Raw genomic sequence first — 57,671 nt, 5'->3', positions numbered from 1 at the left:
ATTTATCCTGCCTAATGGATCAATGATGATGGGCGCGCGCTTCGATGGACAATTGGCGAATCGTGTGCTCAAAATCTAAATGGCGTTCGCGATTTTGATGGGCAATTGTGGCATATAGGCACACAATCGTGATCAACATCGCGATCATAATCTTTTCCGGCAGTGTCAGTGTGTGTAATTTTTGCATGGCCATACTCATCAACTTTACATAAATATAATATATGACTTCATTATACATACAAATTTACAATAAATAACACATTGCGTGAATTATTTATTAATTAACTGAAAAATATAGAAAAAATATTTAAAATCAATGATTGAATTGCATCAGTGTTGGTTTTTGTCAAGCTCGGTGAATTCATTTTCTAAATGGTCTAGGAAACTGCGCACTGCTGGAATCACACCGCGGCGCGATGGATACACCGCATGCACCACTTCATCTTCAAAGCGCCAGTTTGGCAACAATTGCACCAATTGACCCGCCGCCAGCTCTTCTTGAATGATCATTGCAGGCAGTTTGACGGCACCAATGCCATTGACGGCGGCTTTTTTCAATAAAGAGAGATCTGTGGTCATGAATTTAGGCGTGAAGGGAATGAGGGTAGAAACATTGTGGTTGTCTAACAGTTCCCATTGATTGCGATCCCGATATTGACTGTGCACCATTGATGGATAACGAAAGAGATCTTTTGGGTGGTTGATCACGCCGATCTCTTCGATGAGATCGGGGCTGGCCACCAATAATTGTTGGCGCATACTTAAGCGCTTCATGACATATTCACTGTCTTTAAAAGGTGGGGTTGAGACCCTTAAAGCGATGTCAATGCCTTCATGTACCAGATCAATGCGTCGGTTGGTGGCATCGACAATCATGTCCACTTCTGGATTGTTCTTTAAAAAGCTTGTGATCATCTCTTCCACAGAAAGATGTAGCAATGTGATGGGGCAGGTGATGCGGATCAAGCCACGCGGCTTTGCTTGGGCTTCCATGATGGAGGCTTGGGCAATTTCTGCTTTATCGAGCATCGATTGACAGTGGGCGTAATAGGTTTGCCCAATGTCTGTGACAGAAAAATGGCGCGTGGTGCGATGAATGAGGCGCACGCCTAACTCCTCTTCTAAAGCAGCCAAATGACGGCTGAGTTTAGACTTAGGCACGCGCAAATGTTTACTCGCCTCGCTAATGCCGCCATGTTCTACGATTTTGGCAAAATAATATAGCTGGTTGAGGTCTATCATTGACGCGTGATCCTATTTAATACTTAACTTTAACAGAGACATCATGGAACGCGCGAGTGACATTTTCCAATAAATCATCACTGAGGCGCACTGTCCAAGAGGGTCCTAATTTTATCAAGATATTGGCGTCATGGTTTTGAAATTTTAAATAAATGGGTTTGCCCTCTGCCGCTCTAAAATTAGTCACCATTTCGATCAGTTGTTCGATGCGTGCCACATCAATGGAGGTTTTATTGTGCAAAATCAAGGCGCGCGCCATTGTATTTCTCGTGCTTTCAATGGTTTCGATGCTCAATGGGCGGGTGCGCATGCCATTGTTGAATTCATCCCACATTAAAGAGCCTTTGACCACTAAGATGCTTTTTGTCGATAAGGGCTCATTTAAATTTTCTAAATGCTCATCATAAAGACGCAGTTCCATACGTCCTGTGCGGTCATCTAAAGTGACAAATGTCATCTTTTGACCCTTTTGATTGATTTTTGTGCGCATTTGAATCACGATGCCAGCAATGGTGCATTCAGGCTCAGCGGCACGCGCGATACGGTAACCGGGCTGTGTCATAGTGAGCACTTCACCGATGGAGTGGCTCGTGATGGCTTTGATCTCATGGCGGTAGCGGTTAATAGGGTGTGTGGTGAGATAAAAGCCTAAGGTGGCACTTTCATGCTCGAGTAACATGCGTTCAGACCATGCATCACCACGTTTGAGCGGTGTTGTGATGGTCACAGTACTGCCTGCATCATCGCCAAATAAACCAAAGAGATCTTCTTGCCCTGAGTTTTGATTGCGGTGATGCTGCTCTGCTGAATGAATGGCATCGGGCAAGGTTTCTAAAAGATCGGCACGGAATTGACAGCGCGCCTCCACCGATTGAACGGCAGGATCTAAACCATCTAATGCGCCTGCTTTGATCAAAGTTTCCACAACGCGGCGATTCATTTTGGATAAATCAATGCGGCGACAAAAATCAAACAGATCCACAAAGCGACCATTGTTTTGTCTTTCATCAATGGCTTGTAATGCAGCCGCCTCACCAACGCCCTTAATGGCGCCAAGGCCATAGATGATTTCGCCTTTATCGCTGACGGTGAATTTATAATGGGAGCGATTGACATCTGGCGGTAAAATTTTGAGCCCCATGTCTTCGCACTCTTCAATGAAGGTCACCACTTTTTCGGTGTTGTCCATGTCAGAAGATAAAACAGCCGCCATGAATTCAGCCGGATAATGGGCTTTGAGATACGCCGTTTGATAAGAGACCAACGCATACGCAGCAGAGTGGGATTTGTTAAAGCCGTAGCCTGCGAATTTTTCCATCAAATCAAAGAGGGCACCGGCTTTTTCTTTATCAAAGCCCAATTCTTCTGCCCCTTGCATGAATAATCCACGCTGTTTTTCCATCTCTTCAGGCAACTTTTTACCCATCGCACGGCGCAATAAATCCGCGCCGCCTAAGGTGTAATTACCGATGACTTGGGAAATCTGCATCACTTGCTCTTGATACACGATGACGCCATAAGTGGGCGCCAGCACCGTTTCAAGCTCAGGGAAGGGATATTCAATTTCTGCGCGGCCATGTTTACGGTTGATGAAGTCTTCCACCATGCCAGATTCTAGCGGGCCCGGTCTAAAGAGCGCCACAAGGGCGATGATGTCCTCAAAGGTATCCGGTTGTAAACGACGGATCAAATCCTTCATGCCGCGGGATTCTAGTTGGAAAACGGCAGTTGTTTTACAGGATTTTAAAAGATCAAAGGCCGCTTTATCATCCAGCGGAATGTCGAGAATGTTGATCTCAAGGCCATGGGTTTTTTGGATGTTTTGAATGGCCCAGTTGATGATGGTGAGCGTACGTAATCCCAAGAAGTCAAACTTCACAAGCCCTGCCGATTCCACATCACTTTTATCATATTGCGCCACTAAAGCTTCGCTGCCTTCTTCACAATACAATGGGGAGAAGTCCGTGATGGTGGTGGGGGAAATCACAACGCCACCGGCATGGCGTCCGACGGATTTGGTTAAGCCTTCTAATTGTTTGGCATAATCAATGAGTTCTTTGACTTCTTCATCTTTTTCATAAAGATCATGGAGCTCAGGCTCTTGCATCAAGGCCTTATCTAAAGTGATGCCAAGATCAAAAGGAATGAGTTTAGCAATGCGATCCACAAAGCCATAAGGATGCCCTAAGGCGCGCCCCACATCACGAATCACCGCTTTTGCTGCCATGGTGCCATGTGTGGCAATTTGGGAGACGGCATCGCGGCCATATTTTTCTGCCACATATTCAATCACGCGGTCGCGGCCTTCCATGCAAAAGTCCACGTCAAAGTCCGGCATTGAAACACGTTCAGGATTCAAGAAACGCTCAAAGAGTAAATCATAAGGGAGCGGATCTAAATCTGTGATTTTCAGTGCCCATGCCACCAATGAGCCTGCACCTGAACCACGGCCGGGTCCCACAGGAATGTCATGATCTTTTGACCATTGAATGAAGTCCGCAACGATTAAGAAGTAACCTGGGAAGCCCATGTTGATGATCACATCGAGCTCAATTTTAAGGCGCTCTTCATAAGCTTTTTGTTGTGGGTGATTCTCCCCAATGCGGTATTTAAGCCCTTCATAAGAAAGATGACGGAAATAATCATCCATCGTCATGCCTTCAGGCACGGGGAAATTGGGCAAACAAGGTTTACCTAAAGAGAGCTCAACGGTGCAACGTTTGGCGATCTCCACCGTATTTTCAATGGCTTCAGGGATGTCTGAAAAGAGCGCAATCATCTCTTCAGGGGACTTTAAATATTGCTCAGGGCTGTATAAACGGGGGCGTTTATTGTCAGAGATGACATTGCCAGCCTGGATACATGTGCGAATTTCATGTGCATCAAAGTCACTTTTGTGTAAAAAGCGCACATTATTCACCGCCACAAGTGGCAATTGATGGCTGATTGCTAAGCGCTTTGCTGCAAGTATGAAGGCTTCATCATTGTCTTGTTCTGTGCGGGATAAGCCTAAATATAAACGATCTTTAAAGGCGGCAAAGGGCGCTAAAGATTTGCCCCAATCTTCTTCTTTAAGGGTGAGGAGCGTTGTGCCAATCGGGCTCTCTTTACCCGCAATGAGGATTAAACCTTCATTGAATTCATTGAGCCATTCATAGGTGATGTGCGGCACGCCGCGCTCCTGCCCGTGACGATAGCCTTCACTCAATAATTTAGAGAGATTCAAATAACCCGTATAGTTTTGCGCAAGGAGCGTCATGCGTCCTAAGTATTCATGCCCATTTTTGAGGTGGCACTCTGCGCCAATGATGGGTTTGATGCCATTTTTAAGGGCAGTTTCATAAAACTTAATGGCGGCAAAGGCATTGCCCATGTCCGTTAAGGCAACACACTCCACATGTTGTTCTTTCAGCTGACCAAATAATGGTTTAATGCGGATCAAACCATCGCTGATGGAGAACTCCGTATGTAGATTGAGGTGGACAAAGCGCATGAAAATCCTTGTGAATTTGATCGTTAAAGCCGAATATTGTAACACGATGCCGGCAAAGGGATAAGCATTGCGCGCGATAAAAGCAAAAGGGCAGAGATTGCCCTTTGTGAGGGGTTGATTTTATGCTGCATGCAGCGTGCGAGAGAGGTGAGACATCATGGCATAACGCAGTGCGGCATAACGTGTGGCATGATGAATGCGCTGTTTTTTCAAGCGAAAGGTGCGCATTGCTTCTGTGGCATGATAGTGACAAGCACGCATGAGATCGCTCACGCTGCTATTTTGAAATTGCACACTCAATTCAATGGCGGTGCGCACAATGTTATCTTTCTCAGTTTGAGGCAGTGAGTTAAAAAGTTGATAAAAACGTTCTTGCTTAATCATCGAATCACCTCGAGCTTATGGGTTATAAAATATAACTTAATTATAACTTTGGTTATGAGGAAGTCAATAAAATTGCAACAAAGCACATAATAAAAACCCTCTGATCAATGAGATGAGAGGGCAATGAATAGGATGGAGAGTCCTGAATGTTATAACAATGTCGCGTACCAAAACACACGGCCAATGACGGTGATCTGTTCTAACGGCACATCAAAGGCGGGATATTCCTCGCGGTTGTAGGATTCAACTGTAATGAGGCTACCGGTTTTGTGTTTGAGTTTTTTCATTTGTAATAAACCATCATTGTTAATGGCGTAAACATCACCATCGATGATTTTTTGATGGGTTAAATCAATGCCCACCGTTGAGCCATTTTTAAACACAGGCTCCATGCTATCGCCTTTGACCGTGACGCAAATGGCATCTTTTGGGGAAACATTGCCTTCTCTGAGCATGCTGCGAGAAAAGCGAATGGTGCGCCCTTCATAGTCATCAAGTTCAGTGGCGCCATGTCCTGCGGACAATTGCACATCTTTATAAAACGGAATGAGTACATCGTCATCATCTTCTGTTGGGGCTTTGCTGCTGAATTGTTCTTCCCCAAACAATAACCAATGTTCTGGCACATTAAAATAGTTGGCAATCTGTGGTAAATAGCGGCTGCGCTTGGTTCTGCCTTGACAAATTTTTGAGATGGCAGCTTGAGAAATTCCCACATCATGGGCGAGAATTTCTTGAGAAATTTTACGTTCATCAATCAATAAATTGATGCGATCGGCAATGTTTTGCATATAGACTCTCCTTGTGAAGTTATCAATATAATTTAAAGTTATAAAAATAACAAGGCAAAAGGCGCATGGCAACGGGATTTTGCCCATAATGTATAATTTTTTCGCTTGAAAAAAAGAGAAGCCGACCCATATTGATAGACGTTAAATTATCGACATTCAATTTATTGGACACTTGGAGACATTATGAGCCAAAAAGAGACCTTACAATTTCAAACAGAAGTCAACCAATTACTCAAACTCATGATCCATTCCCTTTATTCGAATCATGAGATTTTTTTGCGCGAACTGATTTCAAATGCCTCCGATGCATTAGATAAGCGCCGCTTTGAAGGATTGACCAATGCTGCATTGATCGAAAATCAAGGCAACCCTGAGATTTTAATTCAGATGGATAAAGCCGCGAAAACTCTAACCATCAGCGATAACGGCATTGGCATGACGCGCGATGAGGTGATTGAAAACATCGGCACCATCGCAAAATCTGGCACAAAAGCTTTTTTAGAGCAATTAACCGATGAAGATAAAGATGCTTCCCAATTGATTGGTCAATTTGGTGTGGGTTTTTATTCTGCCTTCATTGTGGCCGATCACGTGACTTTAACCACGCGTAAAGCGGGTGAGCCTGAAAACAGCGCGGTGATTTGGTCATCGGCTGGGGAAGGGGAGTTCTCGTTAGAAGCCACCACAAAAGCGCGCGCAGGGACAGAGATTGTGTTACACATGCGCGATGAGCACAGTAACTTATTGAATGAATGGTCTTTAAAACAGATCATCACCAAATATTCTGACCACATTGCCTATCCTGTGATGATGGAAGTGGAAAAAGTGGAAACGGTGCCCGCAGAAAAAGAGGGCGAAGAACCCACAACGACAACAACAGTTGCCATTGAACAAGTGAACTCTGCCACATCCATTTGGCAGCGTGATAAAAAAGATGTGCCAGATGCGGATTATGAAGCATTTTATCAACACATCAGCCATGATTATGACAAGCCTTTGACATGGTCACGCAATAAGGTGGAAGGGAAAGTCTCTTACACATCTTTATTGTATATTCCAAGCCATTCTGCGCAGAACATGTGGGAACAAAACAGTGAATATGGCTTACAGTTGTATGTGCGCCGCGTATTCATTATGAATGCGAATGAGAAATTATTGCCCCGTTATTTACGCTTTGTCAAAGGTGTGGTGGATACTGCTGATTTACCGCTGAATGTGTCGCGTGAGATTTTACAATCCTCTTCAACCTTAGATGCCATCAAGCAAGGTGTGACGCGTCGCGTATTGTCGATGATTGAAGCATTGGCAAATACGGAGCAAGAGAAATTCACACAGTTTTATCAAGCCTTCAGCCGTATTTTAAAAGAGGGCATTGGCGAAGATCATGGTAATAAAGAGAAAATTGCCGGTTTATTGCGCTTTGCTTCCACGCAAACGGATGAAGAGCAGGTTTCTTTTGCCGATTACATCAGCCGCATGAAAGAAGGGCAGGAGAACATTTACTTCATCACCACTGATAATCTCAATACAGCGAAAAACAGCCCGCACTTAGAGATTTATCGTGAAAAAGGTTATGAAGTGATCCTCATGACGGATGTGATCGATGATTGGATGATGGGTTATTTATCTGAATTTGACGGTAAAAAATTCGTCAATATCGCCAAAGGTGATGTGCATTTAGACAATGATGAGAAAAAAGAGGATGAAGAACCTCAATTAGATCATGAAGAGAAGGCCATCATTGATAAATTGACTCATGTGTTAGGCAACCATGTGGAAAAAGTGAAGGTGTCTAAACGCTTGACCAATTCAGCCTCCGTGCTTGTGCGTAATGAATATGCATTGAGCAGTCACTTTGAAAAAATGCTCAAAGAAGCTGGGCATGATGTGCCAAACATGAAGCCTTGGTTAGAGGTGAATGTGAAGCATCCGCTCGTTGAACGCATCGCAAGAGAGACAGACAATGCAATTGCCGATGATTTGGCGATGCTGATCTATGAAGAGGCATTATTATTAGAGGGATCACAGCTTGAAAATCCATCAGAATTCGTCAATCGCCTCAATCGATTGATGAAGTAATGCGCAAAAGGCAAAAACGATCATTAATTAATCAGTTTTTGCCTTTACTTTTTGAAAAAGTCCCTTATAATACATGCTTCCTGATTACGGAGAAGTGGCCGAGAGGCTGAAGGCGCGCCCCTGCTAAGGGCGTATACGTTAATAGCGTATCGAGGGTTCGAATCCCTCCTTCTCCGCCAGTTAGACTGTCAAAAGCCCCATTTTATGGGGCTTTTGCATATTTAGCGTTTAGAAATACTCATTACTGTACTCATTAATGTTGGCGCTGCATTTTTTAGCTGCAGTCATTGCACTTTGTTCCCTAAAACAATCAACTCAAAAGCAGAAAAATTCGATGCATTCCATCCCTGCAAATGCATTATTTTGATTGTTGAGCGTATTTTTTAGCGCCTAAATCTCCAATCATACATTAAATTATAATTTGATTATCTAAATCAAATTATTATATTTTACTTATTGATTTTTAAAAACTTGATTATAAAATTAACTCATGAGATATATGTTAATATAAAATATTGATTTACAAAGAGTTGATTGGGCTGCACATAAGTTTTGTAAATACCTGAAAACATTGCAAGATTATTAAGGGCTGACTATGAATAAAGTATATAAAATTGTTTGGAATAAAAAAATTAATCAATGGGTTGTGGCCAGTGAATTGGCAAAAGGGATGCAAAATGCATCGACATCTGTGGCGCGTGTCGATGACAACCCATTCAATTTTTTTAAGAAAGGTTTTATATGCATGGCGTTATTGAGTGCCCTTTCAGGTGTTAGCGCGCAGTCGATCACAGTCAATACAGCCGCTGAATTTCGCACTGCTGTTGAAGGTGGCGCTTATGATCACATTACTTTAGGCAGTAACATTACGCTGACGCGAGATATTGCCGTTAACTTTTCTCAAAAAAATAATATCGTCATTGATGGTAATCATCAGTATGAATTGAAAGTCACCAGTGGCAGTAGCAATGGTTTAAGAATTAATAATGGTGGTGGCACCATCACGTTACAAAACATGTCCATTGATACTGAGAACTATTACAGTATGGTGAGGGTAGAAAGCACAGATCCTAACATCAATGTTGTGTATGACAATATTAAAAATTTTTCTGCATCCCAGCATACATTCATGCGTGGCGGTGGTGGTAATTCAAACGCCATTGCAACGATGGGGAATATGGGCGTTGTTGCCCCAGTGACACGTCAAGAAATTGGCGAGATCAATAAAATGATTTTTACGGGTCAATATCATGTGGTTCATTCAAATTCATCGATTTCGTTTCAAAATAATAGCGCGGTGATTAATACCGCCACGATGGATTTTAAAAAAGGTGCGGATGTTAAGATTGATCGCACAGGCACAACAGCTAACATCACGAATATCAACAATCGTGCTTTTGCTTATACTTTTGAGGATGGTGCTAAGTTTGAATTGATTGCGGCTCAAAATATTTTATTGGGCACCAATACAAACCGCGGTTTTCGCATCGGTACCTATGATGCTAAGGGTTTTGGCACTGGGGCAAGCATTATTCTGAATAAAACACATACAGGTGCTGCCTATGCAAATGGTATTGATAATGCCACCACCAATACGACAGGCATTAACCATAATGCAACAGGCACAGATCATGTCGTCTTTAACTTAGGTGATGAAACAGATTTAAGGGTGACGGGCACAGGCATTAGTGCAAGTAAGACAACCGGTTCTGGTGGTATTTACGTTCGAAATGCTGGGAAAATTGATGCGGATATCGGCATGCACATTGAACATAATAATGGGACAGATGGTGAGGTTGTACTCGCCAACCAAGGGAACATTACAAGTCAAACAGCAGGCATTCAGCTATTGTCCACGGCCAATAAAACAATGAAGCTTGATGGCACATCTGGCAGCATTGCAGCCTTAAGTGGTGCGGGTATCCAAGTGGGTACCGTGGAGAAAAATGGCAATCTAAACCTCAATCTGATGGGGGGTGAAATTAATGTCTCAGAGGGCGCAACGGGCATAGAATTCAATGGCAATACGGCCAATGCACATACAATCACCGGTACAACCATCAATGCAAATGGCACAACGAGCACGGCAATCAAACATAATAATGTCAACTCGCACATTACGTTTAAAGATATACACATCAATATTGAAGATGGCATCGGTTTTAGTGACCTCAACAATAAGACCTTTGCAAAAGGCGATACGGGCGGAACTAATCAAATGACTGTGAAAGGCACAGGCACAGCGCTGCGTTTAGCTAAGGATCTTTCACAATTAGCGGGTGCACATTTGAACATTAATGTGACGGATCATACAGGTGTTGTGGGCACAACGGGCACGGGTGTCGGCGTAGAAATCACGGGGGGCACCGTTGCAGATGTCATTAAGGTTGAGGATGGCGTCAACATTAATGCCACTGGGGCGACTGCTCTTAAAATCTTGGGCACGGTTGAAAGAGAACTCGTCAATCAAGGCGTGATCACAGGATATATACGTTTTGACAATGGTGATGTGAACAATACCATCACCAATACAGGGACGATTGATCACCTCATCACCCATGGCGGTGATGATACCTTAACGATTGAAAGTGGCGCATCACTATTGGGTGTGGCGAATTTAGGCGAGGGTCAAAATAAAGTTTATATCAATAATCCGAGCCAGATTCATGGCGTGACGACTGGCAGCGGTGATGATCTCTTTGAATTAAGCAACATTGATTCAAATAACCATGCTGTGATTATTAATCAATTAGATGCCGGGGCAGGCACAAACACGCTGAATGTGAAAGATTCCATTTTTAAAGCCCAAGCCGATACAAAATTTGAAAATTTTGCAAATATTCATTTAGACAAAACAGCGCTCACTTTAGTCGCATCAAACAATATTGCAACGGGCACTGTTCATATTGATCAGTTAAGCGCACTCACTTTAGGCGATCAATATACGGGTGATTTTTCAGCCTCTGTGGTTGGGGATGGCACGGTTACAATTGATAAAGGTGCGACAGTCACATTCACAGGGACAAACACTGGGCTCACAGGCAATTTAACTGTGGCAGCGGGTGGCACTTTAAATACCAATCATCTCAATCAATTCGGTTCTGGCACCACTGAGGTCGCCGGTACGTTGAATCACACAGCGAATTCTTTGCAAACACATTTGACGGGTGCAGGACAACTCAATTTAACGGGTGATCAGTCTGCATTTAATTTTGATGATAATGTGGGTTCAGATTTCACAGGCAACGTGCGTTTACAGAATAATACGTTTAATTTAAGTGGAACAAATACCGATACTTTAGCCAATAGTACGTTATCTTTAAGCACCGGCAACACCACGACAGTTGAAGAGCAAAATCAGGCAGTTAAAAATTTAGAATTAGATGGCGCAACGCTGGTATTCAAGGATGCAGGCAGCATTGTCACTGATCATTTGTCAAATACTACAAAGAATAGTGTGATTCAAGTGGATGTGACAGATACAGAATCTGTGAACGTCATTGATCAAAACTCAGGTGTGGGTAAGCAGTTGATTACGGCTAACACCAGTGCGATTAATCTTGATCATTTATCATTACAAGATTTTACGGGGCAAGTGCTTGGCGCGGGTACGGAACTTGAAATTAAGCAAAATGGTCATGCAGTTGCTGAGGGCACTTATCACTACACATTAAAAGAGCATCATGGTTTAGCTTTGAATTATGGCTTGAGCAAAATAGATATCCATGAGGATGAAATCTTAGAATTAAACTCAACGACTTCAACCAGTCGAGTGATGAATGCGCAGTTAACTGGGCTTGGCGGCATTAATTTAATGAGTACTGCCGCAGGATTGACGATTGATAATGCACTCAATGATTATCAAGGTGCCACGAATGTCACCGCAGGCATGGTGACGTTGGGCAGTGATCATGCTTTGGGTCAAACCGCTCATTTAAATTTAGCAACTGGCACAACTGTTGATTTAAGTGGTCACACACAAACCATTGGTGGCTTAACGAATGCGGGCAGTTTAGACATTGCAGGCGGGAGTTTAACGCTCACAGGCAACGGAACATCAAGTGCTAAGGATGGTTTGCGTGGTGCCGGTCAGTTAAATATTGCTGGGGGCGATTTATCTGTTTCAGCTGAGAATGCCCATTTAAGTGCGAATGTCTCGATTGCATCTGGTTCGGCATTAACGCTCATTAAAAATGCGACTGTGGGCAGCGGTCACATTGCAATTGCCGGTGCTTTAAAGCTCCAGGCGATGGATACAGCTTTAAGCAATACCATGAGCGGCGCAGGCTCAATCAATGTGTCTGACCATTCTGATGTGAGTGTGACTGCGGACAATACAGGGTTCACAGGGATATTTGCTATTGATGGCACGAGTCACTTAACAACCACAGATTTTAGCCAATTGGGCTCAGGAAGTGTGGCAGTTGCTGAATCAGGTATTGTGAATCTCAATAAGATCACTGGCGAACTCGCCAATACAATCAGCGGTGATGGAAACCTGAATTTATCTGGTACAGATTTGTCATTGAATACCGCTAATACTCACCTGAAAGATTTAACAGGTGCCATCAACCTTGCAACGGGTTCTAATCTAACATTGGCTGAAAATGGTCAATTAAATGATGCTGCTAAAGTTAACATAGCCACAGTTGGTGACAGCATCACGGTGAACTCAACGGGTGACTTTAGCTTTAAGAATAATTTAGTTGGATCAGGCTTATTAGATGTCCGAACAGCCGGCAATAGCTTTAACTTTGGCAAAGATGTTGGCAGTGACTTTGCAGGTACTGTGAATTTAGCAAACAGCACCTTTCATTTAATTAGCGATAATACAGCAGCACTAAAAAATGCAACATTAGTCATCGGCAAGGGCAATACAACGACAGTTGATACAGAAAATCAAACCATTGGGAACTTAAGATTGGATGGTGGCCAAGCAGTATTTAAAGGCAAAGGCTCCATTGCCACAGATACTTTGGCAAGTAATGGCAAAAGTATCATCCAAGTTGATTTAGATGCGATTGCGCCAACAGATGGCACTGCTGCGAATTTGTTTGACCAAAACAGTGGCCAACATCAACAATTAATCATGGCTAACAATAATGATGGCCTGAAACTCTCTGATTTAACTTTGCAAGGGCTCAATGGCAGTGCAGTAGGCGAAGGTACCATCAGAAATATTGATCAAAATGATCAAAAAGTTGCTGAAGGTACCTACAATTATGCGCTCAATAATGCAGGTGGTTTGGGCATTAGTTATGGCTTGAGTGCCTTAAATATTGTGGATGGTCAAACGCTGACATTAGATTCAACAAGTGCCGCCAATAAAAATATGACAGCAACCCTGACTGGCGCAGGGAACTTAACCTTAATCAGTGATGATCAGGGGTTGACACTCACAAATGACAAGAATGCGTATACAGGTGCCACAAATGTTACAAAAGGTTTAGTAACCGCTGGCAGTGACAATGCCTTTGGTCAAACGTCCCAATTAAATTTAGCAGCTAGCACAACTGTTGATTTAAACGGCAAAACTCAAACTGTTGGCAGCCTAAAGAATGAGGGTATATTTGATCTTGCAGCGGGATCATTAACCATTACGAATGCGGATGGTGCTGCTTCAGCTTCTTTAGGCGAATTGACCGGAAAGGGTAATTTAACCATTGCTAAAGGTGATTTAAGTATCACATCTGTAAACAATGAGTTGGCTGCTAACATAGGCATTCATTCAGGTGCTTCAGTTTCGTTATCAGAGACAGGCACTTTAGGTTCTAGTACAGTTGCCATTGATGGTGCGTTAAATTTACGTGCAGATACTGTGCTTAATAACACTTTAATTGGTAAAGGCGCAGTCAATACCCAAGCAAATGTGACATTAAGCGGGGATAATTCAGGCTTTACGGGTGCACAAAATATTGGGAATCAAGCTTCTTTAACCGTTAGGAATCAATCTGCATTAGGTTTAGGGCAAGTGAATTTCGCAACCACGGATTCAAAACTAAATTTAAATGGAGTTGCTTCAGCCGTTCAGAATGTCTTACATGGTTCTGGGATTGTGAATATTACAGATAATGCTACTGTCAATTTTAGTGCGGATAATAAAGACTTTACAGGGACATTTGCAGTCGATGGCACGAGTCACTTAACAACCACAGATTTTAGCCAATTGGGTAAAGGTTCAGTGAGCCTTATGCAAGGTGGTACCGTTAATTTAGATAAGATGACTGGTGATCTAACGAATGTAATTAATGGCGCAGGGAATTTAAATTTAGCTGGTACAGATTTGTCATTGAATACCGCTAATATTCACCTCAAAGATCTAACAGGTACCCTCAACATTGCAACGGGTTCTAATCTAACATTGGCGGAAAATGGTCAATTAAATGATGCTGCTAAAGTTAATATTTCATCCAAAGGCGACAGCATCACGGTGAACTCAACGGGTGATTTTAGCTTTAATAATAATTTAGTGGGATCAGGCTTATTAGACGTTCAAACAGCTGGTAACGGTTTTAACTTTGGCAAAAATGTGGGCAGTGATTTTGCGGGCACTGTGAATTTAGCAAATAGCACTTTTCATTTAACTGGTAATAATACAGCAGCATTAAAAAATGCAACATTAGTCATTGGCAAGGGCAATACAACTACAGTTGATACAGAGAATCAAACCATTGGCAGTTTGATGTTACAAGGTGGGCAAACTGTATTTAGGGACAAGGGTTCCATTATCACAGATACTTTGGCAAGTAATGGCACAAGTATAATTCAGGTGGATTTAGATGCGATTGCACCAACAGATGGGACAGCTGCGAACTTGTTTGATCAAAATCATGGCCAGAATCATCAGTTAATCACGGCTAACAATAATGATGGTCTGAAACTTTCTGATTTAACTTTGCAAGGGCTCAATGGCAATGCGGTAGGCGAAAGCACCATCAGAAATGTTGACCAAAATGGCCAAAAAGTTGCTGAAGGTACCTACAATTATGCGCTCAACAAAACCGATGGTTTGGGTATTAACTATGGCTTGAGCGCCTTGAATATTGTAGATGGGCAAACGCTTACTTTAGATTCAACAAGTGCTGCCAATAAAAATATGACAGCAACTTTGACTGGCGCAGGTAACTTAACCTTAATCAGTGATGATCAGGGCTTGACACTCACAAATGACAAAAATGCGTATACAGGTGCTACAAATGTTACAGCTAGTTTGGTGAAAGCAGGTAGTGATAATGCTTTTGGTCAAACTTCCATGTTAAATTTAGCGACTGGCACAACTGTAGATTTAAACGGTAACAAACAAGCCGTTGGCAACCTAATGAATTACGGCAAAGTTGACCTAGCAGGCGGTACATTAACCATCATGAATGTAGGTGGTGCTGCATCAACATCATCAGGTGAATTGTCTGGCATAGGTAATTTAATCATTTCAGCGGGTGATTTAAGCATCACATCGGTAAACAATGATTTAGACGCTAGTATAGATATTCATTCAGGTGCTTCAATTTCGTTATCAGATGTAGGCACTTTAGGTACTAGCCAGGTTGCTATCGATGGCGCATTGAATTTAAATGCGAGTGCAACATTGGCAAATCAATTCACAGGCACAGGCGCAGTCAATACTCATGCAGACATTGCATTAGTTGGCGATAACTCAAGCTTTACGGGTGCACAAAATATTGGTGACTTAGCATCACTTACTGTAAATAATCAAGCTGCTTTAGGATTAGGGCAAATTAATTTTGAAACGACTGATTCAAAATTAAACTTAAATGGCGTTACTTCAGCGGTTCAAAATGTGTTACATGGTTCTGGTATGGTGAATATTTCTGATCAATCTTTCGTGAGCTTTAGTAGCGACAACAAAGAGTTTGCGGGAATATTTGCAGTCGATGGCACAAGCACTTTAACAGCCACAGCATTTAGCCAATTGGGCTCAGGAAGTGTGACAGTTGCTGAATCAAGTGCTGTGAATCTCAATAAGATTACTGGCGAACTCACCAATTCAATCAGTGGCGCAGGAAACCTGAATTTATCCAACTCTAATTTGTCATTGAATGCAGGCAACACTAATCTTAAGGATTTAACAGGTGCAATAAATCTCACTACAGGTTCGAATCTAACATTGGCTGAAAATGGTCAATTAAATGATGCAGCTAAAGTTAATATTGCCGCAATTGGCGACAGTGTTACCGTGAATTCAAGTGGTAATTTTAGCTTTAATAATAATTTAGTGGGATCAGGCTTATTAAACGTTCAAACAGCCGGTAATAGCTTTGATTTTGGTAAAGATGTGGGCAGTGATTTTGCGGGCACTGTGAATCTAGAGAATACGCAATTTAATCTATCAGGTGATAATGCCCAAGCATTGCAAAATGCCAATTTATCTTTAGGTGCTGGCAATGTTACAACCGTGGGTGCAGGTACTCAAACCATCGGCAGCTTAACATTGAATGGTGGTCATTTGTTATTCAATAGTGACAAAGAAAAGATTGCTGCAGGCACTTTAAGTTCGACGGGTAATAGTATTGTCACGATCAACACTGAATATATCCCGCGTGTTGATGTGAATGAGTCGCCAAACTTATTTGATCAATTAACCGGCTTGGTGACAAACATTATTACAGCGAAGGATTCAAGTGGCTTGAATGTGAACGATTTAACCCTTAAGGATCAACATGGCAAAGAGCTCCTTGATAATGTGCATCATGATATTGTGCTAAACAGCGAGAAAATCGCAGATTCGACATACAACTATCACTTGGTAGAAAATAAAGGTCTAGGCGTGACGTATGGCTTGGTTGCGATTGATATTCTCGATGGTAAAACATTAACGCTCGATTCTACGACCATTAGCCGTGGCAACAATAAAATGACGGCTAAAATCACGGGTCAAGGGAATTTAACCTTAACGAGTGATGATCAAGGCATGATTGTAGACAATAGTCACAATGCTTATACGGGGGTAACGAATGTAACAGCAGGCTTAGTAAAAGCTGGCAGTGACAATGCCTTTGGTCAAACGTCCCAATTAAATTTAGCAGCCGGCACAACTGTTGATTTAAACGGTAAAACTCAAACTGTTGGCAGCCTAAAGAATGAGGGTAAATTTGATCTTGCTGGTGGCTCATTGACCATGACGGAAAAAGGATCCACCTCTTCAGGCGCATTAATGGGCGCAGGGGATTTGATCATCTCTGGTGGTGATTTAAACATCACAACAGCCAACACGGATTTAATGGCCAATGTTGCGATTCATTCAGGGGCTGCAATTCAGTTGTCTGAAACGGGGTCGTTAGGCAATGGCGCCATTGATGTCAGCGGCACATTAGACATTAACAATGGACACGCGAATTTTAAAAATGGATTGTCAGGTTCAGGTAAGATCAATATTAATGACAATGTCGCTTTAACCGCGGATGCCAATACATTTTCTGGGACTTTGAATATCAATGACAAAACATTGTCAGTCACTTCTGAAAAACAGCTCGGCACCGCGAAGATTGTCAATCATGGCACTGTTGATCTGAATCTATTGGTCGATGGTCGATGGGTGAATCAGATGACGGGCACCGGTGATTTCATTAAATCAGGCAACGGCACGTTAAGGGTTGCGAGTCAGCTATTACATACGGGCAATACTGAGATTAAGGCCGGGGCAGTGTTCTTAGAAAAAGGCGCCGTATTAGGTGGCACCAATCAGAAGTCACGTGCAAGCATGGCAGGCACTTTAAACATTGCTCAAGGCAGTACATTGGCAGGAACCGGTACAGTGAATCAAACTGTCAATAACTATGGCACCATCGATGTGAATTTACGAGATGTCAGACAGAGCCCTGATCGAGATTATGCACAAGGCAATGCCACATTAACAATGAATCATGATGTGAATAACTACAACAAGATTTATATCGGCAATGCCAATACGACAGCAGGCAATCGTTTGATCATTAACGGGAACTATGCAGCGGGTGACAATGCTGTGCTGTATATGAATACAGACCTTGGCAATCAAACGACGAGTTTAGCGGATCAGTTGATTGTCTCTGGTAATATTTCAGGCAAAACAAAGTTATATGTGACTGACATTGGCAATGTTTCAGGCGGCATGACATCGCCTTTGGGCATCAAAATCATTGATGCAGGTTCATCGGATGACAATGCTTTTGAATTACAAAATACCGTGGTCAAAGGCATCAACGAGTATGTTTTATCGAGAAATGCAGAGGATCAAGACTGGTATTTAACCTCGTATCGAGATTTATATCGCCCGGATGTGGGCAGCACCATGGCAAATAGCATGGGGACCATTCGATCTCAATTGCCGGGTTATGGTTCACACATTTCAGGCGCACTGGCGGCTGGTTCTGGTGGCTTGCGTGCTTTAGATCGAAACATGACGGCAGATGGCCAATATCTCGGCTCGGTTTGGTTCAATGAAACGGGCACCCATGATAAAGGCAACATTGCAGGTGATCAGATCCATTACACTTATAAAGGGTTTGCCTCAGTATTAGGGGCAGACACTGGCTTTAGAACAGGGGATGGCTTGGTGATTATTGGTGGGATGATCTCAACAAGCTCGATGGATTCTAAAGGCTGGAATCGCATCACAGAATCACGCAGCACAGGTTCTATCTCAGGGCAAAGCATCGGCTTATATGGCAGCTGGTTTAAGAATGCGGATGATGCATTAAGTCCCTTCATTGATTACACGATTTCATATGGCAAATATGATAATACGGTGAAAACCCTCAATAATGATTCAAGTTCGTATGATTCACGATTGTGGACGGTGAGTGTGCAGGGCGGTTATCCGATGGCCATTGGTGAGAATTTGGTGGTGGAGCCGCAAGCACAAATCAGCTATATCGATTACAAAGTAGATAATTATCGTGATTTTAATGGCACTGACATCCGTGAACAGCAAAAAGGTCATGTGATTTCAAGAGTGGGGGCATATGTTTACCCCAAAACAGGTGATGTCAAACCTTATGCAGCGTTTAACCTTTGGTATGACGACATTGCCTCTAAGGTGAGCTACGATGATCGAAGTCTATCTTCCGGTAAACCGGGCTTATTCTACGAGGCAAAACTTGGCGTACAAGCTAAGATGAGTGAGAATTTTACGATCAATTCTGAGATCAATTATCGTCAAGGCAAACATAAGCATAAAAATTACAACTTTAACATTGGTTTTAAATACCAATTCTAAGCATCATTGAGATCAAAACACCCCAAAGTGAGTTAAACCTTGGGGTATTTTTGATGTGTCAGCAATATTTACCAAGAGATGATCAATGAAACAGAAAGATATTTTAGATGAAGAATGGACGCCCCTTAAACTCATTGGCTTATTGATGTGTGTGGGCGTCCTTTTCATCATTGGCCATTATCAATATTGTCACTGGAGAAATGGCGAAAAATATACGCCAAGATCATGCAAAGTTGTGACAGCGATTGTCAATGCAGTCACGGGGATGAAATAGAGATGTCATAATCCCCCAATGGAGAGATATTTGGTTTCAAGATAAGGTTCAATGCCTTCTGAGCCACCTTCGCTGCCAATGCCGCTCTCTTTCATGCCGCCAAATGGCGCTTGTGCAGTGCTCGGCAAACCATCGTTCCACCCCAAAATGCCAAAGTCAAGATTCTCTTGGAAATGGATGCCGCGGCGATAATCTTGTGTAAAAAAGTAAGCGGCTAAGCCAAAGGGAGTACCATTGGCAATGTCCACGGCTTCTTGATCATCTTTAAACGTCATGATGGGTGCCACTGGCCCGAAGGTTTCTTCATGCATGATGTCCATCTCAAGGGTGACATTGCCAAGTACAGTTGGGTGAATGAAGAAAAAGCCTTTGTCCGCATCATGATGCGTGGTGCCGCCTGCTAAGACCGTTGCACCTTTACGTTTGGCATCTTCAATTTGTGCCACAATTTTATCAAAGCCCTTTTGATTGATGACAGGACCGACATCTACATCGGGCAGTAAACCATTGCCCACTTTAAGATTTTTTGCTGCATTGGCAAATTTTTCGCTGAATACATCTACGATTGCTTCATGCACTAAAAAACGATTGGCGCATACGCAGGTTTGGCCAGCATTGCGAAACTTAGAGGCTAAGGCTGCACTGACGGCCGCATCAATATCCGCATCTTCACAGATAATGAAAGGTGCATGACCGCCTAATTCCATTGAAACACCTTTAACCGTCTCCGCGGACTCTTTGATCAACAATTTACCTACGGGCGTTGAGCCAGTGAAGGTGATTTTGCGCACGTATGGGCTTTTTGTGAAAAGTGGGCCCACATCGGCGCCGCGCCCATTGACGATTTGCACCACATCTTCGGGAATGCCGGCTTCATGGGCGAGCTCGACTAAGCGGATCATGGTCAGTGGTGTATCTTCAGCAGGTTTGACAATGAAGGTACAGCCCGCGGCCAAAGCAGGCCCTGCTTTTCGCGTCATCATGGCTGCCGGAAAGTTCCAAGGTGTAATCGCCGCCACAAGGCCAATGGCTTGACGCGTAACAATGAGGCGTTTGTCTGTGCCATTAGCGGGCACGGTGCGACCATATAGGCGTTTGGCTTCTTCTGCAAACCATGTCAGGTAACTGGCGGCATATGCCACTTCACCGCGGGATTCAGCGAGGGGTTTACCATTTTCTTGTGTCATCAATGTGGCCAGGGATTCTTGATTTTCTAGCACCAGTTCAGCCCAACGATTCAATAGGGCAGCACGTGCATATGCGTTGGTTTTACTGAAGGTTTTAAAGGCCTCGTGTCCCGCTTTGAGTTTACGCTCAATGGTGGATTCGTTGTCTAATTCGATATTCGCCAGCACATCACCGGTGGCTGGATTGGTCACGGTTAATAATTCATTCATATATTCTCCTTAGGTGTCGTTGTTTTTGTGATCTTTCTATTTTGATACCATTTTTTTATAGAATGTTCAATTGTAGTTTACAAAATTATTAAATGTAAACTTAAAGTTTATTTCAAATGGTTCAGTACCCTCAATCACTTTGCTTCAGTCGATCAGGCAGGTGTGCTGCCAAAAAGTTGACGCAACTTTTGAGCTTTGCCGAGTGATTCAGACGCGTGGGGTAAACGGCCCAGATGTCGGCATCTTGCCAGTAATCGTCCAATACGCGGATGAGTGAACCTTGACACAAATCCCCATGAATATCCCACTGTGAGCGCAGCATAATGCCATGGCCATCGAGTGCCCATTGTCGAATGAGTTCGCCATTGTTTGAGGACAATTTTCCGCTCACTTTGATCTGTTGCTCACCCATTGCGGATGTGAATTTCCAAAGAGCATAGGGTGCATCACGCTCTTCGATGATGAGGCAATCGTGGTTCAGCAAATCTGTCAGATGCTCAGGTTTCCCGCAGCGCTCAAAATATTGTGGAGATGCGCACAAAATGCGGCGATTGTGTGCTAAGCGCTTTGCGATCATGTCTGGGGCAATGTGGTTGCCGATGTGAATGTCTAAATCCACATGTTCAGCAATCAAATCTTGCAATTGGTCAATGGTGTCAAAACGCAGTGTGATGTTAGGGTATTGTGTGACAAAGTCGGACAACAGTGGCGCAACATAGCGTCGCCCAAAGCCTAAGCTGCTGGTGATGGTTAAATGTCCTTGAGGCTGATGGCTGTTTTCGGTCAGATCTTCAGCCATTTGCTGCACATTGAGTAAAATCTCTTGTGCCCATTGATGGGCTTTTTCTCCCTGCGGTGTGAGGGCGAGTGTGCGCGTGGTGCGGTGCAGCAATTGATACCCTAAATTTGTTTCCAATGTTTGAATGCGTTTAGAGATGTAAGCGCGAGAGACGCCAAGAGCATCGGCAGTTTGTATGAAGCTGCGGTTTTTCACTACCATGAGGAAGATATATAAATCATTGGTTTGTGGAAAATTTTGAAAATGATTCATGGGCAGTTTTCTCAAAAATGGATGGCCATTAACTTAACGAGTTTTTCAGGCATTGTCACGGATTGTTTCCATTATGGAGAGAGTCAGTTTCTAAAATGTGACTGATGAGTGTGATTTTTTCTGTCATGATTCATACACAACAGACAATATAATCACCCATTTAAGGAGAAAGGCATGAGCCGCACATTTAAAATTGCAGTATTGGCAGGAGATGGCATTGGTAAAGAGGTAATGCCTGAAGGATTAAAAGTACTAGAGCGCGTGATGGCACTGTATGATCTTCATCTATCGTTTGAAGTGTTTGATTGGGCAAACTGCGACTATTATGCGCAGCATGGCTCGATGATGCCAGAAGATTGGTTTGAAACCTTACAATCATTTGATGCCATTTATTATGGTGCCGTCGGTTGGCCAGAATTGGTGCCCGATCACATCTCATTGTGGGGCTCTTTATTGCAATTTAGACGCCGATTTGATCAATACGTGAATCTTCGTCCTGTGCGATTGTTTCCGGGCGTGACGTCACCTTTGGCGAACAAAGCACCTGGGGACATTGATTTTTACGTGATCCGTGAAAATACAGAAGGGGAGTATTCAGCCATCGGTGGCAAAGTGTTCGAAGGCACAGAGCATGAATTTGTCTTGCAGGAATCTGTATTCAGTAAGCGTGGGATTGATCGCATTTTGCGTTATGCGTTTGACTTTGCAAAAAAACGTGAGCGCAAGCAATTGACGAGTGCCACAAAATCCAATGGCTTAGCGTTAAGCATGCCTTATTGGGATGAGCGCGTTGAGGCCATGGCAGCGAATTATCCTGAGATTACATGGGATAAGCAGCACATTGATATTTTATGTGCCCGCTTTGTGATGCGTCCTGAGCAGTTTGATGTGGTGGTGGCATCGAATCTATTTGGTGACATTTTATCTGACTTAGGGCCCGCTTGCACTGGCACAATGGGGCTTGCACCTTCTGCAAATATCAATCCTGAGCGCAATTTCCCATCCTTGTTTGAACCTGTGCATGGTTCTGCGCCAGACATCTATGGGCAAAACATTGCCAACCCGATCGCCATGATTTGGTCGGGGGCGATGATGCTCAATTTCTTTGGTGATTTAGAGGGCTGTGAGCGTTATCAAGCGGCGCATGATGCGATCTTGCAAGCCATTGAGCAAGTGCTCGCCACAGGTCCCTATACAAAAGACATGGGCGGCAATGAGTCCACGCAATCTATGGGGGATGCCATCGTGCGCATCATAGAAGCCCACGCATAGTGATGAATCGTTGTCATTGCCCTGAAAGAGGAAGCCTTTTTCAGGGCTTTTTTGATGGGGGTGATTTTTTCCTGGCCATGAACACGGTAGAATGGGCGGGCATTCATCATTACAATTGAGAATGAGAATTATCTGCATTTAAAAGACATGGATGCATCAGAGATGGTAAAATCATCAGATCCTCAATGGAGGACAGGGCAATCTTCACTGCGTGAGGATTGAATGGATCAGGACGCAATGGGAAACATTTCATGAATAAAGAGACATTTGGAGATCGATTGCTTCAGTTATTAAAACATAAGCGCTGGAGCCAGCGTAAAGTGTCTGAAGCTTTAGGCATCTCGAGAACAGCCGTGAATAAATGGACCAAAGGCGGCATGATCGATGATGCAAATTTAGAACGCTTGGCCGCATTTTTGGATGTGGATAAAATTTGGCTCAAATATGGTGAGTATTATGGCAGCGCGGAAAAAGATGAGAATCAACAGCTGTTAGCGCGTCATATCAATGATTTTTATCTACATGAATCAAATCAGATTGTGACATGGGATTGGGACATTCTCACCGATGAGGTGCGCTATTCTGATAACGTTGAACAAGTGTATGGCATGGCGATTCACAGCAATGATGACTTTTTATCCTTGATGACAGAAAAATCCCGCGACAGATTGTTGGCCGGTTACACCAAAATCATTCAAAATGGCGGTGCGCATGAGCTTGATTTTAAAATTCACCAAAATGGTGAGTCGCGCTGGATTAAATCAAGGGCGGCCGGCGTAAAAGGCCCAAATGGTAAAATCACCAAGATTGTGGGCATCAGTTTAGATTACACCAAGCAAAAGAAAGAAGAGATTGCACTGCGTCAGCAACACTGTTTTTTTGAGTTTTTTTTACAGCAGCAAACGGAATTGGTGGTGTTCATGGATCAAAAGGGCGGCATTATGGCAAGCAACTGTGCGGCGCATCAATTAGATTTTTTAAAGCTGCAAGCCTTTTTGTATCAATGGGCGATGGATGCGGCACAAGCATTGGCAGACATTGTTTCAATGGGGCAAGGCACCCTTGAGTATCAGGGCAAATCATTGCAGTTAAGCGTAGGGTGTGATGACAGTGGCCGACATTTTTTAATGCTCAAAAGCTTGCCCGATGCTTGGCGCGAATCTTAGACCCTAAAAAAATGGGAGGCATTCGCCTCCCGAAGGGCTAGGATGATTCACAAAAATTATAAGTCGAGCACAAGGCGTTTGCCTTTAGCGCGGGAGACACAGATCATCATGGTTTTTTGTTCGGCTTGTTCATCTTCATCGAGATAAAGGTCACGATGATCCGCCTCGCCTTCTAAAATGGCAGTTTCACACGTGCCACAGACGCCATTGCGACACAGACACTCTACATTGATGCGTTTATCTGCCTCGATTGCTTGTAAAATGGAGGTCTTTTCATCCACCATTAAACTAAAGCCTGAGCGATTAAACACCACTTCGAAGGCATCGCCCGTGCTGCCTGTTTCAGTAAAATTCTCAAAATGCACATGGTCTGCCCCAAGGATCGATGTGCCAGCGTCAATGACGGCATCAATCAGAGATTGCGGGCCACACACATACACATGGCTGTGTTTAGGCTGCTGCTCGATCAATGTTTGCACATTGAGTTGTTGATCTTGAGAATTGTCATAAATAAAGAGCTGATCCTTCAGTGCCGTTTTGAGGTGGTCAATAAAAGCGGCATTTTGACCATCACGAAAAGTGTAATGGAGCTCAAAGGGTAGCCCTAAGGATTTGACGGTATATAAATAGGAAAGAAAGGGCGTGATGCCGATGCCACCTGCAATGAAAAGATGTTTTGCTGTGGGATCTTCATTTAAAGGAAAGAAGTTATCCGCAGGTGAAATCTCAATGATGTCACCTTCTTGCACACCGTGATGCATATGGTGTGAGCCACCTGCCGATTGTTCTGCATGTAGCACCGCAATTTGATAATGCTCAGGATTGTTCGGATCACTGATGAGGGAATAGGCTTTGGTCATCTCAATGGCATCTAAATGCAGACGAATATGGCTGCCCGCGCTAAAGGGCAGCAACGGTGCATCGATGGGATGAAATTCAAATTGTTTAATGGTTGGGGTCAACGGCACAATTTTGCCAACTTTGACGGGGATTTTAGCGGAAACCATAAAAGCCTCTTTATCTCGATGATTGTGATGATTAAGCCGCGAGTGAGGATGGCTCACTCGCCCTTTTCAGTTGAATATTTATTGTTCGTGGGCACGGGCAACGTGCTGATGGAAGTGGGCAACGCCATGTTCGCTGATGCCACTGCGCTGACGATCCGCCATGATTCGACCTTGACCACGATAACCCCTTGAGGTTAAACCTTTTTGCACCCCTTCGACTAAACGTAAATCTTCAGGACGGAACACAGTGCGATACCATTCGATCAAGTTCTTTTGATATTCGGTGAGCTCCTCATTGAGGAAATAGATGTCGTAAAATTGTAGTGTTTCACCTGCGCTGACCGGGAATTCATAAATGACCGTCATAAAATCACCACCTGGAGGCATGTTGAACATGGTGCATGGCCAGATCCAAAAACCGTAGAATTTAGGATCTTTGACAGATTCATCAAATTGATAAGAGGATTCTGATGGTTTTGCTTGCCCGATTTGTACCGTCCAATTGTCATACAGATTGTGTTCATACACATTCACATCCACAGAGCTTGCAAAGCTCACATGATTCGTGGGGCAGTGGTAGCACTCAATGTAGTTATCGACGATGGTTTTCCAGTTGGCCGCCGTAGGATTGACAAAGCGTGCGGCTAATTTCAAATCTTTGATCGATGGGCAAGCATTTTCCATTTGCGCTTTTAAGCCAGGTAGTTGCGCTTCGATGGGTTCAGGCTCACCTTGTGTGAGATTGATGTAAACAAAGCCTGCATACTCTGTGACATGAAAGCCACTTAAACTCATGGCAGAGGCATCAAAGTTCGCAACGTTTTCACAGTTGGTTGCATGGGCTAATTCACCATCTAATTTAAATGCCCACGCATGATACGGGCACGTGATGACATTTTTTGCTTTACCGCCTTCGCCACTCAATAATTGATGGCCACGATGGGGGCAAACATTGTAAAAGCCGCGCAATACATTGTCACGGCCGCGGACTAAAATTAAGCTCTCTCCGATGATTTCTCGGATGATGTAGGCATTTTTCTCTGCCAATTCGCTGATGTGTGCCACACAAATCCAAGAATTCGCAAAGATGCGTTCTTTTTCCGTTTCAAAAATCTCCTCAGATGTGTAGTACTGCGCAGGAATTGTCCATGCGTTGTCTAAGTCAATATGATCTTGAATGGATATGTTTTTTTTTGTCATTGTCATACTCTCGCCTCTCCTCTGTAGTTTAAATGTAAACTTTAGGTTTACTTTTGATGATCCTATAACAAGATTTCTAAGGGGTCAATGCTCTTTTGAAAATTCTTTAAAATATTTTTGCAAGTGAATAAAATCACTAAATTTTGATTGGTATCATAGGTTAGTGGTTAATTTACCAGGAAATTTTTGATCAAAATCAATGTAAGAAGGACTACATATGACAAACATAACTATTGACGTCGAGGTTGATCATGAGTTAAAAGTGTAAACCTTGGGTGTCAAATTGATGCTCAGAATAAGAAAATATAATGGAGGAGTGTGAATGATGCGGAGTAAGAATGCGGTATTTTATGTCTCGTTAGGGTTGAGCTTAATTGTGATCGCCCTAGGGGTCATCATACCAGAGCAGGTGGAGGCATTTTCAAAGGGATCTTTAGGATTCATCTATAACAATCTTGGGTGGTTCATCTTAGGTTCAGTCTTGGTGTTTTTCCTATTTTGTATGTATTTGGCCATTACACGTTTTGGTCACATTCGATTAGGAGATGACGACGACCGGCCGGAATACAGCACATTGACATGGGTGGCGATGTTGTTCAGCGCATCGATTGGCATCAGCTTAGTATTTTGGGGCGTGGCAGAACCGGTTTCTTATTACATTTCACCCCCTGTCGGTGAGGGGCACACAGAGGAAGCAGCAAAAACAGCCATGCAATATGTGTATCTCCATTGGGGGGTCTCTGCATGGGCATGTTACGCTTTAGTGGGTGTGTCGTTGGCATATTTTCAATTTAGAAAAAAATTGCCAGCCTCTTTGAGCTCTGTTTTTTATCCATTGGTGGGTGATCGCATTTATGGCACATTTGGCAAATGGATCAACATTCTGGTGATTTTCTCTGTGGTGATCGGCATTGCCACATCCTTAGGTTTTGGGACACTACAGGTGAACAGTGGACTCAATATTTTATGGGACATTCCGGTGTCAACGCAGGTACAGTTTTTTATCATTGCCGTGGTTTCCATCATTTACATCGCTTCCACCATTTCAGGTTTGCAAGGGGCGATTAAGCATTTATCTAATTTAAACATGTTATTAGCATTTGCGATGCTGGGTTTTGTGCTGTTTTTAGGGCCTACGCAAACCATTTTTAAAGTTTTGTTCCAAGGCATCGGCGATTATGCGCAAAACTTCATCAATATGTCTTTGCGGACGGAGCCTTATGGCAATGGCGATTGGATTGCAAATTGGACGCTCTTCTATTTTGGTTGGTGGATTGCATGGTCACCGTTGGTGGGTAGTTTTGTGGCACGCATCTCAAAAGGCAGAACCATTCGTGAATTTATGGTGGGCGCGGTGTTCATTCCTGTGTTGGGCTCGTTTTTCTGGTTTGCGGTGATGGGCGGCAGTGCCATTCACATCATCCAAAATCTTGGGCAAACGGCATTGGCGTCTGTGGTGGCAGAAGATGTGACCTCTGCCTTCTTTGTCTTTTTGGAGAACTTCCCATATCCTGTTTTTACCAGCATTTTAACCATTGTATTGGTGATGATCTTCTTCATCACATCGGCAAACTCAGCATTATTCGTGTTGGGTATGGTGAGTGAAAATGGTAATCCGAATCCGACAAATCGCGTGAAGATCATTTGGGGTGTGGTGATCGGTGCGATTTCCACGGTATTGATTGTGTCAGGTGGTTTAGCAGGTTTACAATCGGCATTGGTGGCGATGTCTGTGCCTTTAGCGGTGATGATGTTGGTGATCTGTATCTCCACATATAAGGGGCTCAAAGGTGAGTTAAAACCGGTGCAGCATACGTATCTACAAGCAGAAACAGTGGCGATTAAGCCAGCGCCCACAGTGGATTAATTGAGATTGACTGCTCAAAGCCCTTGCAGAGCATTGCAGGGGCTTTTTTGTTCGTTATAATGTTGGTTTAGCCATGCACTTGATGACAAGAATTTGCGAATTCCTTAACCTTTATGACTTTATGAAAAATTTTTCCATCGAACACCTTCACACCGCAACATTACCTGCAATGCGCAATGTCATTTTCATCAATGGCTTTTTAAATGAAACCCATGCTGATTTTACCGAATGGCTGGCAAGCGAATCGGCATTAGATGCCACATCAAATGTGTATGGCGTTCAGTGGCCGTCTCAATCGATGGCGGACATCAGCGAGATGATGAATGCATTATTGCAACGCAAATGGGATGCATTATTGAAAAATCCTTGGCATCGCGCGATGAAGAACGCAGAGAAGGCAGGGCATGCGCTTGGGGCTGCATTGTCACAGAGGACATTGCCAGTGACGTTGGTGGGGCATTCTTTAGGGTGCCGCGTGATTTATTATGCACTTCGACATACGAAGTGCGCGGTTGATGATGTGATTTTGCTGGGCGGCGCCGTTGGTAATCAGAGTCAAGATTGGGAGAATGCTGCACGTATGGTGAATGGACGGATTTATAATTGCCATTCAATGCATGATGATGTACTTAAATATTCCTATCGAACCTCGATGGCCTGGCTCAGTGCACCGATTGGCTATGCGCCGATTGCAACACAACATCCGAAGATTGCCAACATCGATTGCAGTGGGATCATCACCCGTCATGGTCAATGGAAGCGCCATTATGGAACGATTTATGATCAATTGTATAAAAATTATCAAAATCTTGATTCGTTGTTTACTAAATGACACAACCGTGCAAAGATAAATGGTATTATCTATTCATAATGTAATTAATGAATGAATATAAGAAAATAATAAAGTGAATATATTGGAATCAATGAGCCCTAATCGGATTAAGATTAGGGTTTTTTATTTTCATCCATTGGTTATATAATAAGAAACATAAATCCAATAATGATAAGGAAAACCATGCCCATTCCATTAAAAAATCCCACTGTTCTCGAGTGCCAAAATTGTCACTTTACCTTTAAAATCATCGGTGATGATTTAAGTTTTCCCCATCAATGCCCAAAATGTGGCGCGAATGATTGGCAAATGAAGAGATGAACCATGAAAACTAAAAATACACAATTGGCCTATCGTCTAGGGGAGATTTTAGCGAAACTCAACCTTGGGGATCGCTTAGAAGTGGCGATGTTGGCTGAAGAGTTTAATGTCACAGAACGCACGATCATTCGCGATTTAAAAGAGCGCCTTGTTTTTCTCGATTGGGAAGAGCAAGGGCCAAAGTACTATAGTCTGTCAAAGTCTTCATTGGGGCAATTGTATCCTGAGGATGTGGATCGCTTTGCCCATTTTGCGAGCATTCAAAACCTATTTCCAAAACTTGATCGCGAGTTTTTCCAACAAAAGTTGACGCAAAGCGTGTGTGTCAAAGGGCACAATTATGAGGACATTTCTCATAAAAAAGGGGATTTTGACCTCATTAAAGCGGCGATTGAGTCACAAAAGCTATTGTGTTTTAGTTATTATAAAAATCAGTCAAAAAGCCATAAGAGCTATCGCGTGGCGCCTTATATTTTGATCAACCGCTCGGGGATTTGGTATTTGATGGCCGATGATCAAGGGCAGATCAAAACCTTTTGTTTCTCACGCATTGAAGGCATCAGTGTACAAAATGAGCATTTTACGTTGGATCAAGCCATTTTAGAGGACCTCAAAAACATTGACAGCGTCTATTATGGCAATCAGATCAAAGCAGTGACAGTGTTCGTCCGTGGTGAAGTGGCGATCTATTTTAAGCGGCGTAAATTATTGCCCAATCAATCGATCATTGAAGAGAAAAACAATGGTGATTTGGTGGTGATGAGTGAACATGTCAGTGCCCAAGAGATCTTAGCGTTGGTGCGTTATTGGATTCCCAATGTCAAAATTCTCTCGCCTGAGGGTTTGCAAACAGAACTTGAGGAGGGGTTGCAAGCCTATTTGTTGAGCTTTGAGTGATCTTTCCTCTATAATGCCGCTTTAATCATCACTAGGATACTATGCAAACACCGATCAACACGCACGAAGAGGGGACAACAGAGCTCGCAGCCGTTCTGATTGCCGTCACCGAGTCACAAGCAAAAGTGCTGACGGTGGCAGATGGCAATTCGTTGCCTTGTGGCCCTTTGTCGCCCATTCATCGCTCTTTGCAGGCCGGTGTGCGCCAATGGGTGGAAACGCAAACGCATCAACCGCTTGGCTATGTTGAGCAGCTTTATACCTTTGTGGATACCCAACGTAAAACGTCCTCCGGGCATTATCTGATTTATATCAGCTATCTAGGATTGGTGCGTGAAGAGCACAATCATCTAGAAACCGGCGCCATTTGGCGCAATTGGTATGATTATTTTCCGTGGGAAGATCATCGAGAAGGGCGACCAAGCTTTATTGATCAGCATCTGTTGCCACTGTTTCGCCATTGGATCAATGGGGGTAATAGTCTTTCAGAGCAGCGCTTTCGTGAGGAGCATGTCAAATTATGTTGGGGCATTGCTCCGTTCACATGGAATGAAGAGTATGTGCTTCAGCGCTATGAGTTGATGTACGAAGTGGGCATGATTCCTGAATCGACGGCATCGGATGCACCATTGCCGCCCCAATATTCAGGGCAGCCGATGCACCATGATCATCGCCGTGTATTGGCCTCTGCGATGGCGCGTTTACGCGCGAAAATCAAATATCGCCCCGTAATTTTTGAGCTGTTGCCGCCAGCGTTTACATTACTACAACTACAACAAAGCATTGAGGCGCTCGGTGGTATTGTGCTCCATAAGCAGAATTTTCGCCGCTTTATATTGCAGCAAGCCCTCATTGAAGAAACAGGCACCCTCGATCATAACGGGCAAGGGCGACCGGCGCGTTTGTATCAATTTAGGGATGATGTGCTCCTAGAACGCTCATTATCCGGCAGTAAATTACCGATTGCTCGTTGATTACGCAGGCCCAACATGATTGAAGAGCGCTGTATATTTTTGCGTATCGCCTTGCACTTGTAGATTCACTTTGTGCTGCTCTGCAAAGTCAAGCATGCGATCAATGCCACGTTTTGCTTGTTGAGCAATCATTGGATCGACCATGATTTCATGTTTAAAATCGGTCAGGGCAGCCTCTATTTTCTCTAAAGTATTCATCGCCATCCATGGGCAAAGGGCGCAGCTTTTACAAGTGGCGCTGTTGCCGGCTGTGGGCGCGATGATCAATGTTTTATCGGGTACAGCTTGCGAGAGCTTATAAAAAATGCCTTGATCTGTGGCGACAATCAGCGTGGGTGCTTCTAACTGTTTGGCGGCTGCAACGAGCTGTGAGGTTGAGCCCACAATGTCCGCCTCTAAAATCACCGCTTCACTCGATTCAGGGTGCACAAGCACTTTGGCATTCGGATGTTGAGCTTTAAGCGCTTGCAGTTCAAAGGCTTTAAATTCATCGTGTACAATGCAATGACCTTGCCAGAGCAGCATATCTGCACCTGTTTGCGCTTTGATGTAAGCCCCTAAATGACGATCAGGCCCCCAGATGATGGAATGCCCTTGTTGATGGAGCATGCGCACAATATCAACGCCGATGGCTGAGGTCACCACATAATCTGCCCGCGCTTTAACGGCTGCGCTGGTGTTGGCATACACCACAACGGTGCGATCCGGATGTTGATCACAAAAGTTAGAAAATTCATCAATCGGGCAGCTTAAATCTAACGAGCACGTTGCCTCTAAATCTGCCATTAAGACGCGTTTATGTGGGCTGAGAATTTTTGCCGTTTCCCCCATGAAGCGTACGCCAGCGACGATGAGGGTTTGTGCTTTGGCATCACGACCAAATCGCGCCATCTCTAATGAATCTGCCACGCAGCCGCCTGTTGCTTCTGCCAATGCTTGAATGGCAGGGTCAGTGTAGTAATGGGCAATCAGCACAGCATCATGTGCGGCCAATTGCGCCTTGATTCTCTCAATCACAATCACTCCTATCCTCTGTGGGTTTTATTATACTCATTTTGAGCATAACTTTTTTATTCTGCCTTGGCAATCCCTTTTACGTTGATTTATTTTGTTGTGATTCAACGGTTAAAAATATATACTCAAAATGAGTATAAATAATTAGGGAGGATGAAAAATGATTGCCCCATTGCCAGATGTATTGTTAGCACCTTGTGTAGATGCAGCATTGGCCGAGGATTTAGGCCGCCGCGGTGATGTCACAAGTTTAGCCACCATTGGTGAAGATCAACAAGCCACATTGCATGTGATTGCCAGGGAAGAGGGCATCGTTGCAGGTATGGATTTAGCACGCTTAGCTTGGTTGCGTTTTGATGAAAATATCCGCTATACGCCGCATGTCAAAGATGGTGATACCATGACGCCAAGCATGTGTTTAGCCACAGTGACAGGCGCTGCGCGTTCATTATTGGCAGCAGAACGTACGGCGCTGAACTTTATGACGCATTTAAGCGGCATTGCGACACAAGTCAATAACATTGTGACGATGGTGAAGGATGAAAAAGCGCAAATCACCTGTACGCGTAAGACATTGCCAGGCTTACGGACATTACAAAAATATGCGGTGCGCGTTGGCGGTGGGCGCAATCATCGTATGGGATTAGATGATGCCATTTTGATTAAGGATAATCACATTGCGATCGCAGGCAGTCTCACAAAAGCAATTATGGATGCAAAAGCCTATGCAGGGCATCTGATTCCGATTGAAGTGGAAGTGGATACCTTAGCTCAATTAGAAGAGGCATTGGCAGCAGGCGTGCATTTAGTTTTGTTAGATAATATGGACACGGCAACATTAACGCAAGCGGTGCGCTTATGTGAAGGCAAGTGCCAAACAGAAGCATCGGGCGGCATTACGCAGGAGAATGTATTGAATGTGGCTAAAACTGGCGTGGACTTCATTGCCATCGGTGCATTGACACACAGCGTACGCTCGGTGGACATCGGTTTAGATTTTATACCCGTCCCATAAAAAATGCCCGATGATTCGGGCATGATCTTTAAAGGATGATTTAAGATTTAAGCATGGCTTCTTGCAAAGCTTGATGCCTCTTTAATCAAATCGATTGATGGACGAACGCCCGTATAAAGCACAAATTGTTCAAGGGCTTGAATCACAGCCACATCCGCACCGCTGATGATGGTTTTATTAAGGGTGCGCGCCAATTGAATCATCGGCGTTTCCACCGGCAATGCCACCACATCAAAAATCGTTTCGGCGGTTTCAATGTGGATGGGGCTAAAGGCTAAAGCATCGGCTTCTTTGCCACCTTGCATGCCGAGCGGTGTCACATTGATGAGCATCATCCCTTCTGTGGAGGCAATGATCTCTTCATCATCCATCCATTCATAGCCATACAAATCTGCCAAGGCTTTGCCTTTAACAGCATTGCGCGCAATGATGGTGCCGTGCTTAAAGCCTTGATCATACAAAGCACCTGCCACCGCTTTGGCCATGCCGCCGCTGCCTTTGAGTAAAAAAGGTGTGGCAGGATCAATGGCATAATCTTGCAATAAATTTGCCACAGCGATGTAATCTGTATTGTAAGCGGTCAAATGCCCATCGGTATTGACGATGGTATTGACAGATTCAATTGCGGCGGCGGATTGATCTAATTCATCCACAAGCTCAATCACCGCTTCCTTAAAGGGCATCGAGATGGCGCAGCCCCGTATGCCAAGGGCACGCACGCCACCAATTGCTGCGGGTAGATCAGATGTGGTGAACGCTTTATAAATGTAATCGAGCTTAAGCTGATCATACAAATAGTTGTGAAAAAGCGTCCCAAAGTTGCCGGGGCGTGCGGCAAGTGACATGCACAATTGCGTCTGTTTAGTGATCATCTTTGCCTCCTCGTTTTTTACGGCTGACCACAGCGATGATGCCACCGAGCACAACGGCAATCAAGAAAATCATGCCGGGCAATAGATAAGGTTGCAGCTTCATCAATGCGGGCGCAGTACCCCCTGCACGAATCTCTTTGACCATATCCGCTGTTACGCCCACCGTTGGGTTGCCATATTGTTGATAGACAAATTGCACAATTTTGGCAATCTGTTCATCAGACAGTGCTTGTGTGGCGGACTGTGGGCCAAAGCTTGGCATGTAGATCTCTTTGCCATCCACTTTCTTATTGACGCCATATAAAACTGCGGCAATGGCATTGCTTGGATTCACATCACCTGTTGCGGTGTTGTGAAAGAGCGATGGATAGAATTGATCTTCAGTGCCTGAACCCGTATTTTGATGGCAACTTGAACAGTAAGCACTGTACAGCGCTTCGCCACTTTTCAGATTTTGATACGCATCCACCGGTGCTGCGCCTCTCAATAAGAGATCTACATCAAACGGTTCGCCATATGTATCGCGTGGTGCACTTTGAGCAGGATTGTCTAAAGCAGGCACAGAGCGAATATAGGTGGCGATTGCTTCAAGATCTTTGGCATCAACATGTTGGAAGCTGTCTTCCACTGCTTCACCCATTGGGCCAGCGGCTTGTGCTTTACCTTTGAGGTGACCTTTTTGTAGATAAGTGATCAAATCAGCATTTTGCCATGAACCAATCCCGCCATTGATGCTTGAGGTAATGTTTGGTGCAAACCAAGGACCTAGGCTACTGCCGCCTAAATAATGGTCTTTCTCTTCTGCCATCATAAAGTTACGCGGTGTGTGGCACGTGCTACAGTGGGCAAGGGCTTCGACAATATACGCACCACGATTCCACTCATCACTTTGATTTGGATCTGCTTTAAAAGGTGTATTGTCCAAATATAATGCATTCCAAACTGCCATCACAGAGCGCATGCCAAAAGGAAAGGGCAATTCTGTGGTGTGCTTAGGCGGCTCATCGACAGGTTGAACAGATGTCATGAAATACGCATAGAGATCTTTAATGTCCGCATCGGTGAGTTTTGCATACGATGGATAAGGCATCGCAGGATAGAGATGCGCACCATCTTTACGAATCCCATCGCGCAGTGCACGGGTAAAATCCTCAAGAGAGTAGCTGCCAATCCCGTATGTTTTAGAGGGCGTAATGTTTGATGAGTAAATGTCGCCCATCGGTGAGCTGATGGGATAGCCGCCGGCAAACGGTTCGCCATCCCCTGCTTTATCAGTATGGCACGCTTGGCAGTCGCCTAAAATGGCTAATGTTTCACCGCGCGCCGCATTGCCATCATCGGCAAGTGCTGCACTCATCATTGGTGTACTGAGGAGCGCCGCTGTTAAGAGGGTTCGAATGATTTTCATTTCGCTAAGCTCCTTAACACGTCATCGGCTGCACGCAAACCTAAAGCAGCCATGGTTAATGTGGAATTGACGACACTTGAAGAGGGAATTGCACCGCCACCGGGTAACCATAAGTTTTCATGATCATGCGCGCGGCAATGGCTGTTGACGACGCTATTTTTGGGATCATCACCCATGATGCAGCCGCCCATGATGTGGTTATTCGGCACAAATTCTGAGGTGACATCTACATCTGTGCCACCAAAGAGATGGGCAATCTCACGCAATTTTTCTTGTGCTGCGGTGCGGCCACGGCGCACATAATCACCCACATCATAATAGACATCCGGGCACGGTAAGCCCAGTGCATCTTTACGGGTTTTACTTAAGGTGAGGCGATTGCTCTCTTCAGGGAGGACTTCAAGCATGATGTCCCAATACACTGAGTGAATGGTGCTCTCACGCACCGCTTCAGGCAAATGTTCGCCCATTGTGCCATCGGCCAACACTTTTTGGGTTTGGGCGAGGTTTCGATTTAAGTTGTTCATGATGATGAGGAATGCTGCGTGATCTTTTCTAAAAGAACCATCACGATAGCCTACCATGGCTGCACTTTGTGCAGGGCCACGACCAACCCACATCGGTTTTTTCGACGTGAATGAACAGTGAATGCCTGAGTGATCCATCATGTTGCGCCCAACGCAATCAGAGGTGTTATTAGCGATCCCACGGGGATTTTGCTCATTGGCCGCCATTAATAATAAACGCGGCGTTTCGATGCCATTGCAGGCAAAGACAAATTTTTGTGCCGTCACTTTATGGGATTTGCGTTCTTTGTCATAAAAATGGATGGCAGAGAGATTGTTTTTCTCATCGGTGTCCACTTTATAAACCACTGCTTCAGACACAACAATCGTGCCATTGCGTTCTGCTTTTTCCACATGATGAATGCCATTATACATCGCGCCAATTGGGCAGATGGGCATACAGTTGTTATTGCCACAACAGATGGGGCGCTTTTCCCACACGCGTGTGCTGCGTCCTTGAGGGATCGGCACTAAGTGGCAGCCAAAATCTTTGGTGGTGTCATAGACGGTGCGCTCAAAGTATGACCATGGCACCATATCCATCGGATAAGGCTTGCTGCGTTCAGGGGGCGATTGCATGCTTTTATCCCTTGGGCCTGCCACGCCAATGGCATATTCTGCGCGCGTATAATATGGTTCCATCTCATCATACGTGATCGGCCAATCGCGCCCAACGCCGTATAGTGTGTGCATTTTAAAATCATTCGGTGCATGGCGCCATGAAGAGGCTGCCCAGTGCCATGTGGTGCCGCCGACGGTTTTCAAATAGTCTTGCGCATAGGCGGCGGCATTTGGGCCCGATAATCCTAAATAACCATTGTTCGGGAAATAGAGTGGGAAGGGCGCTAAGGGCGATTGAGGATACAGGCTTTGATAATCGATGCCTGCACGGTTTTTTTCTGGCATATTGCGGGAATTTTCCACAATTTGTCCGCGCTCAACGCGTAAACCTGCATCTAACATTAAGACGCTGTAGCCTTTTGCTGAAATCTCTGTGGCCATCATTGCGCCCACAATGCCGCTTCCGACAATGACAACGTCTGCTTGCCAATCTCCGTTGGCCAATTGTTTTGCTTGATTCATGATTGCTCCCTAAAATGTTGCCGGTACAGTGGGTTCGCGCGTGATGCCAGGTGGCAATGCGCTGAACCATAATTCACCTCTAAAACAGTAGGTGGGCACGGGTAAACCATCGGCCGTTGGGCGATACATCAAGGCATCTTTATAGGCAATGACTTCTACGGCATCGTCCTGATTAGGACCCACCGTGCCTGTGTACCATGCATGAGTGATGCGCATCGCCCATTCAGTGTTGCTTTTATTGTGAGCAATGCGGCTCATGACAGTTTCGCCATCGCCAAGGGCAGATAAGTGCGTCGAAAAGTCCGGGTAAAGGTTAAGCATTGCCGTCAGATAACGCTCTGCTAAGATGGAATTTAAATCTCCATAACCAGTGAGCTGTTCTGAAAGGCTGATGAAAGATGTCAGTTGCGATTCGGTGGGTTTGATTGCAGCAAAGGCGAAACGCCCCATTGGGGGGAAGAGTGCAGCGGATAGGAGAAGACCGCCAACACCAATGAGGCGACGCCGTTGTAAGTTAATCGTTTTCATAATAATCTCTCTTATATTGACTGATTCAATCATGAAAGGGTAATCACATCACTCAGCCGTTTAAACATGGTGGGTAGCTAAGTGCTATCGTTTTTAATTATCATAATATTTATATCAGCTAATACATTATTAATCTAATTTATTATATAAATATTTATTATTTTAATTATATTGATATTTATCTTTATTGTTAATCATGGTGAATGATTGATTTTAATCAATTCTTAAAATGATTAAGCACGCTTAAATTGCGACACAAATAGTCCGATGAGCACTAAGAGAATGCCAAGGGCAGACAATAAGGTAATGTGCTCATGGAGAATGAGGGTTGAGAAGATCACCGTCACCATGGGCACAGCGTTGATGTAGAGGCTTGTTTTAATGGCGCCAAGAATTTTAACGGCCAGATTCCATGTCACAAAGCAGAGGGCGGATGCCCCTAAGCCTAAAAATAGAAGGTTGAACATCACCACAGGCGATGCATATTTATGCGTATCGTTTAAGAGAGCATCATAAGAGAAATCTACGTTTTGCCAAGAGATCATGGGCAACATAAAGAGTAAGCCGTACCAAAATGTGCGACGCGTGGTTTGAATGGTGTTGTAACCAAAACTGCCCATTTTTTTGGAGACAATGGCATAAATCGACCAAATGAAGGCGGCGCCAAGTGCCAATGCATCAACTTTTAAGCTCAATTCAAAGGATTGTAAGCCACTGAAACTCATGAGTCCCACGCCCACAAATGAGAGCAACATGCCCACATAAAATATGGGATGGATGTGTTCTTCTTTTAAAAAGAAGCGGGCAAGCAGCACCGTAAAAAATGGGGAGGTGGAGGAGATGAGGGCCGCATTTGCCGCAAGCGTATAGAGCAATGCATGATTCTCAAACCAAAAATAGAAGGTGGTACCACATAAGCCAGCAAGGGCAAAACAGAGCTCTTCGCGCCATGTGGTGCCTTTTAAACGCTTTGGATACAAGAGCATCAAAAAGCAAGCACCCAATAAAAAGCGCGCCCCGAGAATCTCTAAAGGCGAGAGATCGTGCTGTAATAAAATTTTGGTGGAGACAAAGGTTGTCCCCCACAACACAATCGTCAAGAGCGCCAATAAATGGCCGCGCGCTTTGGTGCTCATGGATTATTTTTGTAACTCAATGGCATCTTTATGGATGATGATTTTCTTGTTTTTATAAAGGGCGCCAATGGCACGTTTAAACGCCGCTTTACTGACGCCAAAATGGGACATGATCACATCCGGATCACTTTTATCGCTCACGGGTAAACGACCCTCTTTATTCGCTTTAAGTGCCTTTAAAATGGCGCCCTCTAAGCCGTGGCGCGCTTCATTGGTTTTGATGATGGGAATCATGGAGACATCGAGTTTACCATCTTCGCGTACAGGTTTAATGTAGCCTGTGAACTCATCGCCAATGTGCATTTCACCCACGATGTCACTTTGATAGACAACGCCCCAATACGCATGATCCACAATCACTTTTAAACCAAGCGGTGTTTTGCTTTCTACCAATACAGACACTTTATCACCTGTTTTGTAGTTGGGTGCGGTGGCTTGTACATGGCGCTCATATTTCGTGGTGGCGGTGATTTTGTGCGTCACAGGATCAATGTAAGTGTACACGATGACAAAATCATCCACTTCTAAATCCACCAATGACTCACGAAAAGGCAATAAGAGATCCTTTGGCAATCCCCAATCTAAAAAGTAACCAAAACTCGCCACTTCCACCACTTGTAGATCCGCAAATTTACCCACTTCTGTGTAAGGTTTATCTGTGGTGGCAATCAACTCTTCTTGGTTGTCCACATACACAAAGACTTCGAGTGGCTCACCAATTGTGACCACTAAATCTTCAGGAATGGCGCGGTTGGGCAAAAAGACATTGCCCGCAAGCATTAAGCCGCGGGAGGTTTGTTGTTCGATGGTTAAGCGATTGATGTGTCCAACTTTGGGTGTAAATGGAGAATGAGACATTTGACCTTAATCTATAATAAAAAATAATCGTGCCCCATTATAATCCTTAGTGCAAAATCATTCAGAAAGATTTATGCACAGCATGAAAAGGGCGGTGACCAATAACGTGCCTGCAAGATGTCCACTGATGGCGCTCAGCATCAACCCAAGCCCTAAGAGTAAATAGTACCCTAAACCCAATAATGCGCCGGCAGTGCCCCGTGCGTTGTGATAATCATCGAGCACATGTGCCAGAATATTTGGGATGGCGATGCCATAGCAGAGGGTCATGATGCCCATTGGCAATAGTAACCACAGGGAATGACGTAAGCTAAAAGCCATCAAAGCGCTGATGAGCAGAACCATGGTGGCGATTCTGATTAATGTGCGTGCCGGCACGTGTGCTTGAGTACAGCGGCGATTGATGAGGGCGCCAAGCAATGAGCCTGCCCCCAATAATAATCCTGTATAGCTGAAGAGTGTCATCGGATAACCTAAATCGGTGAGCCAAAAGGGTGCCAATTGATAATAACTAAAGAGCATCAGATTAAAGCCCGCAATCATCACCATGTGACGCAGTAAAACACCATCTTTAAGCATCGCGCGGGCAATTGGTAGTAATGCCACTCGCTGCATGTTGTGTGGTCGTGTTTCTGGTAGGCTCAGAATCGTCCACAGCAGTAACATGAGGGCAAAGAGCACCAATGCCATAAAAATGGCACGATAACCCAAATGCATCTCAAGGAGGGTGCCCATAAAAATGCCCAACATGGGGCTGATGGCCATTAAAATGCCCACAATGGCAAAGGTTTTGCGAAGTGCTTCGCCGGAATAAGCATCACGCATCACGGTTTGTGTGCCAATTGAGCCAATCGCAGCACCTAGTGCCATCACCATGCGGCAGATCAAAAGGGCAGAAAAGTCCATCACCCATAAAGCCGTTATCGCGCCCACCGTATACACAGACAGTGCAAGAATGAAGGTGATGCGCCGCCCGAGGCGATCACATAAATGGCCCCATAAGACAATGCCAAAGGCAAATGCCATAAAATAGAGGGATAAGGTTTGCCCAGCTGCCGCTTCAGAGACAGCAAATGCCGAGCTCAAAGCCGGTAAAATTGGGCTGTAGAGGGTTTCCACAATTTGGGGGAACATCAGTAAAGCCATCAATAAAAGGCGTGTACTTTGTGTCATGATCTTCGGTTCTCAAGGAAAACCGCTAGGATAATGAAAAGTCAAATGTGATGTTTTATAAAATATGACTGATTTATTATAAAATCAGTCAATCTTTCAAGGATGGAATTATTCTAAACGTTTGGTGCGTTCTTCATGCTCTTTTTTGCCAATTTGCCAATACGCACAGCCATAAAACTCATCTTTGGTGTAGCCCAATGTTTTGCGTAAATGGTCTCTGAATTTTTTGACGGTATTGAATTCAGCCGTCACATGCACAAAGTGATGGCTATTTAAATCCTCAATCATGGGCAATGCATCTTCAAACAGCGTACTGCCATTTTGTGGATAAAAGTTAGTGCGCCAATGCAGGGTTAAATTGGCATCGGTTTGATAATGCTCAGGATGAATGTCCACTTCGCCTAAAACTTCTGTTAAGACTGTGACATTCACATCTTTCGGCAGTTGTGAAACTAAAGCTGCCACCACAGGAATGCCCGTCATATCTGTCACAAATAGATAATCCTTTGCTGGTTGGATGAGGGTTTGCTCCGTCAATTTCATGGCTAAACCCACTTCATCGCCAATTTTGGCATTGAGCGCCCATTGGCAAGCCACAGAATCCCCTTCATGCACCGCAAAATCCACACTCAATTCTTTGGCATCTAAATCAAAAGCACGATGTGTATAAGTGCGCACCGTTGGGCGCAACGCTTCATCGGCGACTTCCCATTGCTTCAATTGTGCATTAAAAGTAGGCATTTGTACGGTAGATTGCCCGATTGGGGGGATAAATAGCTTATTATTTACGCCAATTGGCACATCTTTGTAGCGCTCAGCGTCATCACACTTTAGAATAACGCGTAGAAAATTTGGGGTGATGAACTCTTTACGAGCAACGCGAACAACGGTTCTATGAACTTGCATCAATGAAGATCCTCCTATCTGACGAATGGGGGTATCTTGCTGTATATTGTTATTAAATGCAAATGATTATTATTAATGTTTGTTTTTGCTCATGTTTGTTGAGCAATAGGATGAAAAGGTGAACAAGTGGCATGGATAGATGCAAAAACAGAATTTAACCCAGATGAAATGGATCAACCCATCATTGGCATTGCCTCTGAGTTGATGAAACATGATTCGGGTGAACACATGCATCAAAAGGGACAATTTCTGTTTGCTCAAAAGGGCAGTATGCGCGTGATGATGAATCGACAATTGTATGTCGTGCCGCCTCAGCGTTTATTGTGGATACCTGCAAATATGCCTCATCGCGTCTTTTTTACAGAAGTGGTGGGTTATCGCTCCATCTATTTAGATGCGCGCGAAAGTATTCGTTTACCGGATCATCCCACCATTTGGGTGGCCACCAGTTTGATGCGCGCGGTGTTAGAAACCATCGCTTCTGCGCCGTGGGACACCGATTGGCAATTGCCATCGCGTGGGTATCATTGGTTATTGGTGCTCTGGGATGAGTTGGTCAGCGCAAAACGTGAGCACATGTATTTGGATTATCCTGAGGATTATCGTCTGCAAAAATATGACTTATTGGCACAAGCGCCGCCTTTGTCAGAATTGGCCTTGCATGTTGGCGCAAGTGAACGCACGATTACGCGCATTTTTCAAAAAGAGACGGGCATGAACTATCAATCGTGGCGCCAGCAGTGGCGCTTACTTAAAGCCATTGAGTTATTGAGTGAGCATCAACCGATGATGGAGATTGCATTATCCTTAGGCTTTGGCAGTTACAGCGCTTTCTCAACGTTCTTTAAGAACATGACGGGCATTTCCCCGAAAAAATATCTTTAAGCTTAATCATGACCATAAAAAAAGCCCGACATTTGTCGGGCTTTTTTAGATCACGGGAAAAATATGATTATTTAGCCGCTTTTTGTTTTGCGATCAAGTCACGCAATACGTAATGTAAGATACCGCCTGCTTTGAAGTAATCCACTTCGTTCAATGTATCAATGCGGCAAAGCACTGTGAACTGAGTTTCTTTACCTGTTTCAGGATGAGTTGCCGTCACAACGATGTCTTGATGCGGTTTAATGTCATCATTAAATTCGATGTGGAAGCTTTCTGTACCATCTAAACCTAAAGATTCAGCATTGTCACCATTTTTATATTGAAGCGCTAAAATGCCCATACCGATCAAGTTAGAACGGTGAATACGCTCATAGCTCTCTGCGATCACAGCTTTTACGCCCAATAAGTTAGGACCTTTTGCTGCCCAGTCACGGCTTGAACCTGAACCGTACTCTTTACCCGCTAAGATGATCAATGGTGTTTGATCTTCTTTATACTTCATCGCCGCATCATAAATCGCCATCACTTCGCCAGAAGGTAAGTATTTAGTCAAACCACCTTCGATGCCAGGGATCATTTTGTTACGGATACGGATGTTTGCGAATGTACCGCGCATCATCACTTCGTGGTTACCACGACGAGAACCGTATGAGTTGAAGTCTTCAGGTTTCACACCATGCTCCATCAAGTAACGACCCGCTGGGGAATCTTTCTTGATTGAACCGGCAGGTGAGATGTGATCCGTTGTGATGGAATCGCCAAACACTGCCAATACGCGTGCTTTATCAATCGCTTTCAATGCTTCAATCGGCTGATCAATGTGTTCAAAGTATGGTGGATGTTGAACGTATGTGGAGTTTGGATCCCATTCATACGTTTCGCTGTCAGTCACAGCGATGGATTGCCATTGCTCATCACCATCAAATACGCCTTCATAACCTTTGGCAAACATGTTGCTTGTGATCATTAAGACTTCTTTAGCGATCTCTTCGTTTGAAGGCCAGATGTCTTTTAAGAATACATCTTTACCGTTGGCATCTTGTGCAATTGGATCTTTGGTCAAGTCAATGTTGGTTGAACCTGCAATTGCGTAAGCCACAACCAATGGTGGAGAGGCTAACCAGCTGCCGCGGATTTGTGGATGGATGCGGCCTTCAAAGTTACGGTTACCAGACAATACGCCAGAGACTGTCATGTTGTTTTCATCAATGGCTTTGGCAACGGCAGGAATTAATGGACCTGAGTTACCAATACAAGCTGTACAACCATAACCGGTTAAGTAGAAACCGATGTCTTCTAAATACTTCATGAGGCCAGCTTTTTCTAAGTATTCGCTGGCCACTTTAGAGCCAGGGGCTAAAGATGTTTTCACCCATGGTTTACGAGTTAAGCCAAGTGCTGCGGCTTTTTTCGCCACTAAACCTGCCGCCATCATCACGCTTGGGTTAGATGTATTTGTACAAGATGTAATCGCTGCAAACACAACATCACCGTGGTGCAATTTTTCTGCTTGACCATCGATGTTGATGTCTACCGCTAAATCAGGGTTTTCAACGCTGTCTGCGATGAATTTTTTGCTTGTTGCAGGTAAATCACCTAATACAACGCGATCTTGTGGACGGCTTGGGCCTGCAATACTGGTTTCTACAGTGCCTAAATCTAATTCTAAAACATCTGTAAAGACAGGTTCGTCACCTTCATTGCGCCATAAACCTTGTGCTTTAGCGTATGCTTCAACACGTTTAACCGTGTCATCAGAGCGGCCAGTTAAGCGCATGTAATCTAATGTGATTTCATCGACAGGGAAGAAGCCAACAGTTGCGCCGTATTCAGGTGCCATGTTAGAGATGGTTGCACGGTCTGCTAAAGGCAATTCCGCTAAGCCATCGCCAAAGTATTCAACGAATTTACCCACCACGCCTTTTTTACGAAGCATTTGTACGATTGTTAAGACTAAGTCTGTTGCAGTCACGTGGCTGCGCAATTTACCTGTTAATTTAAAGCCCACAACTTCAGGGATCAACATGGAGATGGGTTGGCCTAAAATGGCAGCTTCCGCTTCAATACCACCGACGCCCCAACCTAAAACAGATAAACCGTTCACCATTGGTGTGTGTGAGTCTGTACCCACGCAAGTGTCAGGAATCACCCACTCTTCACCGTCTACTTTAGACACCCAAGCAGTTTTCGCTAAGAATTCTAAGTTCACTTGGTGACAAATGCCTGTGCCAGGAGGCACAACGCTGAAGTTATCAAAGGCTTTTTGGCCCCAACGTAAGAATGCATAACGCTCACCGTTGCGTTCCATTTCCATGTCTACGTTTTCAGTAAACGCATTGTTTGTACCGAAATGGTCGATCATTACAGAGTGGTCGATCACTAAGTCAACAGGGGACAATGGGTTGATGTTTTCTGGGTTTTCGCCCGCTTTAACCATTGCATCACGCATGGCAGCTAAGTCAACAACCGCAGGTACACCTGTGAAGTCTTGCATCAATACACGTGCAGGGCGGTATTGGATTTCGCGGTCAGATTTACGATCTTTCAACCAATCGCGGATCGCTTCGATGTCTTGAAGATTCACAGTTTTGTTATCTTCGTAACGTAAAAGGTTTTCTAATAAAACCTTCATGGATTTTGGTAATTGAGAAACATCCCCTAATGTTTCTGCCGCTTGTGCGATTGAGTGATAGAGATACTCTTTATCCCCAACTTTTAGCGTTGCTTTAGACTTCAAACTGTCGATATGACTCATGCTCCACTCCTTATAGTACGTATGAATGACTAACCTAAAATCTTTATCTTGGAAAGATTACGGATGCCAACCACAATATGTTGTCAAAAAGTAATTTTTTCAAGACTCAATAATCTTGGTTTATTATAGGTGAACCTTGGGCTAATACAATCCTATTTGAGGTAATGTTGATATTTGAAGTTATTTATCAACCTGATCAAGATTATTAATATGACAAGTTGATAAAAATTATGAATAATGGTTCCATCAAGTGGAAACACACACAATTTTTACAACATTTTTAAGGAGATTGAGATGTCAATTGATGCATTAAAAGATATGTTACCTGCGTATGCTAAAGATATGCGTTTGAATTTAAGCAACGTTTTGAGCGAAGCGGGCGCAGAAGGCTTGACTGAAAAGCAAATCGCAGCGATTGCAGTGGCGGTCTCTTTGAGCACACGCTCAAAAGCTTTGATTGAAAACATCGAAGCATTTGCAGCGCCAATTTTAACGGAAGAAGAGTTAAACGGTGCAAAAATTGCGTTCAGTATCATGAGCATGAACAACATTTACTACCGCTTTGTTCACTTAACTAGCAATCAAGAATATGCAACAATTCCTGCACGTTTACGCATGAACAGCATGGCAAATCCTGGCATTGATAAAGTGACATTTGAATTGGCCTCTATGGCAGTTTCTGCGGTGAACGGTTGTGGTATGTGCTTAGATTCACATGAGAAAAACTTACGTGATCATGGTGTCACCACACAAGCGATCCAATCCTCTGTGCGCATTGCTGCGGTGTTATTCTCAGTGGGCGCTACATTAAACTAACAAAATGGGGCTTTGTCCTCAATTGATCAAAAAAAGAGGCCAATGGCCTCTTTTTTTATGGGTGTGTGGTTAAAAATATTTTGCATCAATCACACAATTGTTGATGTGGATCAGCTTTAAGTATTCGCTTCCACCATCCAAATGAGCGGTTTGAGCTCTTGACCAGTAAAGGGTTTGGTTTTTTCACTGCTTGGAATGGTGGGATCGAGACGCAATTTTGTCAGCATGATGAGCTCACTGAATTCAGGAATGCTGCTCGGATCTTTATGTAATTGCTCAAGAGAATACCCTAAAATTGCCAATTGTGAGAGCACCGATTGCTGGCGAATCATGAATTCATTGTAATAATGAAAGTCCCCATGGAATTTTTGTGGCTCTTTTTGCATGCGGGTTAAAGAGTTTGACAGCTGAATGATTAAAGATTGCGTGTCTTTGAGCTTGATGTAAAACTCAGAAGGCTCCACACTCTTTTTGATCCAAACAGCCTCTAAGGTTTCTAACACATCATAAATATGATAGCGAATGCGTTCGGCTAAGCGCGGCGCCTCGCGTTTTTCCCAAGAGGGTAAAAAGTAGATGGTGAAGAAAATGGCAATGACGGCAGCGACAGCGGTATCAATCACCCGTTCAATGGCAATCGAAGCCCCTGAGAGATCATCGGTCATATTTAGGGTCAGCAATACATAGATCGTCACAAACATCACGCATAGTTTATAGTCAAGATTCACCAAAGCATTGCTGAGGATGATGGACACCATAATATACATCACAATGTAAGAGAGGCTCGGCTCAAAGGAGACAATGATGCCAACGATGATGCACCCGAGCACCGTGCCAATGATGCGCGCTTGACTGCGTTCACGCGTAATGCTAAATCCGGGGCGCATTAAGGTGACCAACGTAAAGGCAATCCAAAAGCTGTGGGCGAGAATCTGCTTTTGATCGAGCACCAAGCTGATAAAGGAGAGGGTGGCGAACATAGCCACTGCGGTGCGAATGGAAAAACGCATGAAATCAGAAGAGAAGGTCAAATTCTCTTTGACAATGTTCCAGGACCAATGGCTGTGGGAGATGTGCTTTTTAAAGTGATCACCAAGGGTGGGGATCTCAGTTTGCCCAAGGAGCAATTCACGCACTTTATCTAATTGACGATTCATCACCCACGCTTTTCGATAATGGGCAGCCAATACACCATAGGCTTCTGAAGCCGCTTCATCTAACTCTGTATTTTTGAGAATCTCAAGCTCAAACTCAAGGGCTCTGAGTTCTGCTTTAAAGCCTAAACGGCGAATCATCTCGCCACCACCTAATGTATGTAGGCTCATCTCTTCTAAATTATTGGCAGCCTTACGATAAAGATCCCGCAGGAAAATCTGAATGTCTGAATTCTCATACGATTGACGAATGGTGGTGAAGTCTTGAAACGGTGCCACCATGCGGTCATACACATCGGTGAGCAGCGTCAATTCGCCAGCCATTTTCTGAATTTTGATGTCTGCTTTATTTGTGGTGCGATAAAGTAAATCACGGGTTTGCTGAAACTCAGCAATCAAAGTGGTTTGAGTTTCAATCAAATTGGCAAAAGACTTTTCTAAATCACTATTTTGACGATAACACTCTGAGATGGCTTGTAAATAGCGTGCTAAATGCACATAACAAGAAGAGAGCGTTTGACGAATGATGTAGTTGGCAAAGACTTTAGAAAACAGCAGTGCATAGATCACATAAAAGATGGCACCAATGGAAAAATCGATGATGTATTCGGTGACATTATAAGTATTTCGCCCAGTGATCATCGCAATGAAGATGAAGGTAAAGCCAATGGTGCCAGCTTTAGGGCCAAAGCAGCTCATGAAATTACTGAAAAACACCACAATCGATAGGGAAATGATGAACAAAAAGGGCATTGTGCCCATAAATTGCGCAAAATAGATGGTGATGAGTAATGTACCCACAAGCGTAATGAGCAGCTCATTGCGTTTATGTTTGAATGAGCCAATTTGGTCCGCAATGCCAATGGTTAAACTGGCATAGCCCACCGTAATGAGATTTTTCGTCTCTCCACCCAATAAATAGACAATGAAGACCGGGAGAAACACACCGATGCCTTTGTATAAACCTATTGTGAAATCATAGCTGAAGAAGAAACGGTAGATGTTTGTGAGTGATCGATTCATGCGAAGTTAAAGAACTTTAACTAGGAAGAGATAAAGCTCATCATTATAGATGAGCTTTAGGGGAGAGGCCATAGTCGGCGCTTAATTATTTTTTAAAATATAATCAAGATGTTCAATGAATTGATCTGCAGGCACAGCACCCATCACGCGGTATTGCGGAATCTCATTGCCGGCGGCATCAAAAAAGAGCATCGCAGGTGGTCCAAAGAGATTAAAGTGCTTTTGCAATTGCTGATCCACTTTGTTGTTCTCAGTGACATCTGCTGTGATGAAGTTGAGTTCAGCTAAACGCGCTTTCACTTCAGGATCACTGAACACATATTTTTCCATCTCTTTACACGCAACGCACCAATCTGCATTGAACTCAAGCAAAGTGATTTTGCCATGATTGTTCTGTAAGGCTTCATTGAGTCCTTTTAAGCCCACAATGGGTGTGGCCGCTAAGCTTTCATGGGTTTTTAAGCTTTCATACACAAAGTAACCTGAAAATGTGAGGGATAAAAGGGCAGGGAGCATAAAGAACTTGGGCAATTGATGCATTTTAAAGATTTTGATCACAAACCAAAGGGCAAGCGAGAGCGCGATGAAGGCATAGAGCATGTTTTCCCAAAAGAGCGGTAAAATGCGCCCTAAGAAATAGGCGGCAACAGCTAAGAGGATAAAGCCAAAGAACTCTTTAATGGCGTTCATCCATGCCCCAGCTTTCGGCAATAGATAACCAGAAGACACGCCAAGGATCATCAACGGTACGCCCATACCTAAGCTCATGGCAAAGAGGGCAAAGCCGCCTAAAACATAATCTTGCGTTTGGGCAATTAAGGTGATGATGCCAATGAGCGGCGCTGTGACGCAAGGACCCACAATGAGGGCAGAGAGTGCGCCCATGATCATTGCGCCAATGTATGTGCCACTTTTTGATTGACTTGCAAAGCGATTGAGATAATTTTGGATGAAAACGGGCGTTTGAATTTGATATACGCCAAACATGCTCAATGACAAAATCACAAAGAGGGCAGCAAAGCCCATTAAGACATATTTATTTTGAAATGCTGCCGCTAAACCACTGCCTAGCATCGCAGCGACAATGCCAATGGTGGTATACACAAGCGCCATCGCGATGACATAGGAAAAAGAGATCATAAAGCCGCGGCGTTTTGTGAGGTTTTTTTCACCCGTTAAAATGCCCGATAAAATTGGCAACATTGGTAAAACACACGGCGTAAAGGTCAATAAAATGCCGAGTAAGAAAAAGAGTGGGAGCGCGAGATACTGCTTTTCTAATAGAAATGAAGCCAAGCGATCATGCTCATTTAAAAGGGGGGCAGCCGTTTCTGTTTTGAGCTGATCTATCGTTGTCACATCAGGATTCACCACCAATGTGCGAGACCATTGATGGGGCGGAAAACATAAGCCAGCTTTCGCACAGCCTTGGGCTTCAATCTCTAAATGAAGCGTATGGACATTGACTAAAGGCTGTTTAAAGCGCAGTGTCATTTCCATGGTGTGATTATAGATGGGTTGGCGGCCAAAGAATTCATCATCATGCATCACAGCGTCTGGCCAAATGATTTCGGCGATGTCGACATTTTGATTGAGCGGCGTGATGTGAATTTTATCTTTGTATAAATAATAGTCAGGATTGATCTCCCAAATGAGGTTGATTTCTGACTCAGAAGCTTTAAAAATCTCAGGTTTAAAGACTTGCTCAGGCGGTAAGAAATCTTGGCGGGCAGCGGCAGGCAATGAAGGCGCATCTGCTTGTTTGTTCAATAAAGATTGGGAAAAACTTTGGGCAACACTTTGATTACTAAAGGTAATTAAGGCGAAAAAGAGCCACACTAAGGGGGCGATTTGTCTAATCGAGAGATGTTTCAAAACAGCACCTTTCCGAGTTAATGAGTCACGAATGGGCAATTATCTCATAAAAAACTAAAATGACTAAATTCTATACTTGACCTAAAAATTTTAGGCGCTATAATTACTTCACTTTCTGCGGGAATAGCTCAGTTGGTAGAGCACAACCTTGCCAAGGTTGGGGTCGCGAGTTCGAGTCTCGTTTCCCGCTCCAAATTTTAAAACCTCATCTTTGATGAGGTTTTTTTATTGCCTGAAAAAAGCGCAATAAAAAAGCCTGAATGTTCAGGCTTTTTGAATGTATTGAATCATTGTTCAGCAATGATCACAGCACGCAGTGGGGCAGGATAGCCTTCAATGGTTTTATTGTGATTATTTGGATCTAAGAAATCCTCAAGGGAGAGATAAGTCATCCAATCCGTTTTGCGCTGCTCTTCAATGCTTGTTTGGTTGAGATCCACGCATCTGACATGTTTAAAGCCCACGCGCTTTAAGAAAATCTCAAGCATTTTGACAGATGGAATGAACCACACATTGCGCATTTGTGCATAGCGATCATGCGGAATGAGGCATGCATGCTCATCGCCTTCAATCACCATGGTTTCGAGCACTAAGGTGCCTTTTTTATTCAATAAGCGTTTAAGATCAGTTAAATGATCAATCGGCGAGCGGCGATGATAAAGGACACCCATCGAAAACACCGTATCAAACCATGCCAATTCATCCGTGATGGCTTCTAGCCCAATGGGCAACTGCCAAATGGGTAAATCTGGGGCATAATGTTTAAAGGCTTTAAATTGCGCCAAAAATAGCCAATTCGGATCAATCCCAATGACGGATTTTGCGCCCGCACCGAGCATGCGCATGCCATAATAACCATTGCCGCAGCCCACATCGAGCACATTTTTATGATGAAGATCGATGTGCGGTGCCACGCGCGCCCATTTCCAGTCAGAATGCCATTCTGTATCAATGTGCGTGTCACAAAATTGCCAAGGACCTTTGCGCCAAGGCATGAGCTTTCGCAAAGAGGCTTCTAATTGCGCTGAATCGGTAGTGCCTTGTAAAATGGCACCATTGACCAAATCTAAAGTGCAATTGTCAATCGCAGGCAATTGATCTAGCACCGCTTGCCAGTCATCAAAATTGCCATGAATGTGTTCTTGAATGTATTCAGGTAACCACGTTTGAAGATTTTGCGTCCATTGACGCAAGCCCGTGGGGCGATAAAACTCGGCAATAGCTGCGTAATCAATCATAGGATTCTTAGAATAATGTATTTAAGGTAAAGCGACGATGGAGATGAAGTTGAGACACTGAAACCACTGATAAACACGCGTAAAACCTGCTTCATGTAGGCGCGCTTTATGGATGGCAAAGGAGTCAATGCGCATCACATTTTCAATGGCTTCGCGCTTTTGGGCAATCTCTAACTCTGAGTAGCCATTCGCGCGTTTGAAGGCTAAATGCATATCATCAAGCACGGATTGTTCATCAGCATCATCAAAATAGATTTTTTCTGATAAAAATAGGGCGCCTGTTGGCAGCAATGCTTTGCGAATTTTGGTGAGTAAGGCTAAACGCTCAGCAGGCTCAATGAATTGTAGGGTTAAATTCAACACAACAATGGCCGCGGGATCAAAGTCAATATGACGAATGTCTGCTTGTTTGAGCTCAATGGGAATGAGGCCATCGTGCACTTGATCTTGCAATTTAAAAAATTGTGTGGCTTTTTCGATCATGGGTGCTGAGTTATCGACAGCGATGATTTTCGTATTTTCTGTACGAATCGAATGGCGAAGGGCATTAGATACCGCCCCAAGCGAGCAGCCAAGGTCATAAATGGTGGCATTGTCCTCTGCAAAGAGTGGGGCAAAGCGACCAATTTGCTCAACGATCATCGGGTAACCCGGTGCAGAGCGTTTGATCATGTCTGAGAAAACATTGACCACTTCTTCATTGAAGACAAAGTCAGTTTTTTTGCGTTTCTCAGAGAAAATGGTATCAACAGGCATCATGATTGATTGAGTTCAACTAAAGTGTCATGATAGCGATCAACAAGATTCGGTAAAGATTCTAAATGACGCGTTTTGGCATACTTTAATCGATAAGCAGTATAAGGTGCTGTTTCGCCTGCTAAGAACAGCTCAAGTTGGCGCGCCCGACACTGATGAATCAAGGCATCTTCAGGCTCTGCGGCAACCGTGATGTCTGTCAATGCAGCCTGATAACCTTTAGGAGGTGCGGTAATGAGCGGGGCATCTTCATAATGGTAGTCATCATAAAAATGTTCCATCTCTGGCGTTGCAGCACTCGATGAATCAGATTTCAATGTTTGGTCGATGATGGAGCGAGAGTTGCGAAGGGTGTCCTCCGTGGAGTGACGCGCTTCACGCAATGACTGTTTGACCTCATCTAATTGAGTGGTGTCATTGATCTGCTTTGTAAAACTCTGCTTTGTCTCCTCTATGGAGCGCTTGAGCTCATCGGTTTCGAACTCTTTTGAGACTTCGTTTTTCACTTGATCTGCAAAAGAACGGATTTTATTGACGATACTGCCCACCGCACGAATGGTCTCTGGCAACTTTTGTGGGCCAATGACGATCAATGCGACAATAAAGACAATCAGAAATTCGCTAAAACTAATACCAAACATTGATTGACTTTACTGTACGTTGTCTTTTTTCGTTTCAGAAGCATCTACTTTAGGTGCAGCTTCAGTAGATTTGTGCTCAACGGATTCAACTTTACCGTCTTTGTCACCCTCTTTTTTCTCATCTTCTTTCATGGCGTCTTTGAAGCCTTTTAACGCTGTGCCTAAATCACCGCCCATGTTGCGCAGTTTTTTTGTACCAAAAATTGCCAATACAACGATTAATACAATGATCCAGTGCCAAATGCTAAATGAACCCATAACAAGTACCTCTATATGATAAAGTCATTTTAAAAAATTCGCTTCATTATAAAGGTAATGTGCCCTGAGGTATAGACTAACTTCAACTATTTTTATCCATCTGATGGATTCTGGGCAACATTTCACCAAAACCGATCCATTGCAGTTTTAATTTGATGTGTTATATTAATAAGGTCAGTATTTAGGCGGTTTTGTATAGAAAGTGCGCAAAACAAGAATTGTATAATAATTCATCTTGATTAATCGTTTTAATCGCTTATAATACGCTTCTGATTTGCAGTGCGGGAATAGCTCAGTTGGTAGAGCACAACCTTGCCAAGGTTGGGGTCGCGAGTTCGAGTCTCGTTTCCCGCTCCAAAAAATGGCTGAATAGCATAGGGGTAATGCACCGGTTTGCAAAACCGTGTACGCCAGTTCGATTCTGGCTTCAGCCTCCAAAAAATATTATGGTGACCCACATTGGTTTCCTCGCAGTGAATTATTACGCACCGTGTCAGGTCCGGAAGGAAGCAGCACACGTATTAGGTTTGCGTGCAGAGGGCGAGCTGGTGTGGGTCATCTCCATTTTGGGCAGGAAAAATATTAGGAGTTCATCCCCATGGCAACTCAAGCCTTAGCGCGTAAATGGCGCCCGAAAAACTTTCACGAAGTTGTTGGTCAAAAGCACGTTGTCACTGCCTTAACAAACGGTCTCGATAATAATCGTCTTCATCATGCCTTTTTACTCACCGGTACTCGCGGTGTCGGTAAAACAACGCTTGCGCGCATTCTAGCGAAATCCTTAAACTGTGAACAAGGGGTCAGCTCTCATCCTTGCGGTGTGTGTAGCATTTGTCAGGAAGTCGATCAAGGTCGCTTTGTGGATCTGATCGAAATTGATGCCGCATCGCGCACAAAAGTGGAAGATACTCGCGAAATTTTAGACAATGTCCAATATGCGCCAACGCGTGGTCGCTATAAAGTTTACCTCATCGATGAGGTGCACATGCTCTCTAACAGCAGCTTCAATGCCTTATTAAAAACATTAGAAGAGCCGCCAGAGCATGTTAAATTCATTTTAGCCACCACCGATCCACAAAAATTACCGGTGACGGTTTTATCGCGCTGTTTACGGTTTCATTTAAAGAAAATCCCATCCCCTGAAATCACCAGCTACTTAACGCACATCATGGATGCTGAAGGCATCGATTATCAAAATAAAGCGTTAGAACTGATTGCTAAAGCTGGGGCAGGGAGCATGCGTGACAGTTTATCTCTATTAGATCAAGGCATTGCATACACCAATGGTCATGTGGCATTTGAACCCATTCAAACCATGCTTGGGCTCATTGATGATCAATATGCGCTGCTGATTCTGCGTGCCTTAGCAACCCTTGACCAGTCTGCATTGCTTGCGGCATCTAAGCAAGTGATGGATTCAGGTGCAGATCCTTATGCATTATTAGAAGCTTTGATTGAGGCTTTCCATCAATTGACGCTATTACAAATTGATGCAAGCTTTATTGATTTAGATGATACGCATCAAGACGCATGGCAAGCGCTGGCAACGGCGATGAGTGCAGAAGATCTGCAATTGTATTATCAAATTGCGCTGCATGGCCGCAAAGATTTAGAAATGCATCCTGAGCCATTGATTGGGCTTGAGATGACATTGCTGCGCATGTTGCTCTTTACACCCAAAGGTGCGCCGAAAAAATCAGCCGTGCCTTCAGTCAAAACGCAGCCATCTACAACGCCGATTGTCCATGCACCGCAAACGCACAATGAACCGACAGTTTCATTGGCGACATTGTTAGATGAGGTACAAGCTGCGCCAGAGGTTACTAAAGTTGAGCCTGTTGCAGAGCCGCCTGTGGTTGAAGAAATAAAAATAGCAGAGCCAACGCCCGAGATGGAACCTGAGCCTGAAATCATTCCTATGAATGATTCACCTGTTATGGATGCGCCCATCTATGATGATGTGCCGCCGTGGATTGATGCTGAGCAATATGAATCCATCGCAGCGGTACCAGCACCCATTGAGCCGGAAATTGCAGCGCCTGTGGCATCGATACCTGCTGAATCAGTCGTTGCTTCAACTCAAGCCGATTATCCTTTAAATAATAATGAAGATTGGCTTGAGATTGTACGCAATCTATCCATTTCAGGATTGACGCTTGGCATTGTTCGTAACTTAGTGCTCGAACGATTTTCCGATGATTGGTTGGTGCTAAAACGCTCAAGAGAAGATCATGCCTTTAACATTCCGGATGCCGAAGCAAACATTGCAAAAGCTGTGAGTGAGCTTCTTGGTCGCGATATTCGCTGCTCCATTGTGGCCACAGAACAAGTGATTGAAGAGGATGATTTTAATCATCGGGCCGAAAAAGAGTTAGAGGCGCGTAAAGTGCAAGTGTTGGCTGACATTCATGCGGATCCTGTTGTGCAATTTTTGGTCAATACGTGTGATGCAGAAGTGTTAGATTCAACCCTTAAGCTCAAACACGAATAGTGTATAATACAATTTTTTAATCAAGGAAAACGATTATGATGATGAAAGGCGGAATTGCTGGGATGATGAAAAAAGCCCAGAAAATGCAAGAAGATATGGTGAAAGCACAAGAAGAATTGGCGGACATCTCTGTGACGGGTGAATCTGGCGCAGGTTTAGTGAAAATCGAAATGTCTTGCCGCCACGTTGTGCGTAAAATTGAAATTGATGATTCATTGTTATCAGATGATAAAGAGATGCTTGAAGATTTAATCGGTGCAGCGTTTAACGATGCATTGGCAAAAGTTGAAGTGGCTTCTCAAGAAAAAATGAAATCTGTGACCGGTGGCTTTGAATTGCCAGCGGGCATGAAATTACCTGGTTTTTAATGAGCCATACACTGTATCCGAAAGCCCTTAAAGCATTGGTGGATGCCTTAAGGGTTTTGCCTGGTGTGGGGCAAAAGTCAGCGCTGAGAATGGCGCTGCATTTGCTTGAGCGCAATCGAACGGGTGCTTTGCAGCTGAGCAATGCCATTACGGGTGCATTGAATCACATACAAAAATGTAGCATTTGCCGCAATTTATCTGATGAGGCTGTGTGTTCGATCTGCCAAGATCCAAAGCGCGATGCGTCATTGTTGTGTGTGGTGGAAAACCCGATGGATGTGTTTGCACTCTCCCAATCGGTGGATTATAAAGGTCGTTACTTTGTGCTTATGGGTAATTTATCACCGTTAGATGGCATTGGTCCTGAAGAAGTGGGGCTTGATCTGCTTGAAGCGCGCTTGCGTGAAGGAGTGATCAAAGAACTCATTTTAGCCACCAATCCAACGGTTGAAGGTGAAGCGACGGCGTTTTACATTGATGAAATGGCTAAACCCTATCAAGTGACCGTCACCCGCATTGCACATGGCGTGCCAATGGGCGGCGAACTTGAATATTTAGACAGTGGCACATTGTCCCATGCATTCAGAGCAAGACAAAGATTTTAAGGAGGTGAATCATGAGTACCATTTTTACCAAAATTATTAATAAAGAGATTCCGGCCACCATCGTCTATGAAGATGATCAAGTGTTGGCGTTTCGTGACATTGATCCAAAAGCACCTGAACACATTTTGGTGATCCCTAAAAAAGAGATTCCAACCGTCAATGACATTGACGAAGCCGATGCCGCGCTCGTGGGGCAGCTGTTTTTAGCGGCGAAAAAGATCGCCAAAGAGCTCGGCTTTGCGGACAATGGTTACCGTTTGGTGATGAACTGCAATGAAGATGGCGGTCAAACAGTGCATCACATTCACATGCACATTTTAGCAGGCCGTCGTTTGAACTGGCCTCCAGGTTAATGGCAATCATATGAATTTAAAAGATTATATCATCAGCATTCCAGATCATCCGTTACCGGGGATCATTTTTAGAGACATCTCGCCACTGCTTGGCAATGGTGAAGCGTATCGTTGTGCCACCAATCAAATCGTTGAGTATGCCAAAGCAAAAGGCGTGCAAAAGATCGTTGGGCCAGAAGCACGTGGTTTCATTGTGGGTTGTCCTGTGGCGTATGCCATGGATGTAGGTTTTGTGCCTGCCCGTAAAAAAGGCAAATTACCCCGTGAAACAGAGTGTGTGGAATATGCTTTAGAATATGGCACTGCCCTCATTGAACTGCATAAAGATGCCATTAAACCCGGTGAAAAAGTATTGATCTGTGATGATTTACTCGCCACAGGCGGTACGATTGCTGCGGTGATTGAGTTGGTTGAAAAGCTTGGCGGCATCGT

At 44.0% G+C, this 57,671-nt stretch carries 42 protein-coding genes, 4 tRNA genes, 1 other RNA gene and 1 pseudogene (2 of these 48 cut by a window edge); 23 read left to right on the top strand and 25 right to left on the bottom strand.

Annotated elements, in window-relative coordinates; genetic code table 11:
* Positions 1-15: the end of an NAD(P)H-binding protein gene (locus B9T10_RS02965; protein WP_094537761.1), read on the top strand. It extends 807 nt beyond the left edge of the window; only the last 15 of its 822 coding nucleotides appear in the window; the start codon falls outside the window, past its left edge; it ends in the stop codon at positions 13-15.
* 4 nt (positions 16-19) lie between these two features.
* Here B9T10_RS02965 and B9T10_RS10155 read toward each other — a convergent pair whose 3' ends face one another.
* From B9T10_RS10155 to B9T10_RS02945, 5 genes are all read right to left on the bottom strand, one after another.
* A complete protein-coding gene (locus B9T10_RS10155; protein WP_008314955.1) occupies positions 20-187 on the bottom strand; it encodes a hypothetical protein in 168 nt (55 codons plus the stop codon).
* Between the two features lie 143 nt (positions 188-330).
* A complete protein-coding gene (locus B9T10_RS02960) occupies positions 331-1,242 on the bottom strand; it encodes a LysR substrate-binding domain-containing protein (protein ID WP_018121947.1) in 912 nt (303 codons plus the stop codon).
* 16 nt (positions 1,243-1,258) lie between these two features.
* Entirely contained in the window at positions 1,259-4,735 is a 3,477-nt protein-coding gene (gene dnaE, locus B9T10_RS02955; protein WP_094537760.1) for a DNA polymerase III subunit alpha, read from the bottom strand.
* A gap of 120 nt (positions 4,736-4,855) precedes the next feature.
* A complete protein-coding gene (locus tag B9T10_RS02950; RefSeq protein WP_008314949.1) occupies positions 4,856-5,119 on the bottom strand; it encodes a hypothetical protein in 264 nt (87 codons plus the stop codon).
* A gap of 149 nt (positions 5,120-5,268) precedes the next feature.
* Entirely contained in the window at positions 5,269-5,910 is a 642-nt protein-coding gene (locus tag B9T10_RS02945) for an XRE family transcriptional regulator (RefSeq protein ID WP_018121949.1), read from the bottom strand.
* A gap of 183 nt (positions 5,911-6,093) precedes the next feature.
* On the opposite strand from B9T10_RS02945, the gene htpG reads away from it, so the two are divergent.
* The 4 genes from htpG (at position 6,094) to B9T10_RS02925 (ending at position 19,478) form a co-directional block, all read left to right on the top strand.
* On the top strand, positions 6,094-7,989 hold the full coding sequence (gene htpG, locus B9T10_RS02940) for a molecular chaperone HtpG (RefSeq protein ID WP_094537759.1): 1,896 nt from the start codon (positions 6,094-6,096) through the stop codon (positions 7,987-7,989).
* An 88-nt stretch (positions 7,990-8,077) separates the two neighbouring features.
* Positions 8,078-8,168, top strand: a tRNA-Ser gene (locus tag B9T10_RS02935).
* Between the two features lie 416 nt (positions 8,169-8,584).
* Positions 8,585-19,204, top strand: a complete 10,620-nt coding sequence (locus B9T10_RS02930) for an autotransporter outer membrane beta-barrel domain-containing protein (protein WP_094537758.1) — start codon at positions 8,585-8,587, stop codon at positions 19,202-19,204.
* Positions 19,205-19,289: 85 nt separating this feature from the next.
* Entirely contained in the window at positions 19,290-19,478 is a 189-nt protein-coding gene (locus B9T10_RS02925; RefSeq protein ID WP_094537757.1) for a hypothetical protein, read from the top strand.
* 5 nt (positions 19,479-19,483) lie between these two features.
* On the opposite strand, the gene B9T10_RS02920 is transcribed toward B9T10_RS02925, so the two are convergent.
* Entirely contained in the window at positions 19,484-20,875 is a 1,392-nt protein-coding gene (locus tag B9T10_RS02920) for an NAD-dependent succinate-semialdehyde dehydrogenase (RefSeq protein WP_094537756.1), read from the bottom strand.
* A gap of 130 nt (positions 20,876-21,005) precedes the next feature.
* A complete protein-coding gene (locus B9T10_RS02915; protein ID WP_094537755.1) occupies positions 21,006-21,926 on the bottom strand; it encodes a LysR family transcriptional regulator in 921 nt (306 codons plus the stop codon).
* 174 nt (positions 21,927-22,100) lie between these two features.
* On the opposite strand from B9T10_RS02915, the gene B9T10_RS02910 reads away from it, so the two are divergent.
* Together B9T10_RS02910 and B9T10_RS02905 are read left to right on the top strand one after the other, a co-directional pair.
* Positions 22,101-23,198, top strand: coding sequence for a tartrate dehydrogenase (locus B9T10_RS02910; protein WP_094537754.1), 1,098 nt, complete (start codon positions 22,101-22,103; stop codon positions 23,196-23,198).
* Positions 23,199-23,449: 251 nt separating this feature from the next.
* The gene (locus tag B9T10_RS02905; RefSeq protein ID WP_094488483.1) at positions 23,450-24,364 is read left to right on the top strand and encodes a helix-turn-helix domain-containing protein; all 915 of its coding nucleotides are present in this window, start codon (positions 23,450-23,452) and stop codon (positions 24,362-24,364) included.
* A gap of 56 nt (positions 24,365-24,420) precedes the next feature.
* Here the strand turns inward: B9T10_RS02905 and B9T10_RS02900 are convergent, their stop codons facing one another.
* Complete coding sequence (locus B9T10_RS02900) at positions 24,421-25,371, bottom strand: PDR/VanB family oxidoreductase (protein WP_063503586.1); 951 nt, start codon at positions 25,369-25,371, stop codon at positions 24,421-24,423.
* Positions 25,372-25,449: 78 nt separating this feature from the next.
* On the bottom strand, positions 25,450-26,577 hold the full coding sequence (locus B9T10_RS02895; RefSeq protein ID WP_094537753.1) for an aromatic ring-hydroxylating oxygenase subunit alpha: 1,128 nt from the start codon (positions 26,575-26,577) through the stop codon (positions 25,450-25,452).
* A 319-nt stretch (positions 26,578-26,896) separates the two neighbouring features.
* On the opposite strand from B9T10_RS02895, the gene B9T10_RS02890 reads away from it, so the two are divergent.
* The 4 genes from B9T10_RS02890 to B9T10_RS02870 all read left to right on the top strand — a co-directional run bounded on the left by B9T10_RS02890 (position 26,897) and on the right by B9T10_RS02870 (position 31,462).
* A complete protein-coding gene (locus tag B9T10_RS02890) occupies positions 26,897-28,438 on the top strand; it encodes a BCCT family transporter (protein ID WP_094538016.1) in 1,542 nt (513 codons plus the stop codon).
* 121 nt (positions 28,439-28,559) lie between these two features.
* Positions 28,560-29,270: a DUF726 domain-containing protein gene (locus B9T10_RS02885; RefSeq protein WP_094537752.1), complete on the top strand. Its 711-nt coding sequence runs from the start codon at positions 28,560-28,562 to the stop codon at positions 29,268-29,270.
* Positions 29,271-29,594: 324 nt separating this feature from the next.
* Positions 29,595-30,488: a helix-turn-helix transcriptional regulator gene (locus B9T10_RS02875; RefSeq protein ID WP_094537750.1), complete on the top strand. Its 894-nt coding sequence runs from the start codon at positions 29,595-29,597 to the stop codon at positions 30,486-30,488.
* A gap of 41 nt (positions 30,489-30,529) precedes the next feature.
* Complete coding sequence (locus tag B9T10_RS02870; RefSeq protein WP_094537749.1) at positions 30,530-31,462, top strand: NUDIX hydrolase; 933 nt, start codon at positions 30,530-30,532, stop codon at positions 31,460-31,462.
* Here the strand turns inward: B9T10_RS02870 and nadA are convergent.
* Positions 31,463-32,470 (bottom strand): annotated as a pseudogene (gene nadA, locus B9T10_RS02865) (quinolinate synthase NadA); the annotation flags it as partial.
* Positions 32,471-32,636: 166 nt separating this feature from the next.
* On the opposite strand from nadA, the gene nadC reads away from it, so the two are divergent.
* Positions 32,637-33,491 (top strand): carboxylating nicotinate-nucleotide diphosphorylase, encoded by an 855-nt coding sequence (gene nadC, locus B9T10_RS02860; protein ID WP_094537747.1) that lies wholly within the window; start codon positions 32,637-32,639, stop codon positions 33,489-33,491.
* Positions 33,492-33,538: 47 nt separating this feature from the next.
* On the opposite strand, the gene B9T10_RS02855 is transcribed toward nadC, so the two are convergent.
* The 8 genes from B9T10_RS02855 to B9T10_RS02820 form a co-directional block, all read right to left on the bottom strand.
* Positions 33,539-34,363, bottom strand: coding sequence for a shikimate 5-dehydrogenase (locus B9T10_RS02855; protein ID WP_094537746.1), 825 nt, complete (start codon positions 34,361-34,363; stop codon positions 33,539-33,541).
* Entirely contained in the window at positions 34,353-35,771 is a 1,419-nt protein-coding gene (locus tag B9T10_RS02850; RefSeq protein WP_094537745.1) for a cytochrome c, read from the bottom strand. Before B9T10_RS02850 ends, B9T10_RS02855 begins: the two co-directional genes overlap by 11 nt.
* Positions 35,768-37,420, bottom strand: coding sequence for a GMC family oxidoreductase (locus B9T10_RS02845; protein ID WP_094537744.1), 1,653 nt, complete (start codon positions 37,418-37,420; stop codon positions 35,768-35,770). Before B9T10_RS02845 ends, B9T10_RS02850 begins: the two co-directional genes overlap by 4 nt.
* A 9-nt stretch (positions 37,421-37,429) precedes the next feature.
* Entirely contained in the window at positions 37,430-37,948 is a 519-nt protein-coding gene (locus tag B9T10_RS02840; protein ID WP_094491253.1) for a sugar dehydrogenase complex small subunit, read from the bottom strand.
* Positions 37,949-38,181: 233 nt separating this feature from the next.
* A complete protein-coding gene (locus tag B9T10_RS02835; protein WP_094537743.1) occupies positions 38,182-39,084 on the bottom strand; it encodes a DMT family transporter in 903 nt (300 codons plus the stop codon).
* 3 nt (positions 39,085-39,087) lie between these two features.
* The gene (locus B9T10_RS02830; protein ID WP_018121972.1) at positions 39,088-39,942 is read right to left on the bottom strand and encodes a CvfB family protein; all 855 of its coding nucleotides are present in this window, start codon (positions 39,940-39,942) and stop codon (positions 39,088-39,090) included.
* A gap of 57 nt (positions 39,943-39,999) precedes the next feature.
* Positions 40,000-41,115 (bottom strand): MFS transporter, encoded by a 1,116-nt coding sequence (locus B9T10_RS02825; RefSeq protein ID WP_094537742.1) that lies wholly within the window; start codon positions 41,113-41,115, stop codon positions 40,000-40,002.
* Between the two features lie 108 nt (positions 41,116-41,223).
* On the bottom strand, positions 41,224-42,021 hold the full coding sequence (locus B9T10_RS02820) for a siderophore-interacting protein (protein ID WP_008314899.1): 798 nt from the start codon (positions 42,019-42,021) through the stop codon (positions 41,224-41,226).
* Between the two features lie 126 nt (positions 42,022-42,147).
* On the opposite strand from B9T10_RS02820, the gene B9T10_RS02815 reads away from it, so the two are divergent.
* The gene (locus B9T10_RS02815) at positions 42,148-42,906 is read left to right on the top strand and encodes an AraC family transcriptional regulator (protein WP_094537741.1); all 759 of its coding nucleotides are present in this window, start codon (positions 42,148-42,150) and stop codon (positions 42,904-42,906) included.
* A gap of 67 nt (positions 42,907-42,973) precedes the next feature.
* On the opposite strand, the gene acnA is transcribed toward B9T10_RS02815, so the two are convergent.
* Complete coding sequence (acnA, locus tag B9T10_RS02810) at positions 42,974-45,661, bottom strand: aconitate hydratase AcnA (RefSeq protein ID WP_008314896.1); 2,688 nt, start codon at positions 45,659-45,661, stop codon at positions 42,974-42,976.
* Between the two features lie 294 nt (positions 45,662-45,955).
* Between acnA and B9T10_RS02805 the strand changes: the two genes are divergently transcribed.
* Positions 45,956-46,477 carry a carboxymuconolactone decarboxylase family protein gene (locus tag B9T10_RS02805; RefSeq protein WP_008314893.1) on the top strand — a complete coding sequence of 174 codons (522 nt, stop codon included), beginning with the start codon at positions 45,956-45,958 and terminating at the stop codon, positions 46,475-46,477.
* A gap of 116 nt (positions 46,478-46,593) precedes the next feature.
* Here B9T10_RS02805 and B9T10_RS02800 read toward each other — a convergent pair whose 3' ends face one another.
* Both B9T10_RS02800 and dsbD read right to left on the bottom strand, forming a co-directional pair.
* The gene (locus tag B9T10_RS02800; RefSeq protein WP_094537740.1) at positions 46,594-48,654 is read right to left on the bottom strand and encodes an FUSC family protein; all 2,061 of its coding nucleotides are present in this window, start codon (positions 48,652-48,654) and stop codon (positions 46,594-46,596) included.
* Between the two features lie 81 nt (positions 48,655-48,735).
* Complete coding sequence (gene dsbD / locus B9T10_RS02795; RefSeq protein ID WP_094537739.1) at positions 48,736-50,529, bottom strand: protein-disulfide reductase DsbD; 1,794 nt, start codon at positions 50,527-50,529, stop codon at positions 48,736-48,738.
* A gap of 117 nt (positions 50,530-50,646) precedes the next feature.
* Here dsbD and B9T10_RS02790 point away from each other — a divergent pair.
* Positions 50,647-50,722: transfer RNA gene (locus B9T10_RS02790), tRNA-Gly, on the top strand.
* A 94-nt stretch (positions 50,723-50,816) separates the two neighbouring features.
* Here the strand turns inward: B9T10_RS02790 and cmoB are convergent.
* The 4 genes from cmoB to tatA are packed head-to-tail and all read right to left on the bottom strand — an operon-like array spanning position 50,817 to position 53,422.
* Entirely contained in the window at positions 50,817-51,767 is a 951-nt protein-coding gene (gene cmoB / locus B9T10_RS02785; RefSeq protein ID WP_094537738.1) for a tRNA 5-methoxyuridine(34)/uridine 5-oxyacetic acid(34) synthase CmoB, read from the bottom strand.
* Positions 51,768-51,788: 21 nt separating this feature from the next.
* Positions 51,789-52,526, bottom strand: coding sequence for a carboxy-S-adenosyl-L-methionine synthase CmoA (gene cmoA, locus B9T10_RS02780; RefSeq protein WP_094491246.1), 738 nt, complete (start codon positions 52,524-52,526; stop codon positions 51,789-51,791).
* Entirely contained in the window at positions 52,523-53,164 is a 642-nt protein-coding gene (tatB, locus tag B9T10_RS02775) for a Sec-independent protein translocase protein TatB (RefSeq protein WP_094537737.1), read from the bottom strand. The genes cmoA and tatB overlap by 4 nt, the downstream gene beginning before the upstream one ends.
* A 9-nt stretch (positions 53,165-53,173) precedes the next feature.
* Positions 53,174-53,422 carry a Sec-independent protein translocase subunit TatA gene (tatA, locus tag B9T10_RS02770; protein WP_008314879.1) on the bottom strand — a complete coding sequence of 83 codons (249 nt, stop codon included), beginning with the start codon at positions 53,420-53,422 and terminating at the stop codon, positions 53,174-53,176.
* 281 nt (positions 53,423-53,703) lie between these two features.
* Here tatA and B9T10_RS02765 point away from each other — a divergent pair.
* The 8 genes from B9T10_RS02765 to B9T10_RS02730 form a co-directional block, all read left to right on the top strand.
* Positions 53,704-53,779, top strand: a tRNA-Gly gene (locus tag B9T10_RS02765).
* A 6-nt stretch (positions 53,780-53,785) separates the two neighbouring features.
* A tRNA-Cys gene (locus tag B9T10_RS02760) sits at positions 53,786-53,859 on the top strand.
* A gap of 20 nt (positions 53,860-53,879) precedes the next feature.
* Positions 53,880-53,976: signal recognition particle sRNA small type (ffs, locus tag B9T10_RS02755), an RNA gene on the top strand.
* Between the two features lie 44 nt (positions 53,977-54,020).
* On the top strand, positions 54,021-55,913 hold the full coding sequence (gene dnaX / locus B9T10_RS02750; RefSeq protein WP_094537736.1) for a DNA polymerase III subunit gamma/tau: 1,893 nt from the start codon (positions 54,021-54,023) through the stop codon (positions 55,911-55,913).
* 38 nt (positions 55,914-55,951) lie between these two features.
* On the top strand, positions 55,952-56,281 hold the full coding sequence (locus B9T10_RS02745; protein WP_026165673.1) for a YbaB/EbfC family nucleoid-associated protein: 330 nt from the start codon (positions 55,952-55,954) through the stop codon (positions 56,279-56,281).
* Positions 56,281-56,886 (top strand): recombination mediator RecR, encoded by a 606-nt coding sequence (gene recR / locus B9T10_RS02740; protein WP_094537735.1) that lies wholly within the window; start codon positions 56,281-56,283, stop codon positions 56,884-56,886. The genes B9T10_RS02745 and recR overlap by 1 nt, the downstream gene beginning before the upstream one ends.
* An 11-nt stretch (positions 56,887-56,897) precedes the next feature.
* Positions 56,898-57,239 (top strand): histidine triad nucleotide-binding protein, encoded by a 342-nt coding sequence (locus B9T10_RS02735; protein WP_018121984.1) that lies wholly within the window; start codon positions 56,898-56,900, stop codon positions 57,237-57,239.
* Between the two features lie 10 nt (positions 57,240-57,249).
* Positions 57,250-57,671, top strand: partial view of an adenine phosphoribosyltransferase gene (locus tag B9T10_RS02730; protein ID WP_008314874.1) — the 5' portion only. The gene runs 91 nt beyond the window's last position; 422 of the gene's 513 nt are visible here — the first part of the coding sequence; its start codon is at positions 57,250-57,252; its stop codon lies off the right edge, out of view.

The organism is Wohlfahrtiimonas chitiniclastica (genome assembly GCF_002252325.1).
In the GTDB taxonomy this organism is placed as follows: domain Bacteria; phylum Pseudomonadota; class Gammaproteobacteria; order Cardiobacteriales; family Wohlfahrtiimonadaceae; genus Wohlfahrtiimonas; species Wohlfahrtiimonas chitiniclastica.
This window is presented reverse-complemented; position numbering and strand designations above follow the sequence as displayed.

Coding starts and splice junctions, on each gene's coding strand:
- B9T10_RS10155 (WP_008314955.1), bottom strand. CDS start 187: ATGCAAAAATTACACACACTGACACTGCCGGAAAAGATTATGATCGCG.
- B9T10_RS02960 (WP_018121947.1), bottom strand. CDS start 1,242: ATGATAGACCTCAACCAGCTATATTATTTTGCCAAAATCGTAGAACAT.
- dnaE (WP_094537760.1), bottom strand. CDS start 4,735: ATGCGCTTTGTCCACCTCAATCTACATACGGAGTTCTCCATCAGCGAT.
- B9T10_RS02950 (WP_008314949.1), bottom strand. CDS start 5,119: ATGATTAAGCAAGAACGTTTTTATCAACTTTTTAACTCACTGCCTCAA.
- B9T10_RS02945 (WP_018121949.1), bottom strand. CDS start 5,910: ATGCAAAACATTGCCGATCGCATCAATTTATTGATTGATGAACGTAAA.
- htpG (WP_094537759.1), top strand. CDS start 6,094: ATGAGCCAAAAAGAGACCTTACAATTTCAAACAGAAGTCAACCAATTA.
- B9T10_RS02930 (WP_094537758.1), top strand. CDS start 8,585: ATGAATAAAGTATATAAAATTGTTTGGAATAAAAAAATTAATCAATGG.
- B9T10_RS02925 (WP_094537757.1), top strand. CDS start 19,290: ATGAAACAGAAAGATATTTTAGATGAAGAATGGACGCCCCTTAAACTC.
- B9T10_RS02920 (WP_094537756.1), bottom strand. CDS start 20,875: ATGAATGAATTATTAACCGTGACCAATCCAGCCACCGGTGATGTGCTG.
- B9T10_RS02915 (WP_094537755.1), bottom strand. CDS start 21,926: ATGAATCATTTTCAAAATTTTCCACAAACCAATGATTTATATATCTTC.
- B9T10_RS02910 (WP_094537754.1), top strand. CDS start 22,101: ATGAGCCGCACATTTAAAATTGCAGTATTGGCAGGAGATGGCATTGGT.
- B9T10_RS02905 (WP_094488483.1), top strand. CDS start 23,450: ATGAATAAAGAGACATTTGGAGATCGATTGCTTCAGTTATTAAAACAT.
- B9T10_RS02900 (WP_063503586.1), bottom strand. CDS start 25,371: ATGGTTTCCGCTAAAATCCCCGTCAAAGTTGGCAAAATTGTGCCGTTG.
- B9T10_RS02895 (WP_094537753.1), bottom strand. CDS start 26,577: ATGACAATGACAAAAAAAAACATATCCATTCAAGATCATATTGACTTA.
- B9T10_RS02890 (WP_094538016.1), top strand. CDS start 26,897: ATGCGGAGTAAGAATGCGGTATTTTATGTCTCGTTAGGGTTGAGCTTA.
- B9T10_RS02885 (WP_094537752.1), top strand. CDS start 28,560: ATGAAAAATTTTTCCATCGAACACCTTCACACCGCAACATTACCTGCA.
- B9T10_RS02875 (WP_094537750.1), top strand. CDS start 29,595: ATGAAAACTAAAAATACACAATTGGCCTATCGTCTAGGGGAGATTTTA.
- B9T10_RS02870 (WP_094537749.1), top strand. CDS start 30,530: ATGCAAACACCGATCAACACGCACGAAGAGGGGACAACAGAGCTCGCA.
- nadC (WP_094537747.1), top strand. CDS start 32,637: ATGATTGCCCCATTGCCAGATGTATTGTTAGCACCTTGTGTAGATGCA.
- B9T10_RS02855 (WP_094537746.1), bottom strand. CDS start 34,363: ATGATCACTAAACAGACGCAATTGTGCATGTCACTTGCCGCACGCCCC.
- B9T10_RS02850 (WP_094537745.1), bottom strand. CDS start 35,771: ATGAAAATCATTCGAACCCTCTTAACAGCGGCGCTCCTCAGTACACCA.
- B9T10_RS02845 (WP_094537744.1), bottom strand. CDS start 37,420: ATGAATCAAGCAAAACAATTGGCCAACGGAGATTGGCAAGCAGACGTT.
- B9T10_RS02840 (WP_094491253.1), bottom strand. CDS start 37,948: ATGAAAACGATTAACTTACAACGGCGTCGCCTCATTGGTGTTGGCGGT.
- B9T10_RS02835 (WP_094537743.1), bottom strand. CDS start 39,084: ATGAGCACCAAAGCGCGCGGCCATTTATTGGCGCTCTTGACGATTGTG.
- B9T10_RS02830 (WP_018121972.1), bottom strand. CDS start 39,942: ATGTCTCATTCTCCATTTACACCCAAAGTTGGACACATCAATCGCTTA.
- B9T10_RS02825 (WP_094537742.1), bottom strand. CDS start 41,115: ATGACACAAAGTACACGCCTTTTATTGATGGCTTTACTGATGTTCCCC.
- B9T10_RS02820 (WP_008314899.1), bottom strand. CDS start 42,021: ATGCAAGTTCATAGAACCGTTGTTCGCGTTGCTCGTAAAGAGTTCATC.
- acnA (WP_008314896.1), bottom strand. CDS start 45,661: ATGAGTCATATCGACAGTTTGAAGTCTAAAGCAACGCTAAAAGTTGGG.
- B9T10_RS02805 (WP_008314893.1), top strand. CDS start 45,956: ATGTCAATTGATGCATTAAAAGATATGTTACCTGCGTATGCTAAAGAT.
- B9T10_RS02800 (WP_094537740.1), bottom strand. CDS start 48,654: ATGAATCGATCACTCACAAACATCTACCGTTTCTTCTTCAGCTATGAT.
- cmoB (WP_094537738.1), bottom strand. CDS start 51,767: ATGATTGATTACGCAGCTATTGCCGAGTTTTATCGCCCCACGGGCTTG.
- cmoA (WP_094491246.1), bottom strand. CDS start 52,526: ATGATGCCTGTTGATACCATTTTCTCTGAGAAACGCAAAAAAACTGAC.
- tatB (WP_094537737.1), bottom strand. CDS start 53,164: ATGTTTGGTATTAGTTTTAGCGAATTTCTGATTGTCTTTATTGTCGCA.
- tatA (WP_008314879.1), bottom strand. CDS start 53,422: ATGGGTTCATTTAGCATTTGGCACTGGATCATTGTATTAATCGTTGTA.
- dnaX (WP_094537736.1), top strand. CDS start 54,021: ATGGCAACTCAAGCCTTAGCGCGTAAATGGCGCCCGAAAAACTTTCAC.
- B9T10_RS02745 (WP_026165673.1), top strand. CDS start 55,952: ATGATGAAAGGCGGAATTGCTGGGATGATGAAAAAAGCCCAGAAAATG.
- recR (WP_094537735.1), top strand. CDS start 56,281: ATGAGCCATACACTGTATCCGAAAGCCCTTAAAGCATTGGTGGATGCC.
- B9T10_RS02735 (WP_018121984.1), top strand. CDS start 56,898: ATGAGTACCATTTTTACCAAAATTATTAATAAAGAGATTCCGGCCACC.